The sequence below is a fragment of the Delftia sp. JD2 genome, from assembly GCF_001682645.1.
Lineage (GTDB): Bacteria > Pseudomonadota > Gammaproteobacteria > Burkholderiales > Burkholderiaceae_C > Comamonas > Comamonas acidovorans.
On record NZ_LFJT01000052.1, the window covers coordinates 1 to 45,489 of the forward strand.

The following is a 45,489-nucleotide window of genomic DNA, read 5'->3' on the forward strand; positions in this document are numbered from 1 at the left end:
GCGCAGTGAGTTCTGCGGCGAACCCCGCAGGCGGCCCGACGCAGGTTGCCCCGCAGCGCAGCGAAGGGGTCGCGGACATTCGGGTCGTCTTTCTTTTGCCTCCTTTTCTTTGACGAATCAAAGAAAAGGAGGTCGGCCGCCGGGCCGAAACCCGGCCTCGAAAAACAACCACCCGGCAGGGTCAAAAACCAGACCTCAGCTCAAGCACCAAGCAGAAACGCCCCCCGCGCCCGCTCCACCTCACCCCTCACCACACACCCCAAAGCATGGTCATTGACCAACCCCATGGCCTGCATGAACGAGTAGACAGTCGTAGGCCCCACGAACTTCCACCCGAGCTTCTTCAGCTCCTTGGACAGCGCCCGGGACTCGGCCGTCTCGGACACGGGCGCGCCGCCACCGGTCACGGGTGCAGGCGCATGGCGCCAGAAGAAGGCCGACAGCGAGCCTTGCGCCTCCACCATCTCCAGCGCCCGCTGCGCGTTGTTGATCACGGCCTCGATCTTGCCTCGATGCCGCACGATGCCCGCATCGCCCAGCAGCCGCAGCACGTCGTCTTCGGTGAAGCGCGCAACCTGGTGGAAGTCGAAGCCCGCAAAGGCCGCGCGGAAGTTCTCGCGCTTGTTGAGGATGGTCAGCCAGCTCAGGCCGGACTGGAAGCCTTCGAGACTGAGCTTCTCGAACAGGCGCCGGTCGTCGGTGACGGGAAAGCCCCATTCACGGTCGTGGTAGGCCAGGTAGTTGTCCGTGGCGGCGCACCAGTGGCAGCGCGGCCGGCCGTCAGGGGCGGTGAACAGGCGGGACACGGTCAGGACTTCCCGGGCTCGGGAGAGGGGAGGGACAGCAGCCAGGCCGCCATCTGCAGGGATTGCGCCGTATCGAGGTGCGGGTGGCGCGGCATGATGGCGCGGCCCCATTCGCCGGCCCCGCCCTCGCGGATCTTGCGCGCCAGGTAGTCGGCGGCATCTTCGCGGGCCCGGTAGCGCTCGGCGATCTGCTGGAAGGACGGGCCCACGTAGTGGCGCACCAGGCCGTGGCAGCGCAGGCAGTCATTGCCTTCCACCAGGGCCTTGCCGGCAAGCAGCCGGGGGCCTGTATCTGTACCTGTATCTGTACCTGTACCTGTACCTGTACCTGTACCTGTACCTGTACCTGTACCTGTACCTGTACCTGTACCTGTACCTGCACCTGCACCTGCACCTGCATTTGGATCTGCAGCTGCCGCCACGGCAGCTGCCGGCAGGCCAGCAGCAGGTGCAACGGGCGCAACAGCCGGCCCGCGCATGATGCGCCAGCCGATGTTGAAGACACCCAGCGCCACCAGCAGCATGAAGACCACGAGCGCCCAGCCCAGCCAGCGGGGCCGGTGGGGGGCGTCGTCGCCCTCGTCGTCTGCGTCAGGAGGCAGTTGGCCGGCCATCAGTGGCGGAAGTGGCGCACGCCGGTGAAGACCATGGCGACGCCGCGCTCGTTGGCGGCGTCAATGACTTCCTGGTCGCGCATGGAGCCGCCGGGCTGGGCCACGCAGGTGGCGCCTGCGTCAACGACCACGTCCAGGCCGTCGCGGAAGGGGAAGAAGGCATCGCTGGCCACGACCGTGCCCTGCAGACTCAGCTTGGCGGCTTCGGCCTTGATGGAGGCGATGCGTGCCGAGTCCAGGCGGCTCATCTGGCCTGCGCCCACGCCCATGGTCATGCCGTTCTTGCAGAACACGATGGCATTGCTCTTGACGTACTTGGCGACCTTCCAGGCGAACAGCAGGTCCTGCAGTTCTTCGGGGGTAGGCTGCTTGACGGTGACGACCTTGAGGTCGGCCAGGGCCAGCTCATGGTTGTCGGCGGTCTGCAGCAGCAGGCCCGAGCCGACGCGCTTGGCGTCCATGGCGTTGCGGCCCTGGTCCCAGGCGCGCTCGCCGCCGGCCGGCAGGGCGATCTTCATGAGGCGCACATTGACCTTGGGCTTGAAGATTTCCAGCGCCTCGGCCGTGAAGTCGGGGGCCATCAGCACCTCGACGAACTGCTTGACCACGGCCTCGGCCGCCGCCTTGTCCACCGTGCGGTTGAAGGCGATGATGCCGCCGAAGGCGCTGGTGGGGTCGGTCTGGAAGGCCTTGGCATAGGCTTCGTGCGCGTCCTTGCCCACGGCCACGCCGCAGGGGTTGGCGTGCTTGACGATCACGCAGGCAGGCTGCTCGAAGCTCTTGACGCATTCCCAGGCGGCGTCGGCGTCGGCGATGTTGTTGTACGACAGCTCCTTGCCCTGCAGCTGCTCGCCCGTTACCAGGGAGCCGGGAGCCGGATACAGGTCGCGGTACAAGGCGGCCTGCTGGTGGCTGTTTTCGCCGTAGCGCAGGTCCTGCACCTTGGTGAAGTGGCCGTTGCTCTGGCCGGGGAAGGGGCTGCGCTCGGGCACGTAGGCTTCGGAGAGCTTCTCGTCCTCGAACTTCACGCTGGACAGGTAGTCGCTGATGGCGCCGTCGTACTGGGCGATGCGGTTGAAGGCGGCCACGGACAGCGCAAAGCGCAGCTTGTCGGACAGCTTTCCGTTGGCCTTGAGTTCACCCAGCACGGCCTCGTACTGGCCGGCGTCGGTGATCACGCCCACGTCGGCCCAGTTCTTGGCGGCAGAGCGCACCATGGCCGGGCCGCCGATGTCGATGTTCTCGATGGCGTCGGCCAGCGTGCAGCCGGCCTTGGCCACGGTGGCCTCGAAGGGGTAGAGGTTCACCACCAGCAGGTCGATGGTGTCGATGCCGTGCTCCTTGAGGGCCGCCATGTGGGCGGGCAGCTCGCGGCGCGCCAGCAGGCCGCCGTGGACCTTGGGGTGCAGGGTCTTGACGCGGCCGTCCAGCATTTCGGGGAACTGGGTGACTTCGGCCACCTCGGTCACGGGCAGGCCGGCCTCGGCCAGCAGCTTGGCGGTGCCGCCGGTGGACAGCAGCTTGATGCCCAGGGCGTGCAGGCCTTGGGCGAATTCGACGATACCGGTCTTGTCAGAGACGGAGAGCAGGGCGTTCATGGGCGTCAGTGCAGGGAGTTTGAAGAAATGGAGATTCGTGCCGCTCAGAGCATGTCGTGCTCGAGCAGCTTCTTGCGCAGCGTGTTGCGGTTCAGGCCCAGCCAGTCGGCAGCGCGGGACTGGTTGTTGTCGGCCTGGGTCATCACCACTTCCAGCAGCGGCTTTTCGACCAGGTGGATCAGCATGTCGTACATGCCGTTGGGCTTTTCGCCGTCGAGATCGCGGAAATACCCCTCCAGGCTTTCACGCACGCATTGTTCGATGTTCTGGTTGCTCATACTGTCATTCCTGCGGGCTCTCCGAATTCGGCGCTTGTGGCGCCGGCATCGATGGCGGCCGGTATCCGGTCCATCTGTGCGCCCAGGGCGTCCAGATAGTCGGCCACGGCCTGCCATTGCACCGCGCAGTCCTCGATGGTGTTGATGTGTTGTCTGAATGCTTCACCGCCCGGCAGGCTGCGCAGGTACCAGGCGATGTGCTTGCGCGCGCTGCGCACGCCGGTGCCCTCGCCGTACAGGCTGTAGTGGTCCTGCAGGTGGTCCAGCAGCAGCCGGCGCAGTTCGGCCACCAGCGGCGGGGCCATGTGCTCGCCCGTGGCCATGAAGTGCGCGATCTCGCGGAAGATCCAGGGCCTGCCCTGGGCCGCGCGGCCGATCATCACGGCATCGGCGCCCGTGTAGGCGAGCACGTCGCGCGCCTTCTCGGGGCTGGTGATGTCGCCATTGGCCACCACCGGCACGCGCACCGCCGCCTTGACGGCAGCGATGGTGTCGTACTCGGCAAAGCCCTTGTAACCCTGCTCGCGCGTGCGGCCGTGCACGGTGAGCATCTGTATGCCCACCTCCTCGAAGCGGCGGGCCAGCACCACGGCGTTCCTGTGCGCGTCGCACCAGCCGGTGCGCATCTTCAGCGTGACGGGCACGCCGTGCGGGGCGCAGGCCTCTACAACAGCCTGGGCAATCTCCACGGCCAGGGCCTCGTTCTGCATCAGGGCCGAGCCGGCCCACTTGTTGCAGACCTTCTTGGCCGGGCAGCCCATGTTGATGTCGATGATCTGGGCGCCGCGGTCCAGGTTGTAGCGCGCGGCCTCGGCCATCATCTCGGCGTCCGTGCCCGCGATCTGCACCGCGATGGGGCCGGGCTCGCCTTCATGGTTGGCGCGGCGCGAGGTCTTGAGGCTGTTCCACAGGTCCTTGCGCGATGTCACCATCTCGCTGACCGCGTAGCCCGCACCCAGGGCCTTGCACAGCTGGCGGAACGGCCGATCCGTCACCCCTGCCATGGGGGCGACGAACAGGCGATTGGCCAGGGCATGGGGGCCTATGGACAGGGGTGGGGAGGACATCGGAAAAGCCGGAGAAAACGCGCGCGCCGAGCACAAAACGGGCGGCAACAAAGGACCAAGATTGTACCTGCCCAAATTTTCAGCAGGGCTAAAACCGGGCCGTCAAGACGGCCAAGCAGCGAAAACAAGACAGTGCGCAGTTTTCATGGTGTGGGCACGAAGGTGCGCACCTGGCCCGGAACGGCCTGCAGCCCGTAGGCACCAAGCCGGCCCTGCCACCAGCGGCGGTTGAATTGCACGTCGGGAGAGACCTGGTCGTCGGGCATGGGGCGCAGGCCGACCTTCTGCAGCCCGGCTTTCTGCTGCCCGGCTGCCTGCAGCCCAGCTGTCTGCGGCCCAGCCTCCAGTCCCAGGTCCAGCGCCTCGCCGTCGGCCAGCGGGCCGCGCACCACGGCCATGGCCTTGCGCCCGTCGGTCACCCAGGCGTCCAGCACCAGGGCCGGGCCGGGCTCGGACCCGGCCAGGCTCACGCAGCCTTGCAGACGCGGCTCCAGGCCCAGCGGCTCCAGCTCGCGCTGCAGCTGCTCCAGCCTGTCGCCCACGGCCGGGTCCGGCAGGGTGCAGCCCTTGGCCTGCAGCGCCTTGCTCCAGGCGGAGGGCGGTGCAGCCTGGGCGGGCGGCGCCTGGACAGCGGCCTGTGCCACCACGGTGGTGTCCTTGCCTGGCGATGGCTGCAACGCGGCGCAGCCGGCCAGGCCGGCTGCTGCCATTCCCAATGCCGCCCATCCTGCAATCCGCCCTGTCTGCATGACGCCCCCTGTGCTTGTGGTTCTGGAACAGGCCTCACGATAGCTTCAGGCCGACAAAGCGTCAGCCAGCGCAGACCTACACTTACAGCACCTATGGAAGTCTGGATGCATCAACTGCTGGGCTGGCTGGCGCTGCCGCAGTTCGGCCTCAGCACCGTGTTCATCGTGGCCCTGATTTCGGCCACGCTGCTGCCGCTGGGCTCCGAGCCTGCGGTGGTCGGCCTGCTGCAGCTCAACCCCGATCTGTTCTGGCAAACGGTCTTCGTGGCCACGGCCGGCAATACGCTGGGTGGCGCCATCAGCTGGTGGATGGGCCTGGGCGCGCACAAGGCCTGGCGTGCGGCCCGCGAGCGGCGGCGCGCCGGACTGCCCGAGGATCTGCGGGCCAAGCCGCCCCGCGCCCTGTCCCGCCACGAGCGCCGCGCCCGCGTGTGGCTGCGCCGCCTGGGCGCCAAGGCCTGCCTGCTGAGCTGGCTGCCCGTGGTGGGCGATCCGCTGTGCGCCGTGGCCGGCTGGCTGCGGCTGCCGTTCTGGCCCTGCGTGTTCTACATGGCCATCGGCAAGTTCCTGCGCTATGTGGTGATGACGGTGGTGCTGCTGCAGCTGCTGCCGGCCTCCTGGGCCAGCTGAGGCCGAAGCCCTCCCACCGAAGCCCTCCCCTTTTTGCGATCTACGCCTGCGGCTCACGCGCCCAGGGCGCCAGCGCGAAGTGCGCGGCCAGGAAATCGATCAGCGCCTGCACGCGCGCCGGCCGGGCACGCCCCGGTGGCGTGACGATGTGCAGGGCGATGGAGGGCACCTGCCAATCGTCCATGCAGGTCTGCAGCGCACCCGATTGCAAATCTTCCCAGGCCAGGAACTCGGGCTGCAGGGCCAGGCCCAGCCCGGCGCGCAGGGCCGGCGCCAGGCCCTCGGCATTGTTCACGCGCATGGCCGTGGGAACGACCTGGGCGAACTCGCCGCGGTGCGCATGCACGAAGCGCCAGGCCTCGCCCAGGCGGCTGTGCACATAGCGCAGCGCGCGGTGCTGCGCCAGATCGCGCGGATGGGAGGGGCGGCCGTGGCGCTCGAAGTATTCGGGTGATCCCACCAGCAGCAGGCGCACCGTGCACAGGCGCCGCGCCAGCAGGCTGGAGTCGGGCAGCGAGGAGATGCGCAGCGCGATGTCGAAGCCCTGGGCCACGACGTCGATCAGCTCGTCGCTGAAGTGCAGGTCCAGCGTGACTTCCGGGTGCTCGGCCATGAAGGCGGGCACGGCCGGCGCCAGGTGCGAGATGCCGAACGACATGGGCGCCGCAATGCGGATGGGGCCGCGCAGGCTTTTGGACTGTTCGCTGATCTCAGCCTCCACGGCCTCGCCCTCGGCCAGGATGCGCGCGGCGCGCTCCAGCGAGGCCTGGCCGCTGGCCGTCAGCGACATGCGCCGCGAGGTGCGGTGGAACAGGCTGGTCTTGAGCCGCATCTCCAGCCGCGTGATGGCCTTGGAGATGGTGGGCTGGGAGACGCCCAGGTCGGCGGCGGCCTTGGCGAAGGAGCCCGTTTCGGCCACCTTGGCGAAGACGGCCCAGGCTTCGAGGTCAGGAAGTCTTGGCATGAAAGTTTTGGAATAGATGTCTTTGCATATTTTCTATTCTCTTCTTGATCGGCAAAACATAAAGTTCATCCATCGCAACACACAACGCAGCAGGAGAACACCATGATCGAACGCCGTCCCTTCCAAGCCCTTGGCGGTGCCAACCACGGCTGGCTCGATGCCAAGCATCACTTTTCCTTCGCCGGCTACCACGATCCGGCCCGCATGGGCTGGGGCGCGCTGCGGGTGTGGAACGACGACACCATCGCCGCCGGCACGGGCTTCCCGCCCCATGCCCACGCCAACATGGAAATCATCACCTACGTCCGTGAAGGCGCCATCACCCACCAGGACAGCCTGGGCAACAAGGGCCGCACCGAAGCAGGCGATGTGCAGGTGATGAGCGCAGGCACCGGCATTCGCCACTCGGAATACAACCAGGAAAAGGACACGACGCGGATCTTCCAGATCTGGATCATGCCCGACGAGCGCGGCCAGCAGCCCCCGTCCTGGGGTGCCAAGCCCTTCCCCAAGGGCGAGCGCTCGGGCAGCTTCGTGGCCCTGGCCAGCGGCCTGCCCGGCGACGAGGACGCCCTGCCCATCCGCACCGCCGCCCGGGTGCTGGGCGCCACGCTGAAGGCCGGCGAGAGCACGGAGTACCGCATCGGCCGCGACCGCCTGGGCTACCTGGTGCCGGCCAGCGGCTCGGTGCAGATCGACGGCGTGACGCTGCAGGAGCGCGACGGCGCCGCCATCAGCGATGTGGACAGCTTCCGTGTGACGGCCCTGGCCGACACCGAGCTGGTGCTCGTCGACACGGCGCGCTGAAGCGCCCTGCCCGCCTCTTCCCAAGAAAACATTTCCCGTACCCCGTCCAACCCCTCACAGGAGATCACCATGACCGACCGCAAGTACCTCGAAGTCCTGACGCCCGCCAACAGCCAGATCATCTTCATCGACCAGCAGCCCCAGATGGCCTTCGGCGTGCAGTCCATCGACCGCCAGGTGCTCAAGAACAATGTGGTGGGCCTGGCCAAGGCGGCCAAGGCCTTCGGCATTCCCGCCACCATCACCACGGTGGAGACGGGCAGCTTCTCCGGCCACACCTATCCCGAACTGCTGGCCGTGTTCCCCGAGCACCAACTGCTGGAGCGCAGCTCCATGAACTCCTGGGACGATCAGAACGTGCGGGACGCACTGGCCAGGAACGCCGCCCACGGCCGCAAGAAGATCGTGGTCTCCGGCCTGTGGACCGAGGTGTGCAACACCACCTTCGCCCTGTCGGCCCTGCATGACACGGACTACGAGATCTACATGGTGGCCGACGCCTCGGGCGGCACGTCGCTGGACGCGCACAACTACGCCATGGACCGCATGGTGCAGGCCGGCGTGGTGCCCGTGACCTGGCAGCAGGTGCTGCTGGAATGGCAACGCGACTGGGCCCGCCGCGAGACCTACGACGCGGTGATGGACATCGTGCGCGAGCATTCCGGCGCCTACGGCATGGGCGTGGACTATGCCTACACCATGGTGCACAAGGCGGCCGAGCGCGTGCAGCATGGCGAGACCGTGGGCCCGAACCCCGCCAAGGCCTGAGCACCAGCGCCGCCGCCGGCCCGCCAAAGGAGTCTCGCCATGAAGCTCTATGCACTTTCCCTTGGGGCCGGCCTGCTGGTCGGCGTGGGCCAGGGCCTGTACGCCCTCATTTGGGGATCGCGTTGCCCGGCTCCAGGGTCGTATGCAAGGCGCACGTGCGCAGCAAGGCCCCTGCCTTGCAAGCACGTGCAACGCCGCAGACGGCCCTGGAGCCGGGCAACCCGAAGGGAAGCTGCATGCCGCCCGCCACTCGGCGTTGCGCTCCTTGTGCGTGTGAGCACACGCACGGCGTCGCGCGCCTTGATTGGCGGGCCGGCATACAGCTTCGCGACCCCAAATGAGGACGTACAGGCCCTACAGCCTGCTGCAGGTGCGCTCGCCCGCACCGCCGCTGGTGGCCCTGGTCGGCCTGCTGGGCATCCTGGCCGGCGAGCAGATCGTGCCCGTGGGCCGGCACCTGCTGCAGGGCATGGACCTGCGCAGCGCCTGCAGCAAGACGCAGGCCACCGAGCATGTGCTGGGCCAGCTGCCCGGCCGCAAGAACGCCGATGCCGATGCCGATGCCGATCGGCACCACGGCTGACCCCTCCCCCCCCTCTCCAAGAAAACTGCACCATGACCACGCGCAGAAAAGTCCTGGGCTCCGCCGCCACCCTTGCCATGGGTGGACTGCTGGGTTGCACCACCAACGCTCGCCAAGGAGCCTCCATGTCCGATTCCACGCCGGAAGTCATCTTCCACAACGGCCGCTTCACCACGCTGAACAAGGCCCAGCCCACCGCCACCGCCGTGGCCGTGAAGGACGGCCGGTTCATCGCCGTGGGCTCAGACGCCGAGGTGCTGGCCCTGGCCGGCAGCGGCACGCGCCGCATCGATCTGCAGCGCCGCAGCGTGCTGCCTGGCCTGTTCGACAACCACACGCACGTGATCCGCGGCGGCCTGAACTTCAACCTGGAGCTGCGCTGGGACGGCGTGCGCTCGCTGGCCGACGCGCTGGACATGCTCAAGCGCCAGGTGGCCATCACGCCTGCGCCGCAGTGGGTGCGCGTGGTCGGCGGCTTCACCGAGCACCAGTTCGTGGAAAAGCGCCTGCCCACCATCGACGAGATCAACACCATCGCGCCCGATACGCCGGTCTTCCTGCTGCACCTGTATGACCGCGCCCTGCTCAACGCCGCCGCCCTGCGCGCCGTGGGCTACACCCGCGACACTCCCCAGCCTGCAGGCGGCGAGATCACGCGCGATGCCAACGGCAACCCCACGGGCCTGCTGCTGGCCAAGCCCAACGCCACCATCCTCTACAGCACGCTGGCCAAGGGCCCCAAGCTGCCGCTGGACTACCAGGTCAACTCCACGCGCCACTTCATGCGCGAACTCAACCGCCTGGGCGTGACCGGCGTGATCGATGCGGGCGGGGGCTTTCAGAACTACCCCGACGACTACGACGTGATCCAGAAGCTCAGCGACGCCAACCAGATCACCGTGCGCCTGGCCTACAACCTGTTCACGCAAAAGCCCAAGGAGGAGAAGGCCGACTTCCTCAACTGGACGCAAAGCGTGAAGTACAAGCAGGGCAACGACTATTTCCGCCACAACGGCGCGGGCGAGATGCTGGTGTACTCGGCCGCCGACTTCGAGGACTTCCGCCAGCCGCGCCCCGACATGCCGCCCAGCATGGAGGGCGACCTGGAGGAAGTGGTGCGCGTGCTGGTGCAGAACCAATGGCCGTGGCGCCTGCACGCCACCTATGACGAGACCATCTCGCGCGCGCTCGATGTGTTCGAGAAGGTGCACCGCGACACGCCCATCGACGGCCTGAACTGGTTCTTCGACCATGCCGAGACCATTTCGGACAAGTCCATCGACCGCATTGCGGCGCTGGGCGGCGGCGTGGCCGTGCAGCACCGCATGGCCTACCAGGGCGAGTATTTCACCGAACGCTACGGCGCACGCGCCACCGAGGCCACGCCGCCCGTCAAGAAGATCCTGGAGCGCGGCGTGAAGACGTCGGCCGGCACGGACGCCACGCGCGTGGCCTCCTACAACCCCTGGGTGTCGCTGTCGTGGATGGTGACGGGCAAGACCGTGGGCGGCCTGCAGATGTACCCCCAGCGCAACCTGCTGGACCGCGAGACCGCGCTGCGCATGTGGACCGAGAACGTGGCCTGGTTCTCCAACGAGGAAGGCCTGCGCGGCCGCATCCAGGTGGGCCAGCTGGCCGACATGATCGTGCCCAGCAAGGACTACTTCGCCGTGCCCGAGGACGAGATCTCCTTTCTCACCTCCGACCTCACCGTGGTGGGCGGCCGCGTGGTCTATGGCGCAGGCCCCTTCCAGCCGCATGACGACAACCCGCTGCCACCGGCCATGCCCGACTGGTCGCCCGTGCGGCGCTTTGGCGGCTACGGCGCCTGGGGCGAGCCCGAGGGCGCGGGCAGGAACTCGCTCAACCCCGCGCGCTACCGCAGCCTGGCGGCGGCCTGCGGCTGCGGCACCAGCTGCGGCATGCACGGCCACAGCCATGCCGACGCATGGGCCTCGAACGTGCCGGCCTCCGACCCCAAGAGCTTCTTCGGCGCGCTGGGCTGCTCCTGCTGGATGGCCTGAGGACCACACGCATGACACCCGCCATGACCCAAGCCAGTACGTTCTCCGGCCGCCTTGCGGCCACCGCACGCCCGGTGTTCGGCAGCCAGGCCGTGCGCCTGGTGGCCTACCTGGGCCTGTGCGCCGCCTATCTGCAGGGCGGCCTGGTCAAGCTCACCGACTTTCCCGGTGCGCTGGGCGAGATGGCCCACTTCGGCCTGTCGCCGGCACAGCTGTTCGCGGTCCTGGTGATCGCGCTGGAGCTGGGCGCCTCGGCCATGATCATCACCGGCCGGCTGCGCTGGCTGGGCGCCCTGGCGCTGGCCGCGTTCACGCTGCTGGCCACCTTCGTCGCGCTGCGCTTCTGGGAGCTTCCTGCAGGGCAGGAGCGCTTCATGGCGGCCAATTCCTTCTTCGAGCATCTGGGCCTGGTCGGCGGCTTCCTGTTCGTCGCCTGGCATGACCTGGGAGAGCGCCATGACCGCTGATTCGACCCGGCCCGCAGCCACTGCCTCCGGCAGCTTCGCGCCGCTGCGCCAGCCCGTGTTCGCGGTGCTGTGGGCCGCCACGGTGCTGGGCAACATCGGCAGCTTCATGCGCGATGTGGCCAGCTCCTGGATGGTGACCGAGCTGTCGGCCAGCCCGGCCGCCGTGGCGCTGATCCAGACGGCGGCCACGCTGCCCATCTTCCTGCTGGCGATTCCGGCCGGTGTGCTGTCGGACATCCTGGACCGCCGACGCTTCCTGATCGGCATCCAGATCCTGCTGGCCGCCGTCAGCGCCAGCCTGCTGCTGCTGGCCCGCACCAATACGCTGACCGTGGAGTACCTGGTGGCGCTGACCTTCGTGGGCGGCATAGGCGCGGCGCTGATGGGGCCGACCTGGCAGTCCATCGTGCCCGAGCTGGTGCCGCGTAGCGACCTCAAGAACGCGGTGGCGCTGAACTCGCTGGGCATCAACATCGCACGCGCCCTGGGCCCTGCGGCTGGCGGCCTGCTGCTGGCCAGCTTCGGCGCGGCGGCGGCCTATGGCGCGGACGTGGCCAGCTATGTGTTCGTGATCGCCGCGCTGGTCTGGTGGAAGCGCCCCAAGGCCGAGGCCTCGGCCCTGAACGAGCAGTTCTTCGGCGCCTTCCGCGCAGGCCTGCGCTATGCCCGCTCCAGCCGCGAGCTGCATGTGGTGCTGCTGCGCGCCGCCGTGTTCTTCCTCTTCGCCAGCTCGGTCTGGGCCCTGCTGCCGCTGGTGGCGCGGCGCATGCTGGGCGGCTCGGCAGGCTTTTACGGCGTGATGCTGGGCGCCGTGGGCGCAGGCGCCATCCTGGGCGCCCTGCTGCTGCCGCGCCTGCGCAAAAGGCTGGATGCCGATGGCCTGGTGCTGCTGTCCTCCGTGCTCAGCGCCGCCGTGATGGCCGCGCTGTCCACCGCGCCGCCGCAATGGGCCGCCGTGCTGCTGATGCTGGTGCTGGGCCTGGGCTGGATCATTGCGCTGACCACGCTCAACGGCGTGGCCCAGGCGGTGCTGCCCAACTGGGTGCGCGGCCGGGGACTGGCCATCTACCTGATGGTGTTCAACGGCGCCATGGCGGGCGGCAGCCTGGCCTGGGGGCTGTTTGCACAGGGCGTGGGCATTCCCACGGCGCTGCTGATCGGCGCGGCGGGCCTGGTGGCGATCTCGCTGGTGTTCCACCGCATCAAGCTGCCCACGGGCGAGGCGGACCTGCAGGCCTCCAACCACTGGCCCGAGCCGCTGCTGGCCGAACCCGTGGCCCATGACCGTGGCCCGGTGATGATCCAGGTGGAGTACCAGGTGCGCCGCGACGACCTGCCAGCCTTCATCGAGGCCATGCAGCATGTGGCGCGCGAGCGGCGGCGCGACGGCGCCTATGCCTGGGGCATTGCCGAGCACACGGGCGAGCCGGGCCGGGTGATCGAGTGGTTCCTGGTGGAGTCCTGGGCCGAGCATCTGCGCCAGCACCAGCGCGTGTCCAAGGCCGATGCCGATCTGCAGGCCCAGGCGCTGCGCTTTCATATCGGCCCCGAGCGGCCCGTGGTCCACCACTTCCTGGCGCTGGATGCCGCCAGTGCCGCGAGCGGGCCTGCGCAGGCACCGGCGCACGGCCACGCCCACTGAAGCGTTGCGGCAGGCCTGCCCCTGGCCTGCGCCCGGCCTGCCAGGACACCTCAGCGGATATCCAGCCGCTCCAGCGCACGCACCAGGTCGGCCAGCGTGCGCACCTGCATCTTGCGCATGGCCTGGCCACGCCGCACCTTCACCGTGATTTCGCTCACGCCCAGGTCTGCCGCGATCTGCTTGTTCAGCAGGCCGCGCACCACGCCCACGACCACGTCCTGCTCGCCCGGCGAAAGCGATTGCCAGCAGGCGCGCAGCGCCTGTTCGCCGGCGTCCAGCGCGCGGCGCTGGCGGTCCAGGGCAATGCCCTGCTGTATGGCGTCCAGCAGGTCCTGGTCGCGAAAGGGCTTGGTCAGGAACTCGATGGCGCCGGTCTTCATGGCCTCCACGCTCATGGGAATGTCGCCATGGCCGGTGATGAAGATGGTGGGCAGCTTCAGGCCCATCTCCAGCATCTGGCGCCGGAAGTCCATGCCGCTTTGGCCCGGCATGCGGATATCCAGCACCAGGCATGCAGGCCCCGCGGGCGGCTGCCGCTGCCAGTGGTCCAGAAACTCGCGCGTGGCGCCGAAGGCGCGCACGCACAGGCCCACCGAGGCCAGCAGGTCCTCGATGGCGGCGCGCACCGAGGCGTCGTCATCGACGATGTAGACAAGTGCCTCGGCTTCGGCCGTGGAGGTTTCAGCCATGGCGCAATCCCGTGGAAGACCTGTCGCCCGTGGCCGGGGCGCAGGCAATGGTGATGTGAAAGACCGTGCCGCCGCGCATGTCCTCGCGGTCCGTGGCCCAGATGCGGCCGCCGTTGGCCTCGGCCATGTGGCGGCAGATGTTCAGGCCCAGGCCCATGCCGTCGGGCTTGGTGGTCCAGAAGGCATCGAACAGGTGGGTGCGGGCCAGTGGCGACAGGCCTTCGCCCGCATCGGCCACGGTCAGCACCAGTTGCTGGCCCAGGGCCTGGGTGGTGACGGTGATGCGCCGCTGCGCGGCCGGCGTGCCCTGCATGGCATCCATGGCATTGATCAGCAGGTTGGCCAGCACCTGCTGGATGTGCACGCGGTCGGCCCAGGCCGGCTGCAGCGCAGGCGCCAGTTGCAGGTCCAGGGCCACGCCGCGCCGGTCCAGCTCGGCATCCGACAGGCGCGCCATCTCGCGCACGGCGTCGTTGAGGTCGAAGGACTGGCGGCTGGGCGCCTCGCCGCGCGCCATGCTGCGGATGCGGGCAATGACATCGCTGGCGCGCTGCGCATCGCCCAGGATGCGCTCCAGCGCCTGGCCGGCCTTGGCGAGGTTGGGCGGGTCCTGGGCCAGCCAGCGCTGGCAGGCATTGCCGCTGGTGACGATGGCCGCCAGCGGCTGGTTGACCTCATGGGCGATGGAGGCCGTCAACTGCCCCAGGCTGGTGGTCTGGGTGATGCGCATCAGCTGGGTGCGCGCCTCATGGGCCGCGTTCTGGGCCGCCACCATCTTCAGGCCCAGATAGGCCGTGATGGCAATGGCCAGGATGCTGATCACCATGTTGATCAGTCCGGTGCGATAGGCACCGGCAGGCGTGAGCGCAAAGCTGGCCAGGGTCAGCACGATGCACAGCGCCGTGAGGCCGATGACCACGCGCGGGCTGAACCAGCGCACCGCCACCAGGATGATGGCGGTATGGAACACGGCGGCCGCCACGGCGTAGTCGGTCAGCGTGTCCAGCGCGAAGATCGCGGCCATGGCGATGCCCATGGCCGCCAGGATCAGGGCCCGGGGCCAATGGGGAAAGCGGCGCAGAGCGGTGGTCATGGCGTGCAGGGCGGCAATGGCTGCGGTGAAGGCGTGTCGATTGTGTCGCAAGATGCCCTGCCCTCCCGCGATCAGAGGGCGGGCCGGCGGCCCACGCTCAGCTGCAGCTCCACCGTGGCCTTGGCCAGCTCGGTCTCTGCCTCCAGCGATCCCAGGTAGGCGTCGTCGGCCGAGCGCTGGGCGGACAGCAGCTCCAGCAGCGAAGCCTCGCCATGCCGGTAGGACAGGCGTATGCCCTCGAGCACGCGCTGCGCATCGCGCAGCACGCCGTCGCGGTAGCGCTGCACGTTCTCGCGCGCGGCGGTCAGGCGAAAGCGCGCGCCGCGCACATCGGCCTCGGCCCGGTTCTGGGCCTGCTGCAGGGCCAGCATGGCCTGGGTCACGGCCGCCTCGGCCTGCACCAGATCGCCCCGGTCCAGGCGCGACAGCGGCAGCGGCACGCTGACCGAGACCGACAGCGTGCGCGAGCGCCCGCCGCCATCGAAGGGATTGCCCTGGGCATCGGTGCCGGCCGCCGTGGACGGCACGGCGGCCATGCCCACGGCCAGCGTGGGATTGACCCAGCGGTTGGCCCGGGCCAGGCCCGCGTTGTCGCGCGCATGCTCGAGCGCCGCCTGGGCGATGCGCACCTCGGCGCGCGACTGCAGCGCCTGGGCGACCAGGGCATCGGCATCCTCCAGCCCCGAGTCTTCGGCCAATTCCATGAAGCCGCATTGCAGCGTGTCGCTGGCAAAGACTTCGGACAGGCGGCGCCCCAGCGGGACGGACAGTGCCAGCCGCGCGGTCTGCGCCTCGGCGCGCGCCTGCACCACCTCGGCCTGGAAGCGGTCGCGCTCCACGCGCGACTGCAGCCATTCCACGCCGCCGATGTCGCCGGCCTTGCGCCGCAGCTCGTTGGCCTGCACCACATCGCCCAGCGCCTTCAGCGTCTGCTGCTTGCGCTCCAGCGCCAGCGAGTCGCGGCAGGCCTGGGTGTAGTCCTGGGCGGCATCGGAGAACAGCTGGCTGCGCACGCCTTCAAGGCCGGCCTCGGACAGGCGCACCTGGCTGCGTGCGGACTGGATGCGCGCGGCGCGCTTGCCGCCCGTCTCCAGCTCCATGCTGATCTCGTAGTTGCGCGTGGTGGGCCGGGGCTGGCCGGTGCGCACCTGCTCGCGCGAGGCGCCCAGCGTGAGGCTGGGGTCGGGGCGTATGCCGGCGATGCCGATGCCGGCACGCGCGGATTCCACGCCCTGCTCCTCCGAGCGCAGCAGCGGGCTGTGCTGCTCCACGGCGTTGAGGTAGTCGGAAAAGCGCAGGCCGGCAGGTGCCGCCGTTGCAGTTGCAGTTGCAGTTGCTGTTGCAGTTGCTGTGGCTGCAACGGCGGACGGCGCCGTCTGCGCCTGGGCTGCGGCGCTAAGGCACAGCAGCAGGGCCAGGGCCTGCCTGGGGAAGAAAGGGGTGGTTTGCATGGCGACTCGCATCAATGGGGTTGGCTCGTTGCGGTGCGATGCCCGCCCTCGTCCTCGGCGGCATCCGGATCGCCGCTCTCACCGCGTTCAGCGGCGCGGCGCTGGCGGCGCTCGGCCGCGCTGGCGGCACGGGCCTCGATCACGTAGTAGAGGTTGGGCAGCAGCAGCAGGGTCAGCAAGGTGGCGCTGAACAGGCCGCAGACCACGACCGTGGCCAGGGGCCGCTGCACGTCGCTGCCCAGGCCCGTGGCCAGCATGGCCGGCGTGAGGCCGAAGGCGGCGACGGTGGCCGTCATCAGCACGGGGCGCATGCGGCTGGAGGCGCCTTCGAGCACGGCTTCGCGCAGGCCCAGGCCGTCCTCGCGGCGCAGCCGGTTGATCTGCGAGACCATGAGCACGCCCGAGAGCACGGCCACGCCGAACAGCGCGATGAAGCCCACGGCGCTGGAGACGTTGAGCGTCATGCCGCGCAGGTGCAGGCCCGCAAAGCCGCCGATCATGGCCAGCGGCACCACGCCCAGCACCAGCAGCGGCTGGCGCATGTTGCCGAACTCGCCGAACAGCAGCACCAGCATGATGCCCAGCGTCAGCGGCAGGATCATGAGCAGCCGCGCCTCGGCACGCTGCAGGTTCTCGAACTGGCCGCCCCACTCGATGTGCAGCTTCTGGCGGTCGTAGTCCAGGTGCTGGTCGATGGCGGTGTGCGCATCCTTGAGGAAGCCCGCCAGGTCGCGGCCGCGCACATTGAGCTTGACGAGGATGTGGCGCTCGCCGCCCTCGCGCACGATGACGCTCTGGCCCACGGTGGTAGTGATGCGCGCCACGTCGGCCAGCGGCACCTGGGCGCCATTGGCGGCCGACAGGCGCAGCGCGCCGATGGCCTCGGGGCTGCTGCGCGTGTCGGGCGTGAAGCGCACGGCCATGTCGTAGCTGCGCTCGCCCACGTACAGCTGGCCGATGGAGGCCCCGCCCACGCCGGTGGAGATGAGCTGCGCCACCTCGGAGGCATTGATGCCGTAGCGCGCGGCAGCGGCGCGGTCCAGCGCAATGCGCAGGTTGGGCAGCGGCGGCTCCACGTCCACGGCCACATCGGCCGCGCCGGGCACTTTCTCCAGCACGGCCACCAGCGCATCGGCCACGCGCCGGTCTTCGGCCAGGTCCTGGCCGAAGACCTTTACCGTGAGGTCGCTGTGCGCGCCGGACAGTTTGTCCTGCACGCCGTCGATCATGGGCTGCATGAAGCCCACGGAGTAGCCGGGCAGCTGGTCGAAGCGCGCGGCCATCTTCGCGATCAGTTGCTGCTTGGTCAGGCCCGACTTCCATTCGCCATAGGGATGCAGGCCCACGCTGGCCTCGATGTGCGAGGGCGTCCAGTAGTCGGTGCCGTCATCGTTGCGCCCGGTCTGGGTGACGATGTAGGAGACCTCGGGGAACTCCAGCGCGGCGCTGCGCAGCGCGTCGGCCATGTCGCGCGCCTTGTCCAGCGTGATGCCGGGCGGCATCTGCACCTGCAGCCAGATGGAGCCTTCGTCCAGGTACGGCAGGAAGTCGCGGCCCATGGTGCCCGCCAGCACGCCCAGCGCCAGCAGCGATGCCGCCACGGCCCCCGCCAGCCAGCGCACGCGGCCCACGGCCACGCCCAGGAAGCGGTCATAGCCCACGCCCAGCCGGTGCAGCACGGGGTTGTGGAAGATCTTGCGCGGCCTGCGGAAGGCCAGCCAGGCCAGGGCCGGCGTGAGCAGCAGGGCCACGGCCAGCGCCCCGACCAGGGCCGCGCCCACGGCGCTGGCCATGGGCGAGAACAGCTTGTACTCGATGCGCTCGAAGGCGAACAGCGGCAGGTAGGCGGCCGCGATCACGCACATGCCGAAGAAGATGGGCCGCGCCACCTGCAGCGTGGCCGTGATGGCGTCCCTGGGCGTGAGCGGCCGGTTCTGGTCGGCCTCGCGGCGCCGCAGGATGTTCTCGACCACGACCACGGCGCCATCCACCAGGATGCCGAAGTCGATGGCGCCCAGCGACAGCAGGTTGGCCGGAATCTTCGCGTGGTGCATGAAGATGAAGGCCAGCAGCAACGCCATGGGAATGGTCAGCGCCACGATCAGCGCCGCGCGCGGGCTGCCCAGGAAGACCAGCAGCACCAGGGTGACGACGATCAGGCCTTCGGCCAGGGTCTTGCCCACGGTGTGGGTGGTGCGCTCGATCAGCGTGGTGCGGTCCAGGTAGGGCACGACCTTCACGTCGGGCGGCAGCAGCTTGCCGTTGAGCTCCTCCACGGCGGCGTGGATGCCCTCCAGCGCCTGCGAGGGGTTGGAGCCCTTGAGCAGCAGCACGATGCCCTGCAGGGTGTCGGAGTTGCCGTCCTTGCCCAGGATGCCGCGCCGCTCCACGTTGCCGTAGGTCAGCCGCCCCAGGTCCTTGACCAGCACGGGCGTGCCGCTGTCCGTGGTCTTGACGACCACGTTGCCCATGTCGTCCAGCGAGCCCAGCAGGCCCACGCCACGCACCACATAGGAGACATCGCCCCGGTCGATGACGCTGCCGCCGCCGCTGGCGTTGTTGGCATTGATGGCCTCGATCACCTGGGACAGCGCCAGCCCGTACTGCAGCAGCCGCGCCGGGTCCAGCTCCAGCATGAACTGCGTGGTCAGGCCGCCGAAGTTGGTCACGTCCACCACGGACTGGGCCTTCTTCAGGCGCGGGATCACCACCCACTGCTGCAGCTCGGACAGCTCGCGCAGGCTGCGCACGGGGCTCTCCAGCGTGTAGCGGTAGACCTCGCCCGTGGGCGAGCTGTAGGGGTCCAGCCCGGCGCGGGCACCATAGGGCAGCGTGACCTCGTCGATGCGCTCCTTCAGGCGCTGGCGCGCCCAGTAGCCGTCCACGCCGTCCTCGAAGACCACGGTGATCAGGGACAGCGCGAACAGGCTGCGCGAGCGCAGCACGTGCATGCCGGGCGTGGCCAGCAGGGCGCGCTCCAGCGGGATGGTGATCTGCTGCTCTATCTCCTCGGCCGCCAGGCCTGGCACCTGGGTGACGATCTGCGAGGTCACGTCGGCGATGTCGGGATAGGCCTCCAGCGGCAGCTGCTTCCAGCTGAACACGCCATACAGGGCCGCGAAGCAAAAGACCAGCCAGACCACGCCGCGGCGCGAAAAGCCGATGTTGACGATGCGCTCGATCATTGCAGCAGCACTCCCCCGTTGACCACCACGCGCTCGCCGGCCGCCAGGCCCGAGAGGATCTCGGCCTGGCCGTCCTGCTGCGCGCCGACCTGCACGTCGCGCGGCTCGAAGCGCCAGCCGCCCTTGTCCACGAAGACGCGCGTGCTGACCTGGCCCTGCAGCAGGGCCGCGGCCGGCACCATCACGGCCTGGCGCGCCGGGGCGTCGAAGCCCACGCGCGCAAACATGCCGGGGCGCAGCCGCCCTTCGGGGTTGTCCACGGCCACTCGCACCTTGACGCTGCGCGTGGCGGTGTCCACCAGCTCGCCCACGTACTGCACGCGGCCCTGCAGCTGCAGGTCGGGATAGGCGGCCAGGGCGATGTGGGCCTGCTGGCCCACGTCCACATGGGCCAGGTCGCGCTCGCTGACGCTGGCGCTGAGCCAGACCTTGCGCAGGTCGGCCACGGTCATGACGGAGGCATTCACATCGTTCCAGTAGCCGCCCTGCGAGCCCGCCATCTCGACCACGCGCCCGCTGATGGGCGACTTGACCACGTAGCTGCCGCGCGAGCCTTCCTGCACGGCCGCACCCAGCTGGGACAGGTGGTCGGAGGCGGCGCGCGCATCGGCCCCCGCGGCGGCCAGCGACTGCTGCGCGGCCTCGTAGTCCTTGCGCGCGGCGATCTCGGCATCGAACAGCAGCTTCTGGCGGTCGAATTCCTGGCGCGCGTGCAGCAGCGCGGCCTGGGACTTGGCGTGCTCGGCACGCACGCTGGAGATCTCGGAGGAGTCCATGGTGATCAGCGCATCGCCGGCCTTCACCGCATCGCCCAGCTGGTGGTGCAGGCGCACCAGGCGGCCCGCCACCGGCGGCGTGATGCGGACCAGCTTTTCAGGCTCGGCCTCGATGGTGGCGGGGGCCGACAGGCGGGTCTGCAGCGGCTGCAGGGCGATCTCGGCCACCTGCAGGCGCTCGCGCAGCGGCGAGCCTTCGGGCACCACGATGAGGTTGCCTTCGCGGCGCACGGGGGCGGGCTGCGGGGCGGCGGTGGCGGGGGGTGCCGCTGCAGCCTGGGTTTCGGCCGGGCCGTTGCAGGCGGCCATGGCCACGCTGATCAGCAGCCCGCCCACAGGCCATGCAGCCGCCAGCAAGGGATGGCGCTGGTGCAGGCCATGGAGTCGGTCATGGGGTCGGCCATGTGGTTGGCCATGGGGTCGGCCTGGTCGTTCAGAAGCGAGAAAGCGGGTCATCCTGAGGTCTCCGGGTGCCACGGACCCGCGCAGACCTCTCGCCCCTTCAGGCGATCACAGGCCTCCGCCCAGGTCCGGGCAGATCAAGAAATGGAAGAAGGGAAAGACGGAAAGGGGCGGCGCGGCAGCGCCTGGCAGGATCGGGATCGGAATCAGGATCGGGGTCCATGGGGTACTCCTTTGCGTGTGGGTGGCGCAGTCCCCGTGCAGGCCGGGAGCCCTGTTTGCTGCAGTGCAATATGTGCCCGGAATTATCAAAGGCGAAAGTGCCTGCGGCCAGCCTTTGTTGGGAAGGCTGGCCTGTTCATTGGTGGATGCGGGATATACCTTCGTATAGAAGATGGCCGGCACAAGGCCCCCTCGGCCTGGCCCGGCCCGGACCGGAAAGCAAAAAGCCGCCAGCGCGGAGCGGGCGGCTTGCGGGCGATGGCCTGCGGGAAAGCTCAGTCCACTTTCAGGCCGATGGCTTTCACCAGTTCGCCGAAGCGCTCGCGCTCGGTGGCGTGGTGGTCGATGAAGGCCTTGCGGCTCAGGGGCGCGGGCGTGGCGCCCAGGGTGAGGATGACGTCGTTGACGTTCTTTTGCTGCAGCGCCTTGGCCACGGCAGTGCGAACGGCCTCGATCACCGATTCGGGCGTGCCCGTGGGCGCGTAGATGCCGAACAGCGTGTCCGCATCAAAGCCCGGCAGGCCGCTTTCGGCCAGCGTGGGCACGTTGGGGTACTGCGGCGAGCGGTGCGGGCTGCCGATGGCCAGCAGGCGCAGCTTGCCGGCCTCCACCTGCTTGAGGCCCGGACCCGGGTCGAACCAGAACTGCAGCTGCCCGCTGAGCACGTCGCTGAGCGCCGGGCCCGCGCCCTTGTAGGGGGCGTGCACGGCATCGACACCGGCCATGCGCTTGAACATCTCGCCGGCCAAATGGGGCGAGCTGCCCTGGCCCGGCGAGCCGTAGGACAGCTTGCCGGGGTTGGCCTTCAGGTGCTTGATGAAGTCGGCCACGTTGGTGGCCGGCACGGCGGGATTGGTCTCCAGGAACACATGCACGCGCGCCACGGCAGCCACGGGCGTCAAGTCCTTTTCGGGATTGAAGGCCAGCTTGCTGTAGATCATCGGGTTGATGGTGATGGCCCCGCCCGAGCTGAGCAGCAGCGTGTAGCCATCCTTGGGTGCGCGCACGGTCTCGCTGATGCCGATGTTGCCGCCTGCGCCGGGCTTGTTGTCCACCACCACCGACTGGCCCAGCACCTGGGACATGGTGGGCGTGATGGCGCGCGCCAGCACATCGGCCGCGCCGCCGGGCGCGAAGTTCACGACCAGGCGCACGGGGCGCTCGGGCCATTTGTCGCCGGCCTTCTGCGCCAGCGCAGGGACCGAGGCCGTCGCGCCCAGCAGGGCCAGCAGGCCCAGGCGGCGCCAGCGGCTGAAGGGGGTTGTCTTGTGCATGAGCTATGTCTCCTTGGGTTATGAGTTCTTGAAAACGGTGAGGGCGCCTGAAGCAGCAGCGGCGCAGCGGCGCAACGGTCAATCCAGCCGTATGCCCGCCGACTCGATGACCTGGCCCCAGCGCCGGCTTTCGCTGCGCCAGTAGTCACGCATCTGCGCAGGCGTGCCGGGCAGCGGCTCCAGCGACAGCGCCTCGAAACGCGCCAGCACGGCAGGCGAGCGCAGCGCCTGCTGCAGCGCCACGGACCAGGCCTGTACGGTGGCGTCGTCCGTGCCTGCGGGTGCCACCAGGCCCTGCCATGCATGGGCCTCGAAATCCTTCACGCCCTGCTCGGCCAGCGTGGGCACGCCCGGGTGGCTCTTGAGCCGCTCGGCGCTGGCCACGCCGATGACGCGCAGCTTGCCGGCCGCAATGTGCTGGGCCGCCGCCGCGCTGTCGGCCAGCATGAAGGGGATCTGGCCGCCGATCACATCGATCAGGGCCGGCCCCGCGCCGCGATAGGGCACATGGGACATCTTCACGCCCAGGCGCTGCGACAGCAGTTCGGTGGCCAGGTGGTGGGGCGTGCCCAGGCCCGGGCTGCCGTAGCTGACGGGGCCTGGCTGGGCCTTCACCCACTGCGTGAACTCCTGCAGGTTGTGCACCGGCAGCTGGTTGCCGACCACGAGGAACAGCGGGAAACGCGCCAGCAGGCCGATGGGCACGAAGTCCTTCTCGGCGTTGTAGGCCAGCTTGCGAAACAGGTGGGGATTGGCCGCCAGCGTGGCGAAGTCGGCCGTGAAGACCAGGCTGCCCAGCTCGCGCGTGCGCGCCGCGTATTCGGCGGCGATGTTGGTGCCGGCCCCGGGCTTGTTCATGACGACCACGGTGCGGCCCAGGGCCTTGCCAAAGGACTCGCCCACGGTGCGCGCCACGGCGTCCGAGCCGCCGCCTGCGGCAAAGCCCACCACCCATTCGACGGGCTTGCCGGTCTGGGCGTGTGCCGTGCCCATGCCCAGCAGGGGCGGGGTGCCTATGGCCAATGCGGCCTTGAGTGCTTGTCTGCGCAGCATCTTGTCTCCTTCTTGTAGTGGCTCGTTTTGCCTTGAGCGCGTTCAGCGCGGTGCGACAGCGCCCGCGTTCTCGGACAGGCTGACCAGTGCGTGCAGCGTGCGCGTCACGGGCACGGCAATGCCCAGGCGGTCGGCCACCTGCAGCACGGCGCCGTGGATGGCGCCCGTCTCGGTGGCACGACCGGCCAGCAGGTCCTGCAGCATCGAGGGCTGGTGGCCCCGGTGGTGGTCCAGCGCATCGCGCACGGCCGCACCCACGCGCTCGGCGCTGGCGGCGACGCCATGGGCATGGGCGACGGACAGCACCTCGTCCAGCACGCGCTGCAGCAGGGCCTCGCCCTGCGGATTGGCCAGTCCGTCCACGGTCTGGCGCGTCACGGCGCACACGCCGTTGAAGGCGGCATTGAAGGCCAGCTTTTCCCAGATGGCCTCCTGCACCTGCGGGTCGATGCGGCAATGCATGCCTGCGCGGTTGAGGTCTTCCGCCAGCAGGTCGAAGACCGCGCTGCGCTGGCCGTCGCAAGGCATGAAGCGGATGCCGCCCTGCCCCATGGAGCTCACCTCGCCCGGCGACATCACGCGCGCAGGCCAGGTGGTCACGCCCACGGCGATGCGCTCGGCCGGCACCCGCTCGCGCAGCACGTCGGCATGGCCTATGCCGTTTTGCAGGCTCAGGAAATGCGTGTCCGGCCCGATGAGATGGGCAATGCCCTGCAGCGCTGCCCGCGTATGGGCCGACTTGGTGAAGACCAGCCACAGCGCGGGCCCTGCCGTGAGCTGCTCGGCCCGCGCGGCATGCACGCGGGCCTGCAGCAGCCCCTCATCGGTGTGGCAGCGCGCGCCATCGCGGTTCAGGGCCTGCAGCAGTTCGTCGTTCACGTCGACCAGGGTCACGTCCAGGCCGATGCGGGCCAGCCGCGCCCCGAACAGGGTGCCCATGGCGCCTGCGCCGAGGATGCCTATGCTTCTTTTGTTTTCCATGGCTTTGTCTCCTGTCCCGGGGCCTGCGCTCAGGCGACCTCGACTTCGACCACGATGGGCTTGGGATGGGCCAGCGCGCGGGCCAGCACATCGGCCAGCTCGGCCGCGTTCTCCACATGCACGCCGTCGCAGCCCTGGCCCCGGGCCAGCGCCACGAAGTCGATGTCGGGCAGTTCCGTGCCCTCGACCTTCTCGCCCTCGCGGTAGCCGAAGACATGGGCGAAGTCCTGCAGCGCCGCATAGCGGCGGTTCTTGAGAATCACGAAGCTGATGGGCAGGCGCAGCTGGGCTGCGCTCCAGAGGGCCTGTATGGCGTACATGGCCGAGCCGTCGCCGATGACGGCGACCACCTTGGCCTCGGGCTGCGCCAGCGCCACGCCCACGGCGGCCGGCATGCTGTGACCCAGGCCGCCGCTGCACATGGTGTAGAAGGTGCCCGAGTGGAAGATGGGCAGGTAGGTCTGGATGGTGGAGCGCGAGCTGGGCGCCTCTTCCACCACGATGCTGTGGCGGTCGCGCACCTGGGCCAGCGTGTGCATGGCAAAGGCCACCGACATGCGCTCGCCTGCGGCGGGCGCGGCCGGCACGGGCGCTGCGGGCCGGGGTGCGGGCGCCTGGCGCGGTGCGGGTGCGGGGCGCTGCAGCAGCTCCTCCACGCCCATGCGCACATTGCCCACGGCAGCCGTGCCCACGGGGGCCCAGGCGGCAATGGCCGGGTCCTCGATCAGCTGGTAGAGCGCCGTGCCTTCGGGGATGTGCGGGCCCTCGCCTTCCACGTGGTAGGTGAAGGCGGCCGCGCCCACGGCGAAGACCACGTCATGGCCGGACAGCAGCTGCACGATGCGCTCGCGCATGGCGGGCAGGAAGCCGGCGAACAGGGGATGGTCCTCGGGGAAGCTGCAGCGCCCGCTCATGGGGGCTACGAAGACGCGGGCCTGGTGGCGCTCGGCCAGCGCGACCACGGCATCCCAGCCCTGGGCCCGGTCCACGGCCGCGCCCACGACCAGGGCCGGGGCACGCGCGGTGTCCAGCGCATCGCCGATGAGGTCCAGCGTGCGCGGATCGGGCCGCGTCTCGAAGCCCACATGGCGCAGCGTGACGGGCTCGGCCGGCTTGTCCCAGTCATCGGCGGGAATGGAGACCAGCACGGGGCCGCGCGGCTCCTGCATGGCGATGTAGTAGGCGCGCGCCAGCGCCTGGGGCACGTCTTCGGCGCGCGCGGGCTCGCAGCTCCACTTCACATAGGGCTTGGGCAGCTCGGCGGCCTGGTTGGAGTGCAGAAAGGGGTCGAACTGCAGCAGCGAGCGCGCCTGCTGGCCCGCCGTGATCACCAGGGGCGTGCGGTTCTTGAAGGCCGTGAAGATGTTGGCCATGGCGTGGCCCACGCCCGCAGCCGAATGCAGGTTCACGAAGCTGGCATTGCGCGTGGCCTGGGCGTGGCCGTCGGCCATGCCCACGACGACGGTTTCCTGCAGGCCCAGCACATAGGAGAAGTCTTCGGGGTAGTCGCGGAACAGCGGCAGCTCGGTCGAGCCCGGGTTGCCGAAGATGCGCGTCATGCCCAGCTCGCGCAGCATGGCGATCACGGCATGGCGCACGGTGTAGGTCGCGGTGGAGGTCGCGGTGGAAGAGGATGCCTGGGCGGGCTGGCTGCGCGGTGTGGTGGGTGCTTGCAAGATGGGGTCTCCTGGGAAATGGGCCAGCCGCCCGGTGCGTGCCGCGCGGTGGCCATGGAAGTCGGTGCCCATGGTGCAGGCGCTTATGATTTCCAGCAATTGAATAAACCATCTAAGAGATATTCACCAAATGGATATCAAGAACCTGGACCTCAACCTGCTGCGCGTCTTTGACGCCGTGTACCGCCACTGCAGCGTCAGCCGCGCGGCCGAGGAGCTGGGCATGTCCCAGCCCGCCGCCAGCCAGGCCGTGACGCGGCTGCGCCTGCTGCTGGGCAATCCGCTGTTCGAGCGCGCGCACGCAGGCGTGCGCCCCACGCCGCGTGCCGAGCGCCTGGCGCTGGCCGTGCGCCAGGCGCTGGAGGTGCTCGAAGTCGCCATGTCCGAGGCCCAGAGCTTCGAGCCGCTGCAGGCGCGCCAGCGCTTTCGCATCCACCTGAGCGACATCGGCGAGGCGCGCTTTCTGCCGCCGCTGATGCAGGCGCTGCACCAGCGCGCCCCGCATGTGCAGCTGGAGACCCTGCCCATGCCGCTGGACGGCATTGCCGATGCGCTGGACCGGGGCACGCTGGACATCGCCATCGGCTTTCTGCCGGGTGGCACGCGGACCCGGCAGACCGTGCTGCTGTCCGACCACTACGGCGTGCTGCTGCGCAGCGGCCACCCCGCGCTGGCGCACCTGCCCGAAGGCGCGCCACTGGCGCTGGCCACGCTGCGCCAGCTGGATTTCGCGGCCGTGCGCTCGCATTCGGAGACGCTGCGCATCCTGCAGGCGCTGCGGCTCGATGAGCGCATCCGCCTGTCGGCCGCGCATTTCATGGCCGTGCCCTCCATCGTGGGCAAGACCGACCTGGCGGTGATCATGCCGGCCGAGATCGCGGCCGGCTTTGTCGAGCGCGGCGGCTATGCGGTGCGCGATGCCGACCTGCCCGATCACCGCTTTGACGTGTCGCTGCACTGGAGCTGGCGCTTCGAGCAGGAACCGGCCAAGCGCTGGCTGCGCGAACTGGTCTGTGAGCTGTTCCAGCAGCCCCGGCACCGCGAGGCCGCCGCGCCCTGAAGGGCCGGCCGTCACGGCCATGACTTGCGGGCTGCCAACACTGGGGAGCCGGGCCTGCCGACTCAGTTTCGTCTAAGAAACCGGCGCCAGACTGGTCCCTGCGCCGACAAGGGCACGCGGCCGGCCGCGCCGAAGATGGACACCGGCCTGTTTCATCCACTCTCCAGGAAAGACTCACCATGCAACTCAAGGACAAGGTCGCCTTCATCACCGGCTCGGCCAGCGGCATCGGCAAGGAGATCGCCACGCTGTTCGCCAGCGAAGGCGCGCGCATCGTCATTGCCGACCTCAACAAGGAGGCAGCCGACGCCACGGCGGCCGAGCTGCGCGCCACGGGAGCGCAGGCCATGGGCGTGGCCGTGGACGTGACCGACGAGGCCCAGGTCAACGCCTCGGTCGAGGAGGCCGCCCGGGCCTTCGGCGGCATCGACATCCTGGTCAGCAATGCCGGGATACAGATCGTGCATCCGGTGGAGGAATTCAGCTTTGCCGACTGGAAGAAGATGCTGGCCATCCACCTGGACGGCGCCTTCCTCACCACGCGCGCCTGCCTCAAGCACATGTATGCGCAGGGCCGCGGCGGCAGCGTTATCTACATGGGATCGGTGCACTCCAAGGAGGCCTCGCTGCTCAAGGCGCCCTATGTCACGGCCAAGCACGGCCTGATCGGGCTGGCCAAGACCGTGGCCAAGGAAGGCGCCAAGCACGGCGTGCGCGCCAATGTGATCTGCCCGGGCTTCGTGCGCACGCCGCTGGTGGACAAGCAGATTCCCGAGCAGGCCCGCACGCTGGGCATCAGCGAGGACGAGGTCATCAAGAACGTGATGCTCAAGGAAACCGTGGACGGCGAGTTCACCACCACCGAGGACGTGGCCCGCGTGGCCCTGCTGTTCGCGGGCTTTCCCAGCAATGCGCTGACCGGCCAGTCGCTGGTGGTCAGCCACGGCTGGTTCATGCAGTAAGTCGCCAGTCGGCCACTCAATTGGCCCTCAATCGGCCTTCAATCGGCCTTCAGGCCCAGCGCCCGGGTCACGGCGGCATAGCGGTCGATGTCGGCCGCGATCAGCGCCTGGAATTGGCCCGGTGTCTGCCGCGCCAGGGTGTAGCCCTGGTCGCGCAAGCCAGCGCTGACGGCGGGATCGGCCAGCGCCTGCTCCAGCGTGTCATGCAATGCCTGCACCGTGGCCCGGGGCGTGGCGGCAGGTGCCAGAAGGCCATGCCACTGCTCCACCGCAAAGCCCGGCAGGCCGCGCTCGGCCACCGTGGGAACGCCGGTCAGCTGCGGCAGTCGCTGCGGCGCCGTGACGGCCAGGGCGCGCACGCGGCCTGCAGCGATCATGGCCGCAGCACTGCTGGCCGTGACCATGCCCGCCGCCACCTGGCCTGCCGCCACGGCCGTGATGGCCGGGCCGCAGCCCTTGTAGGGCACATGCTGCACAAAGCGCTTCGCCTCCCGGGCCAGCATCTCGCCGGCCAGGTGCTGGGGCGTGCCGTTGCCGCAGGAGGCGAACAGCAGCGGCCGTTCCTGGCGCGCCTGGGCCAGCGCATCCTCCAGCGTCTGCAGCGCGCTGTCCGCAGGCACGACCAGCACCGAGGCGATGGAGCCCGCGTTGAACACCGCCGTGAAGTCCTTGCGCGGATCGAAGTCCAGGCGCTCGTAGACACCGGGGTTGATGGCGAACGAGCTGTTGGCCATCAGCAAGGTGCTGCCGTCCGCCGCGGCCTGGGCCACGGCATGGGCGCCGATGTTGCCGCTGGCGCCGGGCCGGTTCTCCACCACCACGGGCTGGCCCAGGCGCTGCTGCAGCTGCTCGCCCAGTCGCCGCGCCAGCAGGTCCGTGCCGCCGCCCGGCGGAAAGGTCACGACGATGGTGATGGGCCGCTCCAGGCGCGTGCCGGCCTTGCCCGGCGCCGCCAGCCACAGCCCCGATGCGCCAGCCAGCAGCGCGCAGGCCGCCAGCGTCCAGAGTCTCCGCCCGCGCAAAGAAAATGCCATGACCGAGTCCTCAGGTGTCGAGGCCGATGTCGAGAACCCGGGCGCTGTGCGTGATCCAGCCCACGGCGATCTGGTCCACGCCGGTCTCGGCCACGGCGCGCGCCGTCTCGGGCGTGATGCGGCCCGAGGCTTCGGTCACCGCGCGCCCGCGCGCCATGGAGACGGCCGTGCGCAGCGTGTCCAGGTCCATGTTGTCCAGCAGCACCACTTCCACGCCCAGGGACAGCGCCACCTCCAGCTGCTCCAGCGTGTCCACCTCCAGCTGGATCTGCACCATGTGGCCCACGCCTGCGCGCGCCCGGGCCAGGGCCTCGGCCACGCCGCCGGCCAGCGCGATGTGGTTGTCCTTGATCAGCACGGCATCGTCCAGGCCGAAGCGGTGGTTGCTGCCGCCGCCCACGCGCACGGCGTATTTCTGCAGCGCACGCAGGCCCGGCATGGTCTTGCGCGTGCAGGTCACGCGTGCGCCCGTGTCGGCGATGGCCCGCGCGATCGATGCCGTGGCCGTGGCCACGCCGCTCAGGTGGCACAGGTAGTTGAGCGCCACGCGCTCGGCGGTGAGGATGGCGCGCGCGCTGCCGTGGATGCGCGCGATCTCCTGGCCGGGCTCCAGTTCGCTGCCATCGCGCAGCACCGGCTCGAAGCGCGACTGCGCATCCAGCGCACGGAACGCCAGCCGCGCCATGTCCAGCCCGGCCAGCACGCCCTCCTGGCGCGCCACCAGGCGCAGTTCGGCCTGTGCGTCCGCAGGGACGATGGCATCCGTGGTCAGGTCGCCCGCGCGGCCCAGGTCTTCCAGCAGGGCCGAGCGCACCAGCGGCTCCAGCATCAGGTCGGGCAGCGGCGGTACCGGCAGGCGGGCACTGAGGGCATTGGCAATATTAATGCTCATTTTGAGTATATGTAGGTCAAAAAAATGTGGCGCGCGGCCTTGCGGGCTTGAGCGAGGAACTTATGCTAGATACGAGCATAAGTGCTGTCAAGCCATTGTCACAATCGGGCAAGTGCCGTGCGGCTCAGGGGGAACCGTCGATGCCCTTGGCCAGGGGCAGCTTGCTGCCGGAGATGGCCCGCTCCAGCAGCACATCGCTGCGAAAGCGGAACAGCTTGGCCGGCCGGCCCGCCGAGCCCACCGTGAGCTGGCCGGTTTCCTCGACCAGATCCTGCTGCTCGATCAGGCGGCGGAAGTTCTGCTTGTGCAGCCCGCGCCCGGCCAGGGCCTCCACCGTCTGCTGCAGCTGCAGCAGCGTGAACTCGGGCGGCATCAGCTCGAACACCACGGGCCGGTACTTGATCTTGGCGCGCAGCCGCGCCATGCCCGTGGCCAGGATGCGGCGGTGGTCGTGGTGCATGGCCTCGCCGGGCAGCATGGCGGCCGCTCCATGGACGCGGTGGGCCGCCTCCTGCACCAGTCCGGCCTCGTACAGCAGTTCGTAGCGCTGCAGCACCATGTCCTCGTTCCAGGGCCCGCCGTCCAGGCCGAAGGCGATGTCCGCGCGCTGGCGCCGCAGCGCACGCTGGGCGCCGCGCGCCTCGGCCATCCAGGCATGCAGGCGCGGAGCGATGTGGGAGCGCAGCAGGGCCGGCTCGCCGCCGCGCCAGTCTTCCCAGGGAAAGTAGCGGTACCAGTCCTGCCAGACGGCCTGCCCCGCGCTGCGGTCCGCGGATTCGCGCGTCAGCCCCAGGTAGCTGACCGAGATCACGCGCGCCCCGCTGGCATCGGTGCGGTCGCCATCGGCAAAGGTGTAGAGCTGCTCCATGTAGCCCAGCGGGTGATGGGTCTGCTCCTCCACCCAGGCGCGCAGGCCGGCCTGCAGCGAACGGTGCCCCACCTCGAACGGCCCCGCCGGCAGCAACTGCCCGTCCGCCGTGGTCAGCACGCGCGGCGTGCCCTGGGTCACCGCCGCCAGCACGGCGACGAGTTCGGCATGGATGGGAGAGGCTGCGGGACTGGTGGGGTGGGGCACGAAGGTGAGGGAGGTCGGTTGGCGGGATGGGTGATTATGGTGGGTTGCCGCCGCTGCGGCCGGCTGCCGCCCTGCCCGCCCGACCACTCAGGCCAGCGCGGCCTTGAGGATCTTCCTGTCCACCTTCCCTACGGAATTTTCCGGAAGGGCATCAACGTAGTGGTAGGCGACGGGTGCATGCATCCGCGAGAGCTCGCCCAGCACCGCAGCGGCCAGGTGCTGCTCCGTGAGCGCGCGTCCCGTTTCGTCGCCGGTTCTCACGACGAAGGCGCACGGCACCTCGCCCAGGTCGGCATCGGGCCGGCCCACGACACAGCAGGCGCGTACGCCCGGCACCTTCGCAAGCACGCCTTCGATGAGGTTGGGAGAGAGGTTCTCGCCGCCGCGGATGATCACGTCCTTGATGCGGCCGGTGATGTACAGATACCCCTGGGCATCGAAGCGCCCCAGGTCTCCGGTGCGCAGTGCCGGCCCGGGGTCGGCGGGCGCGCCTGCGGTCTCCTCTTCGAGATAGCCCAGCATGAGGGTGGGTCCGCTGATGCAGATTTCTCCTTCTTGCAGGGGATCTTCGATCTCGGCACCGCCCGGCCTGGCAAGAAAGACCCGCTGCCCCGGCAGCACCGTGCCCACGGAGCCTACCCTGCGCGCGAGCGGAGGATTCATCGTGGAGGTGCAGGTCGCTTCCGAGAGCCCGTACGACACGACCAGGGGCACGCCCAACTTTTCCTCGACCCGCCTGTGCAGCTCCTCGGTGATGGGGGCCGAGCCGCAGCGCGCCATGCGCAAGGCGGCCAGCGAGGCTGGCGGAAACTCGAACGCGAGCATGCGCGAGTACATGGTCGGCACTCCCGTGATCACGGTGGGCCGATGCCGCTCCATCAGCGCCGGCATGTCCTGCGCCTTGAAGCGCTCCGCCAGCACGACGGCCGAGCCCGCCAGCAGTGGGGCCAGCAATTGGTTGTTGACGCCATTGGTGTGGTGCAGCGGCATGGTGTGCAGCAGCCGGTCCTGCGGGCCGAGCCCCGTGTGCCGGACGATGCCGTCCGCGTTGACCCGCAACCCCAGGTGGCTTTGCAGCACGCCCTTGGGCTTGCCGCTGCTGCCGGAAGTGAACAGCAGGTAGGCACAGTCCCGGGGGCCCGATGTGCAAGCCCAGTACGGCTGCACATCGGGAGCAAGGCTTTCCAATGCAATGCGCCGTACCTGCGCAACGGCCGCCAGACAGGGGTCGTCATGGTGGCTCCGGTCATGCACCAGCCAGGTCATGGCCGTCGCCGCAAAACGCCTTGCGGTCTCCTCGGCGCCAAGCCCGGGCTCCAGCACGCAGGGACAGGCGCCGGCCACCAGGGTCGCAAGCAGTGCGCAGGCCAGGTCCAGCGACCGCGGCACGGCAATGGCCACACGGTCGCCCTCGCGTATCCCGGCAGCCCGCAGGCCACCGGCCAGCACGCCGACCCGCTGCGCGAGGGCTCCGTAGCTCAGGACACCGCCCTGCGCCACCAGGGCGGGCCTTGCAGCCCACCCTGGCGACTGCCAGCGGCGATGAAAGGCCGCGACCAGGGATTCGAATTCGTCGGTCATTGGCAGCTCCTGTCCGGTGCGGCTCAGCGCAGGCTCACGCGTGCATCGCGCTCGAACTGCCCGTCAGGGTCCAGCGAGGCCAGGGCCTGGAGCTCGCGCTGCGTTGGCGGGTCGGTGGGATGCGCCGTGCTGGCGTCAAACTCGAAACCCGTGCGCTCGCGCACTTCTTCGAGGGATGCCTGCGGGTGCCATGAATCCAGCGCCAGGCGTCCGTCGCGCTTGATGAAGGTCGCGATCGGAGTGACCACTCCATGAAAGCCTCCCCACGAGGTGCGAAAGTCGAGCTTGTTCACCAGGGTGCGCGTCGAATGCTCGGTACGCCAGGTGCACGCGCGCAAGGCGGTGGGAAGCATGACGGCGCCGCCGCCTCCACCGGGAAGGCGCACCTTGGGCCTGTGCCAGTCGCCGATCGCCGAGTTGTTGGCGCACCCCTCGCCGTCGATCTGCGCCGCGCCAAGAAACGTCAAATCCATGCGCCCGCGGCAGCACAGGTCGTAGAAGTCCTCGTTGGCGAAGATGGACGCGCTGCGCTGCGCGAGCACGGGGTCCGAGCTCGACAGCGGGACGCTGGACGGCTCGGGGTCCACGCCGCCCGCGACGTTGATGTAGATGAAGTCCTCATCCAGCGTCTTTTTGGCCAGCAGGCAGGCCAGCATGGGCAAGGTGGAATTGACGCCGCTGAACGTGATCTCGCCGGGCCGGATGAACCGGGCCAGGTTGATGGCGATGTATGAAAAACCGGACCAGTTCGCGCTCATCTTGCCTTCTCCTGTGTTGCTGCCTCGGGCGCTTTCGCCAGGTGCGCGGCCAGGGCTTCGTCGCCCTCGGCCAGATAGCTTTCGACCGCGGGGTAGTCGATCGGATAGCTGGGCCAGCATGAGCCTGGCCAGGCGCCGCCGGGGACGACGGAGAAGGCTTCGACCATGAAATACGGCACGACGGTGGACTCCGGGTTGTCCTGGAATACCTGCGTGTCCACCAGCTTTTCCGCCACCACCAGCACACTGCGTGAGGCACGGCTCATGATGCGGTCCCAATGCGGCGTGCCCGCAATGCGCACGTTCCCCTGCCGGTCGATCTCCGAGGCAAGCAGCACCGCATAGTCCGGCTCGATGGCCGGGATGGCGTACACCGGTGCGCGATCCGAGTACGGGTCCGGCAGGCTCACCCAGCCGTTCAAGGCGGGCAGGTCGCTTCCGTGCAAGCCCGCGCACGGCTGAAAGGGGATGCCGTACGCCGCCGCGCGCAGCCCGGCGGTCAGGCTCGCGCAGGCATGCTCTTCGAGAACGACTTCCTGGCGCTCGACGGCCCGGCGGTACCAGGGCGCCAGGCCGAAGTTGCCCTCCATCGCGACGATGCCGGCCCGCACCTTTCTGACGGCCCCGGCCCGGCAAAGAATGTCGATGTCGTAGCCGGGAGACTGCTTGATGATTTCAAGGCCGGTCCTGCCCTGGCGGATCAGTTCGCGCACGAAGGCGAACGGGCCACGGTGAAGAAAGCTCCCGCCGATGGCCAGGGAGGCCCCGTCCGGTACGCGCGAGACGAGTTCCTGCAGGGGAACACATTTGTTTTTTCCGACGAATCCAGAAGGCATGGGTTGGTCCTTGTGAAAATTGCTCCACTACTGGCCCAGATACTTGCGCAGCCGGTCTTTCAACCCTGGCCGCGCGGCGGAACGCACCAGATGCGCCAGGTCGGCATCCGCCTGTACCGTATCGAGCGCGCGATACAGCGAGGCCCGGGCCTCGTCCTCGAGTTCAACGACCAGCGCTTCGCATTCCTGCACCACGCCCGGCCAATCCTCCTGGGCCAGGACCTGCTGGACGAATCCCATCTGCACGGCCTCGTCCGTGGAAAACGGCCGGCTTGCGCCGAGGATGTCCAAGGCCTTCTGCGTTCCCACCAGGTCGGCGAAGCGCCGGGTTCCGAGCACCAGGCCGAACTTCAGGCCGGGCATGCGGAACATGCCCTGTGCGCTGGCAATACGCCGGCGGCATGCGGCGAACAGGTCGACGCCCGCCCCGTACACCTTGCCATGCGCCAGGGCGACGGTGTATGCCGGCGACGTTGCAAGCGCCTGAAGCAGCTGTTCGATGCGGATGAAGCGCAGGACGAGATCGCCTTCGCTCTGTGCCTCCAGGTCGGACAGATCGAAGCCGGCGCACAGGCTCTTTCCAGCGCCGCGCAGGACCAGCAGGCGAGCCCCCTGGGCATGGGCATGCCGTACCCCCTCCAGCAGTGCGTCGACCAGCTCCGCGTTGAGGGCATTGAGCTTGTCGGGGCGGTTGAGGGTGAAAGTCCAGCGGTGGCCGCTGACCTGGATATCCAGGACGCCGCTCATACCGTCTCCTTTGCGCCATCGCGTAGCGGACCCAGCACCTGCTCGTTGTGCTCGCCCAGCGAAGGCGGCCGCAGCCGCACCGCCAGCGTGCGGTCATCGAAGCGGACGGGCGAGACAAAGGTCATGGTCTTCACGCCGTTGGGCAGCTCCAGCGGTTGCACCCACTGCATGTGCTCGACCTGCGGGTCGGCGAGCACCTCCGAGTACCGATTGATGGGCGCGCAGGGAACCCCCGCGTCGCGAAAGCGCTGCAGCCAGGTCGCCGTGTCGGCTCGCACGAACTCCTCTTCGAGGATCTCCAGCAGAGCATCCTGGTGCTGGGCACGCAGCGTCGGCGTCAGGAAACGGGCATCATCCAGCAGCGCCATCTTGCCGACCACTTCGCAGACCGAACGCCACAGCGCGTTGTTGCCGGCGGCCATGCCGAAGTAGCCGTCGCAGGAGCGAAAGACGCGGTACGGCGCGTTGCGGGGATGGGCCGAGCCCAGCGCGCGCGGGTCACGCCCGCTGCCGAAGTACTCCGATGTCTGTAGCGCCGCGATACCCAGCGTGGCGCCCAGCATTGGCACATCCAGATGTACACCCTGTCCGCTGGCCTGCGCCGCACGCAATGCCGCCGCAATGGAGAAAGCGGCATACAGGCCCGCGGAGAAATCGGCCAGCGGCACGCCGCACTTCACGGGAGCGCCGCCCTCCTCCCCGGTGATGCTCATGATGCCGCTCATGGCCTGGACGGTGAGATCGAACCCGCCTTCCCCGGACCGCGGCCCCGACTGTCCGTAGGCCGAGATGGAGCAGTAGACCAGGCGCCGGTTCAGGGCCTGCAGGTCCTTGTAGCCCAGCCCCAGGCGGTCCATGACGCCGGGGCGATTGTTCTCGATGAGCACATCGGCACCCCGGACCAGCTCGCGCAGCAGTTGCACATCGCCGGCCTCCTTGAGGTTGAGGGTGACCGACTTCTTGTTGCGATTGAGCGAGGCGAAGTTCTCGCTGTAACCGTCACTGATGGGTGGCCAGCTGCGCAGGGTGTCACCGCCTTGCGGGTTCTCCACCTTGATCAGCTCGGCCCCCAGGTCCGCCAGGAGCATTCCACAAAAAGGCCCAGCCGCCACGTTGCAGATCTCGATCACTTTGATGCCGTCCAGCGGCAGTTGATGGCTCATGTTGTCTCCAAAAACGAGGGGCGTGGTCGGCGTGTGCGGTTGGCTGGGGTTATCGCCAAGGTGTTGCCGCGTTGACAAATCCTACCAGCGGCGCCCATGATGTCAACAAATTATGAGACATCAATCCTAATTTTTGGGAATAAACAAAGAACTGAATTCAAGCCGACAGCGATCAGAAACCCATCGACCCCAAGGGCAAAAGGAGACAAAAGATGATTCACAGACGCCAAATCCTGGCAGGCATCGCAGGCATGGCCTGCTCGGGGCCGTTGCTCGCACAGCAATGGCCGGCAAAGCCCGTGCGCGTCGTCACGCCCTACCCGCCCGGCGGCGCGACCGACATCACGGCACGCGTCTATGCGCAGTACCTGGGTCAATGGCTGGGCCAGCCCTTCGTCATCGAAAACCGGGCAGGCGCCGGAGGCGAAATCGGCGCCACGGCCGTGGCCAACAGCGCCGGCGACGGCTACAGCCTGTTGTTCGGAGCGATTGGCAGCCTGGCCATCCACGCGGTCATCCCCACGCAAAAGCCTCCCTACGACCTGATGACGGCATTGACCGGCGTCTCCATGGGCAGCTCGGTGCCTCTGGCCATCGCGGTGCGCAGCGACCTGCCCGCCCATTCCGTGGCCGAGCTGCTCAAGCTCGGCAAGGCCGGCGGCAAAGGCCTGACCTATGGTTCCGCAGGCAATGGTTCCACCCAGCACATGACGGGGGAGTACTTCCAGCAGGCGGCCGGCATGAAGCTGGTGCACATCCCCTACAAGGGAAGCGCGCCCGCTGTCGCCGATCTGCTGGGTGGCCAGATCGACCTGGTCTTCGAGACGCTGCCGGCACTGGCCTCGCAGATCGGCAGTGGCAAGCTGCGCATCCTGGCCGTGACCAGCGCCAGGCGCAGCGACATGCTGCCCGACGTGCCCACGCTCAAGGAATCCGGTTTCCCGGATTTCGAAGTCACGACCTACTACGGGCTGCTCGCGCCCAAGGCCACACCACCGGCCATCGTGGGCCAGCTCTCGAAGGCCATGCAGGAGATCGCAAAGATGCGCGAAGTACGCCAGACGCTGCAAAAGCAGGGCGCCGATGCCTACGCAAGCAGTCCCGAACACACCACCCGGCTCATCGAGGCCGAGCTGGCCAAGTGGGGCCAGGTTCAAAAGACTGCCCAGGTGCAGTGAACGCAACGGCACCCTCATGCAAAGCATGCGAATTGCCGTCGTGGGAGGCGGCTCCGTGGCCACATCCTTCCTGTTCCATCTGGTGCGTGCGCGAGTGCAGGCACAAAGCGCCCTCCCTAGGCTGCAGGTGCTGGTCTTCGAGCCGGCCCCTGCCGTCGGCCGTGGAGCGGCCTATGCCGACGACGCACCCACCAATCTTCTGAACGTCACGGCCGGCAGCATGTCCGTCGCCGAAGATGACCGGCAACACTTTCTGCGCTGGCTCCACCGCCAGGCAATCACCCATTTCCAGGGCGAGCAGATCACGCACGACTCGTTTCTGCCGCGCCCGCTTTTCGGCCGCTATCTGGAAGATGTCTACCGCGAAACCTGTGCCACGGGGGCCACGTTGGGCGTGGACATCCGCCACGTCCGGGAGGCCGTGCACGATGTCAGGGCAGACCCACCGGCCGGCTACCGGCTCGTGACACAGCAGGCAGAGCACATCGCGCAACGGGTGATCCTCGCCATCGGCAACCTGAGCTCGGCCGCGTTCGAGGACTTGCGCGGCCACGCCGGCTACTTCGACAGCCCGTACCCGGTCCGGGCACTGGCCTGTGGCATCCCCCGCGATGCGACGGTATGCGTGCTGGGCACGAGCCTGAGCGCCATCGACGCCGTGGTGGCGCTTGCCGAAGCCGGCCACACGGGGCCGATGTACTGCATGTCCCGCAACGGCAGGCTTCCGTCGGTCAGGGGCCTGAAGAACCAGCCCGTCACACTGAGTCCGCGCCTTGTGGCCACCCTTGCCGAAGGGGTCACCCAAGGCCGCCGCCTGACACTGCGAGAGGCAATGGGTCTGCTCGCAGACGAACTGGCGCACCAGGGCATAGCGTTCGACGAACTCCTGGACCTGCAGGCTGCACCGCCCCCAGCCACGAACTACCTGCAAGAGGAAATCACGCTGTCCTCATCGCGTCCACGGCAATGGCAGTCGCTGGGCAATGCGCTCAACGCCGTCGTGGACGCCATCTGGCAGCAGCTCGACGACGCCGGGCGCGAGCGCTTCGACGCCACGCTGCGCAGCATCTGGATGGCTCGCCGCGTGACCTTCCCCATCGAGAATGCACGCAGGCTGCAGGCACTGCTTCGTGCGGGCCGCCTGCAGGTGATGCCGGGCCTGCAGTCTGTAGCCCCGGTCCCCGGCCAGCACCACCAGTTCCGCATTCAGGCCCGGGACAGGGCCGAGCTGCAAGCGGACGTGGTCATCAATGCCACGAGCTTTTCCGCGGACGCCAGGCACTCGGACCTGCCATTGCTGCGCAACCTGCTGGACCGGGGCGAGGCCTGCCCTCACCGCTTCGGCGGCTTGTGCGTGGATTTCGCGACCGGAAATCTGATGCGGTCCGACGGCAGCATCAATGCGGACATCAGCGTGCTGGGCACCATGGCGGCAGGAACCTACTTCTGGACCAACTCCATGGATGTCAACGCACGGCTCGCACGGGGAGTGGCCGGCCGACTGGTCCAGGAGTTGTGCGCATCGGAAACTCGGGCCGAGCGCACCTGCCCCATCTGATCCCCGGGCACGGCGCGAGCGGGCTCGCAAAGATGCTGTCCGGGCCGTGAGCGACGCCATGCGTGCTAAGCTCATCCCAACATTTGGGATTCATTGCATGGACAAAACGCTACTCAAGGGCCTGGCAGTGCTGGAGGCCATTGCCGAGATGCAGGGCGAGGCACGCGTCATCGACGACGTGGCGGCCCGCGTGGGCCTCACCCGAAGCAATGCGCACAGGACACTGCAGACCCTCATCCACGCCGGATACGTGGAGCGCGACCCGGCAGGCGGGGGCTTTCGCAGCACGACCAAGATGTATGCACTGGGCGTGCGCCAGCTGGGGCAGCTCGACCTGCGCAAGATCGCTCCCTCTTTCATGGCGGTACTGGCCGAGGAAAGCGCGGAGACGGTCCATCTGTCGGTGCTTGAAGGGCAGGATGTCATCTACGTGGACAAGATAGACAGCGTCCAGCCCATACGCGCCTACTCGATGATCGGTGGCCGCGCTCCCGCCTATGCCGTGGCCACGGGCAAGGCCCTGCTGGCGGCGCAGCCCGCGCAGTACCTTGACCGGCTACCTGACCCTTTGCCGAGGTTCACGCCAAACACGATCGTGAGCAAGGAGCTTCTGAAGGCCGAATGCGCCAAGGCGCTTCGCGTCGGATATGCGGTCAATCGCGGGGAATGGCGCGAAGGCGTTGGCGGCCTGGCCGCAGCCGTTTACGACGCCTTCGAGCGTCCCGTGGCCGCCATCGGCATTTCGGGACCGCTGGACCGCCTGAGCGTGGCCCGCATGAAGGAGATGGCGCCGCGCGTCATCGACGCCGCCGCGCAACTCTCGAAGGCCTTGGGGTATACGCGCGGGTATTTCGGCGAATCGGTCTGAACGGACTCATAGATCCACTGACCCGTGGCCTGGAGGCTTGGCCGTTTGATCATCCCTGCATCCCAGTTCACGCTCGAGGTCGGGGCGGTCGGTTGGCGGGATGGGTGATTATGGTGGGTTGCAGGGGCCGGTCCGCCCGCGTTCAGGCATGGCGGTCCAAGCTTCCGATGTACTGGTCCACCATGGCCTTGGCCTGTCCCAGGCTGCAGCCATGCTCGCTCTGGCAGGCCCTGATGGCCGCCATCTTCTGCAGGGGGTCGGCGGCAAGGGTGCGCCAGTCGATCTTTGCGGTCTCTGGCGCAGGGCCGTGCCGCGCGCCGCCCTCCTCCACCGAACGCACTTCCCAGCGCGCCACGACGGGAAAGGAAAGGTCCACGGCGGGCAGCCGGTCCAGTTCGGCCGCCAGTTCATCTTGTGAAATCAATGAAGCCACCTGGCGAACACGCGCCCGGGGCCCATCGCGCCAAGGCCTGATCTCCAAGGGGCGCCGGCAGAAATCCTGCAGATAGTCACCCAACTCCTGCGTCATGAAGCGCGTGGTCTGTGCGACATCGGCCTGCAACAGTTGCAAAGCCTCCGGCTGCGAGAAGTCATCCAGCTGATCGCTCAGGTCCGCAAAGGCCTGCAGAAATCCCGCGCAGACAAAGTCATCGAAGCAGGCGTGCGAAAGACTGCTGGCCTCGTCATCGTGCAACACCAGCGCCACGCCCACGCCATGCGTGTCCAGCGGCGTCAGGCACCAGGCATCGCCGGCGCCCGACTGGGCGAATGGCAGAAAGCTCCGGCCGTTCTGTGCGCCAGGATGAAGCCAGCCCTCGATGATTTCCCGGCTGGCTTCGGCGTCTATCCATTCGAAGTCCTGCCAACTCATGAACAAGGGCGGGTCCTGCAGACAACGCTGGCGCCAGGTGGCAGCCCAATCCGGACCGTAGACGGTCTTTCCCGATGCCAGGAGGTCGCTCAACAGCGGCGGCAGCGCAATGCCGGTCTGGGTGGAGAGGTCGGCGTAGGTGGTCATTGGATTCATCCCACGTCCATATGCAGCCGATGCCGGCCGCAATGCACGCACCGGAAAAGGCAGCCGGAAATCATGCCGTCCGTGGACATGCGCTCCAGCATCCACTGCGCATCGTTCCTGTAGCTGCCTTCGATGTCGGGCAGGACTTCAGCAAGGAAAGGCTCGACGGCATGCCTGTCGGCGTGACCCAGGAAGACACAGGGTGCGTTGCAGTGCGTGAGCCACACGGGCTGCTGCCAGGCCCTGTAGCCGGGCGTGCGCTGCGCGATCTCCAACAGCAGTTCCCTGGCGATGGTGGGCTCGGGGTCTGCCGGATCAGGCGACACGCCTTCGATATCGGTGTATCCCACAAGTTCGCCGTCGTATGTCTCGCAAGCCTGCCCGCTGGCAATGCACCAGGGACACAGGTAGTCGGGGCTTTGCTGGCTGTAGAACGGGCCCTCGTACTTGAGGCTGCGGTTTTGTCCGCAGCAGGAACACACACCCTCTTCCTGCTCGAAGACGGTTTCGTAGGCGCCGGGATGGAATCTGAAATGCGGGCGGTCCATTTCAAGGTCTCTCTTTCCCCAATGGAAAGGCGCCATTGTCCATGGACGTTCGGTGCGCGGGACCGAATCGATCCAGGCATGAAAAAACCGCGCACAAGCGCGGTTTCCTGAGGTGGGCGAGAACTGCTTTTCAGCAGTTCTGCCGCGGCATCCGTTGCCTCAGACGTTGAACAGGAAGTTCATCACGTCGCCATCCTTGACGACATATTCCTTGCCTTCGGCGCGCATCTTGCCCGCGTCCTTGGCGCCTTGCTCGCCCTTGAAGGCGATGAAGTCGTCAAAGGCGATGGTCTGGGCACGGATGAAGCCGCGCTCGAAGTCGCCGTGGATGACGCCTGCGGCCTGGGGGGCGGTGTCGCCGACCTTGATGGTCCAGGCGCGCACTTCCTTGACGCCGGCCGTGAAGTAGGTCTGCAGACCCAGCAGGCCGAAGCCAGCGCGGATCAGGCGGTTCAGGCCCGGTTCTTCCAGGCCCAGTTCCTGCAGGAACATGTCGCGGTCCTCGTCGCTCATCTCGGCCATTTCAGCCTCGATCTTGGCGCAGATGGCCACGACGGGAGCGCCTTGTGCCTCGGCATAGGCCTTGAGGCTGTCGAGCAGCGGATTGTTCTCGAAGCCGTCTTCGCTGACGTTGCCCACGAACATGGCGGGCTTGGCGGTGATCAGGCAGAACTGCTTGAGCAGGGGCGCGTCTTCCTTGGAGACGGGCACCGTGCGTGCGGGCTTGCCCTGGTCCAGGGCAGCCTGGATGGGAGTCAGCAAAGCCACCACCTTGGCGGCTTCCTTGTCGTTGCCCGACTTGGCGGCCTTGCTGTAGCGGTTCAGCGCCTTCTCGACGGTGGCCAGGTCGGCCAGGCACAGCTCGGTCTGGATGACCTCGATGTCGGCGATGGGGTCCACCTTGTTGGCCACGTGGATGACGTTCGGGTCTTCGAAGCAGCGCACCACGTTGACGATGGCGTCGGTCTCGCGGATGTGGGCCAGGAACTGGTTGCCCAGGCCTTCACCCTTGGAGGCACCGGCCACCAGGCCGGCGATGTCCACGAATTCGACGATGGCCGGCACGATGCGCTCGGGCGTGATGATGTCGGCCAGCTTCTGCAGGCGCGGATCGGGCACTTCCACCACGCCGGTGTTCGGCTCGATGGTGCAGAAGGGATAGTTCTCGGCGGCGATGCCGGCCTTCGTCAGCGCGTTGAAGAGAGTGGACTTGCCCACATTGGGCAGGCCCACGATGCCGCATTTGAGGCTCATGGCAGGGCTTTCTACAGGGATTCTGGGGACAAACCCCGTATTTTAGTCAACCGGGCATTTCCTGTCGTTTCAGGCGAACTGCCAGTCGCCGGCCACGGACTGGCCAACGACCAGTTCGGCCCCGTCGTGCAGGCCTTCCAGCACGGCATTCATGCCGAAGGTGATGGCGCCATCGACACGGTCGTCTTGGCGGTAGGTACGGATGGCGTCACCCACGGCGGTGCCCTGCACGGCCGTGACGGGGTCGATGTCGGGAATGGGGCAGCGTGTGCAGGGCTTGGCCATACGCAGCCGCAGGCCCTGGGCATCGAGCACGTCGAACCCGTCGACCCGGTCCTCGTCATGGGCCTCCAGGCCTTCGATCACGATATTGGGGCGAAAGCGCCGTGCGTCCACCGCGGCGTGGCCGGCTGCCTGCAGGCGCTGGTTGAGTTCATCCACGGCCGCCTGGCTCAGTACCAGCAGCGGATAGCCGTCCGCGAAGTGCACAGGTGCGGCCTCGCCCCCGGTCCAGCGCTCGCTGGTGCGGCGCGGCGCGGCCGGGTCGAAGCGCACCAGGGCGCAATCCGCGCCCAGGGCTTGCGTCAGCCAGTGGGCGGCCTCGGGGCCCATGTCCCAGGCCTGCACCCAGTCCGACCAGACGCGCGCCCGGCGCTCCGGCCCCGTGGCCTGCAGCGCGATGCGCAGCGGCGGCTGCTGGGGAAAGTGCAGCACCAGGTGCCCGGCCTCCAGCTCGGGGCGTATCCAGGCCATGCGCGGATGGTCGCGCTGGGTCAGGAATTCGCCCTGCGCATCGACCACCATCCAGTGGCGGTCCCAGGCCAGGCCGGTGGCGCCGACGCCGCTGCTTTGCAGCGCGATGCCCGCGCAGGATTTGACGGGATATACCCACAACTGGGCAATGCGGCCCTGCACGTCTCTTTCTTGGTCAAACATCGGATAGCTCTTTTTGGGAAATCTGGAGTGTGTATGCCATCCATGGTGCGAATGGCGCCATGCGATGGGCGGCAATATGCCAGATGGCGATGCAGGCTGCGGCAGGTCATGCCAAAGCCGGAGTTTGCGCCAGTTGGAATCCCCGGCATGGCCCGGACTCCTACAATGCCGGCCATGGCGCAAACCTTTGATGTATGTATACGCGGGGCCGGCATTGCAGGCCGGACCCTGGCTCTCCTGCTGGCCCGGGAACGGCTGCGCGTGGCCCTGGTGGTGGCCGCGCCGACCGGCAACGCGCCCGATGTGCGCGCCTACGCGCTCAATGCCAGCGCACGCGGCCTGCTGGACAGCCTGCGCTGCTGGCCCGATGACCAGCACGCCACGCCCGTGACGCAAATGGAGGTCTTTGGCGACCTGGACGGCCATGTGCTGTTCGACGCAGCCAGCCAGGATGTCGAGGCCCTGACCTGGATCGTCGATGTGCCCGCGCTGGAGCAGCGCCTGGCCGAGGCCGTGCGCTACCAGCCCATGGTCGAGGTGGTGGACCAGCCGGTGGCCGCGCCGCTGACGGCCATCTGCGAGGGCCGCGCCAGCCGCACGCGCAGCGAGTTCGGCGTGGACTTCGCCGTCACGCCCTATGCACAGCACGCCATCGCCACCCGGCTGCACTGCGAGCTGCCGCACGGACAGGTGGCGCGACAGTGGTTCACGCCCGAAGGCATCCTGGCCCTGCTGCCGCTGGACGGCCCGCAAGGCCACAGCGTGGCCGTGGTCTGGTCCATCGCCCGCGAGCTGGCCGACGGCTGGCTGGCCGCCGACACACAGGATTTCACCGCGCGGCTGGAAGCCATCAGCCAGGGAGCGCTGGGCCGGCTGGAGCTGAGTGCACCGCGCATGGCCTGGCCGCTGCAGCAGGCCGTGGCCGACCACTGGTGCGGCTCCATGCCCGACGGCGATGCACGCTCGGCCCGCAGCTGGGTGCTGGTGGGCGACGCCGCCCACAACGTGCATCCGCTGGCAGGCCAGGGCCTGAACCTGGGCCTGGGCGATGTGCAGGCGCTGGCACGCGTGCTGCAGGAGCGCGGCTACTGGCGCAGCACCGGCGATCTGCGCCTGCTGCGCCGCTATGAACGCGAGCGCAAGGCCGCGCTGGCGCCCATGGGCCTGGCCATGGACGGGCTGCAGCAGCTGTTCAGCCGCTCCGAGGTGCCGGTGCAGATGCTGCGCAACTGGGGCATGAAGGGCTTCGAGCGCTTCGGCCCGCTCAAGGACTGGATGGCGCGCCAGGCCATGGGCCTGGACCCGCGCAGCGGCGCCTGAGCCTGGAGCCAAGCCGATCCCGTGCCGTTGAACCCTTTGCCGTTTTGCGACTCGTACCCCTGCTCCGTGGCGCACCGCGCCGCGCAATCCCCCTCAACCACGGCGCGGCCGGCCTGAACGCGGCCCCGCCCACCCACCGCATTGCCATGAAACTCTTCGCCTGCCTGCTGACGGCCGCCAGCCTGACCTGGAGCCTCGGTGTCCATGCCCAGGACGCCAACCTGCGCAAGACGCTGACCGAGCGCATTCCCCAGCTGGAAAAGATCGACGAAATCCGCCCCACGCCCATGTCCGGCCTCTTCGAAGTGCGCATCGGCACGGACCTGTTCTATACGGACGCCAAGGGCAACTACCTGATCCAGGGCGAGCTGATCGACACCAAGGCGCGCCGCAATCTCACCGAAGACCGCATGAACCAGCTGACGGCGGTGGACTTCAAGCAGCTGCCGCTCAAGGACGCCGTGACCATCGTCCACGGCAAGGGCGAGCGCAAGATGGCCGTGTTCGAAGATCCCAACTGCGGCTACTGCAAGCGTTTCGAGCGCGACCTGCAGACCGTGGACAACGTCACCATCTACCTGTTCCTGTACCCCATCCTGAGCCCCGACTCGGCCGAGAAGTCGCGCAACATCTGGTGCGCCAAGGACCAGGCCGGTGCATGGGCCGACCACATGCTGCGCGACAAGGTGCCGGCTGCCGCCCAGTGCGACACCTCGGCCGTGCAGCGCAACCTGGCCTTTGGGCGCAAGTACAAGATCACGGGAACGCCCACCGTCATCTTCACCAACAACACCCGCGTGCCTGGCGCCATCAGCGCCCAGGAAGTCGAGAAGAACCTGGCCGCAGCCGCAGCCGCGCGCTGACCGCCACCGGGCGGGCCCGGCGCCATGGACGCCGGGCCC

Annotated in this window: 42 protein-coding genes; 14 read left to right on the plus strand and 28 right to left on the minus strand. The window is 68.4% G+C overall.

The genetic code is table 11. From position 1 onward, the window contains the following. Positions 1-200: 200 nt before the first annotated feature. From ACM14_RS22965 to ACM14_RS22990, 6 genes are all read right to left on the minus strand, one after another. The gene (locus ACM14_RS22965; RefSeq protein WP_065347392.1) at positions 201-806 is read right to left on the minus strand and encodes a DNA-3-methyladenine glycosylase I; all 606 of its coding nucleotides are present in this window, start codon (positions 804-806) and stop codon (positions 201-203) included. A 2-nt stretch (positions 807-808) separates the two neighbouring features. Then, the gene (locus ACM14_RS22970; RefSeq protein ID WP_065347393.1) at positions 809-1,420 is read right to left on the minus strand and encodes a c-type cytochrome; all 612 of its coding nucleotides are present in this window, start codon (positions 1,418-1,420) and stop codon (positions 809-811) included. Beyond that, entirely contained in the window at positions 1,420-3,018 is a 1,599-nt protein-coding gene (gene purH, locus ACM14_RS22975; RefSeq protein ID WP_013804036.1) for a bifunctional phosphoribosylaminoimidazolecarboxamide formyltransferase/IMP cyclohydrolase, read from the minus strand. The genes ACM14_RS22970 and purH overlap by 1 nt, the downstream gene beginning before the upstream one ends. A 44-nt stretch (positions 3,019-3,062) precedes the next feature. Next, complete coding sequence (locus tag ACM14_RS22980) at positions 3,063-3,296, minus strand: Fis family transcriptional regulator (protein ID WP_013804037.1); 234 nt, start codon at positions 3,294-3,296, stop codon at positions 3,063-3,065. Next, entirely contained in the window at positions 3,293-4,363 is a 1,071-nt protein-coding gene (gene dusB, locus ACM14_RS22985; RefSeq protein WP_013804038.1) for a tRNA dihydrouridine synthase DusB, read from the minus strand. The genes ACM14_RS22980 and dusB overlap by 4 nt, the downstream gene beginning before the upstream one ends. Positions 4,364-4,506: 143 nt before the next feature. Continuing rightward, a complete protein-coding gene (locus ACM14_RS22990) occupies positions 4,507-5,112 on the minus strand; it encodes a hypothetical protein (protein WP_065347394.1) in 606 nt (201 codons plus the stop codon). 105 nt (positions 5,113-5,217) lie between these two features. Here ACM14_RS22990 and ACM14_RS22995 point away from each other — a divergent pair, with 105 nt between their 5' ends. Continuing rightward, entirely contained in the window at positions 5,218-5,742 is a 525-nt protein-coding gene (locus ACM14_RS22995; protein ID WP_013804040.1) for a YqaA family protein, read from the plus strand. Positions 5,743-5,782: 40 nt separating this feature from the next. On the opposite strand, the gene ACM14_RS23000 is transcribed toward ACM14_RS22995, so the two are convergent. Then, positions 5,783-6,706, minus strand: coding sequence for a LysR family transcriptional regulator (locus tag ACM14_RS23000; protein ID WP_065347395.1), 924 nt, complete (start codon positions 6,704-6,706; stop codon positions 5,783-5,785). Between the two features lie 102 nt (positions 6,707-6,808). On the opposite strand from ACM14_RS23000, the gene ACM14_RS23005 reads away from it, so the two are divergent. The 6 genes from ACM14_RS23005 (at position 6,809) to ACM14_RS23030 (ending at position 12,997) form a co-directional block, all read left to right on the plus strand. Then, positions 6,809-7,513 (plus strand): pirin family protein, encoded by a 705-nt coding sequence (locus tag ACM14_RS23005; RefSeq protein WP_012203489.1) that lies wholly within the window; start codon positions 6,809-6,811, stop codon positions 7,511-7,513. A 69-nt stretch (positions 7,514-7,582) separates the two neighbouring features. Then, positions 7,583-8,281 carry a hydrolase gene (locus tag ACM14_RS23010; RefSeq protein ID WP_065347396.1) on the plus strand — a complete coding sequence of 233 codons (699 nt, stop codon included), beginning with the start codon at positions 7,583-7,585 and terminating at the stop codon, positions 8,279-8,281. A gap of 337 nt (positions 8,282-8,618) precedes the next feature. Then, positions 8,619-8,864 carry a XapX domain-containing protein gene (locus ACM14_RS23015; protein WP_065347397.1) on the plus strand — a complete coding sequence of 82 codons (246 nt, stop codon included), beginning with the start codon at positions 8,619-8,621 and terminating at the stop codon, positions 8,862-8,864. A 125-nt stretch (positions 8,865-8,989) separates the two neighbouring features. Beyond that, on the plus strand, positions 8,990-10,888 hold the full coding sequence (locus ACM14_RS23020; RefSeq protein ID WP_065347398.1) for an amidohydrolase: 1,899 nt from the start codon (positions 8,990-8,992) through the stop codon (positions 10,886-10,888). 11 nt (positions 10,889-10,899) lie between these two features. After that, positions 10,900-11,355, plus strand: a complete 456-nt coding sequence (locus ACM14_RS23025) for a DoxX family protein (RefSeq protein WP_065347399.1) — start codon at positions 10,900-10,902, stop codon at positions 11,353-11,355. Continuing rightward, positions 11,345-12,997 (plus strand): MFS transporter, encoded by a 1,653-nt coding sequence (locus tag ACM14_RS23030; RefSeq protein ID WP_065347420.1) that lies wholly within the window; start codon positions 11,345-11,347, stop codon positions 12,995-12,997. The genes ACM14_RS23025 and ACM14_RS23030 overlap by 11 nt, the downstream gene beginning before the upstream one ends. A gap of 50 nt (positions 12,998-13,047) precedes the next feature. Here the strand turns inward: ACM14_RS23030 and ACM14_RS23035 are convergent, their stop codons facing one another. From ACM14_RS23035 to mdlC, 9 genes are all read right to left on the minus strand, one after another. Then, on the minus strand, positions 13,048-13,686 hold the full coding sequence (locus ACM14_RS23035) for a response regulator transcription factor (protein WP_065347400.1): 639 nt from the start codon (positions 13,684-13,686) through the stop codon (positions 13,048-13,050). Further along, positions 13,679-14,779: a sensor histidine kinase gene (locus ACM14_RS23040; RefSeq protein ID WP_065347401.1), complete on the minus strand. Its 1,101-nt coding sequence runs from the start codon at positions 14,777-14,779 to the stop codon at positions 13,679-13,681. Before ACM14_RS23040 ends, ACM14_RS23035 begins: the two co-directional genes overlap by 8 nt. A gap of 71 nt (positions 14,780-14,850) precedes the next feature. Beyond that, a complete protein-coding gene (locus ACM14_RS23045) occupies positions 14,851-16,230 on the minus strand; it encodes a TolC family protein (RefSeq protein ID WP_065347402.1) in 1,380 nt (459 codons plus the stop codon). Positions 16,231-16,241: 11 nt separating this feature from the next. Beyond that, complete coding sequence (locus tag ACM14_RS23050; RefSeq protein ID WP_065347403.1) at positions 16,242-19,415, minus strand: efflux RND transporter permease subunit; 3,174 nt, start codon at positions 19,413-19,415, stop codon at positions 16,242-16,244. Next, positions 19,412-20,500 carry an efflux RND transporter periplasmic adaptor subunit gene (locus ACM14_RS23055; RefSeq protein ID WP_254662119.1) on the minus strand — a complete coding sequence of 363 codons (1,089 nt, stop codon included), beginning with the start codon at positions 20,498-20,500 and terminating at the stop codon, positions 19,412-19,414. The genes ACM14_RS23050 and ACM14_RS23055 overlap by 4 nt, the downstream gene beginning before the upstream one ends. A 590-nt stretch (positions 20,501-21,090) precedes the next feature. Next, positions 21,091-22,089 carry a tripartite tricarboxylate transporter substrate binding protein gene (locus ACM14_RS23060; protein ID WP_065347405.1) on the minus strand — a complete coding sequence of 333 codons (999 nt, stop codon included), beginning with the start codon at positions 22,087-22,089 and terminating at the stop codon, positions 21,091-21,093. A 78-nt stretch (positions 22,090-22,167) separates the two neighbouring features. Next, the gene (locus ACM14_RS23065) at positions 22,168-23,142 is read right to left on the minus strand and encodes a tripartite tricarboxylate transporter substrate binding protein (protein WP_065347406.1); all 975 of its coding nucleotides are present in this window, start codon (positions 23,140-23,142) and stop codon (positions 22,168-22,170) included. 42 nt (positions 23,143-23,184) lie between these two features. Then, entirely contained in the window at positions 23,185-24,123 is a 939-nt protein-coding gene (locus tag ACM14_RS23070; RefSeq protein WP_065347407.1) for a ketopantoate reductase family protein, read from the minus strand. 29 nt (positions 24,124-24,152) lie between these two features. Beyond that, positions 24,153-25,721, minus strand: a complete 1,569-nt coding sequence (mdlC, locus tag ACM14_RS23075) for a benzoylformate decarboxylase (RefSeq protein WP_217491967.1) — start codon at positions 25,719-25,721, stop codon at positions 24,153-24,155. 208 nt (positions 25,722-25,929) lie between these two features. Between mdlC and ACM14_RS23080 the strand changes: the two genes are divergently transcribed. Together ACM14_RS23080 and ACM14_RS23085 are read left to right on the plus strand one after the other, a co-directional pair. Further along, positions 25,930-26,859, plus strand: coding sequence for a LysR family transcriptional regulator (locus ACM14_RS23080; RefSeq protein WP_063327180.1), 930 nt, complete (start codon positions 25,930-25,932; stop codon positions 26,857-26,859). 179 nt (positions 26,860-27,038) lie between these two features. Next, a complete protein-coding gene (locus ACM14_RS23085; RefSeq protein ID WP_012203473.1) occupies positions 27,039-27,821 on the plus strand; it encodes a 3-hydroxybutyrate dehydrogenase in 783 nt (260 codons plus the stop codon). A 38-nt stretch (positions 27,822-27,859) separates the two neighbouring features. Here the strand turns inward: ACM14_RS23085 and ACM14_RS23090 are convergent, their stop codons facing one another. The 8 genes from ACM14_RS23090 to ACM14_RS23125 form a co-directional block, all read right to left on the minus strand. Further along, positions 27,860-28,855 (minus strand): tripartite tricarboxylate transporter substrate-binding protein, encoded by a 996-nt coding sequence (locus ACM14_RS23090; protein WP_065347409.1) that lies wholly within the window; start codon positions 28,853-28,855, stop codon positions 27,860-27,862. 10 nt (positions 28,856-28,865) lie between these two features. Next, entirely contained in the window at positions 28,866-29,747 is an 882-nt protein-coding gene (gene nadC, locus ACM14_RS23095; protein ID WP_065347410.1) for a carboxylating nicotinate-nucleotide diphosphorylase, read from the minus strand. Positions 29,748-29,871: 124 nt separating this feature from the next. Continuing rightward, complete coding sequence (locus ACM14_RS23100; protein ID WP_013804059.1) at positions 29,872-30,822, minus strand: membrane protein; 951 nt, start codon at positions 30,820-30,822, stop codon at positions 29,872-29,874. 87 nt (positions 30,823-30,909) lie between these two features. Continuing rightward, the gene (locus tag ACM14_RS23105) at positions 30,910-32,403 is read right to left on the minus strand and encodes a class I adenylate-forming enzyme family protein (protein WP_065347411.1); all 1,494 of its coding nucleotides are present in this window, start codon (positions 32,401-32,403) and stop codon (positions 30,910-30,912) included. 23 nt (positions 32,404-32,426) lie between these two features. Further along, positions 32,427-33,161: a CoA-transferase subunit beta gene (locus ACM14_RS23110; RefSeq protein WP_063327183.1), complete on the minus strand. Its 735-nt coding sequence runs from the start codon at positions 33,159-33,161 to the stop codon at positions 32,427-32,429. Next, positions 33,158-33,997 carry a CoA transferase subunit A gene (locus tag ACM14_RS23115; RefSeq protein ID WP_065347412.1) on the minus strand — a complete coding sequence of 280 codons (840 nt, stop codon included), beginning with the start codon at positions 33,995-33,997 and terminating at the stop codon, positions 33,158-33,160. Before ACM14_RS23115 ends, ACM14_RS23110 begins: the two co-directional genes overlap by 4 nt. A 27-nt stretch (positions 33,998-34,024) precedes the next feature. Then, complete coding sequence (locus ACM14_RS23120; RefSeq protein ID WP_063327185.1) at positions 34,025-34,744, minus strand: enoyl-CoA hydratase/isomerase family protein; 720 nt, start codon at positions 34,742-34,744, stop codon at positions 34,025-34,027. Next, the gene (locus ACM14_RS23125) at positions 34,741-35,907 is read right to left on the minus strand and encodes a CaiB/BaiF CoA-transferase family protein (RefSeq protein WP_065347413.1); all 1,167 of its coding nucleotides are present in this window, start codon (positions 35,905-35,907) and stop codon (positions 34,741-34,743) included. The genes ACM14_RS23120 and ACM14_RS23125 overlap by 4 nt, the downstream gene beginning before the upstream one ends. Positions 35,908-36,119: 212 nt before the next feature. Here ACM14_RS23125 and ACM14_RS23130 point away from each other — a divergent pair, with 212 nt between their 5' ends. The 3 genes from ACM14_RS23130 (at position 36,120) to ACM14_RS23140 (ending at position 39,511) form a co-directional block, all read left to right on the plus strand. After that, entirely contained in the window at positions 36,120-37,085 is a 966-nt protein-coding gene (locus tag ACM14_RS23130; protein ID WP_065347414.1) for a tripartite tricarboxylate transporter substrate binding protein, read from the plus strand. A 16-nt stretch (positions 37,086-37,101) separates the two neighbouring features. Beyond that, the gene (locus ACM14_RS23135; RefSeq protein ID WP_065347415.1) at positions 37,102-38,643 is read left to right on the plus strand and encodes an FAD/NAD(P)-binding protein; all 1,542 of its coding nucleotides are present in this window, start codon (positions 37,102-37,104) and stop codon (positions 38,641-38,643) included. Between the two features lie 97 nt (positions 38,644-38,740). Further along, entirely contained in the window at positions 38,741-39,511 is a 771-nt protein-coding gene (locus tag ACM14_RS23140) for an IclR family transcriptional regulator (RefSeq protein WP_065347416.1), read from the plus strand. A gap of 142 nt (positions 39,512-39,653) precedes the next feature. Here ACM14_RS23140 and ACM14_RS23145 read toward each other — a convergent pair whose 3' ends face one another. From ACM14_RS23145 to ACM14_RS23160, 4 genes are all read right to left on the minus strand, one after another. Further along, complete coding sequence (locus ACM14_RS23145) at positions 39,654-40,529, minus strand: SMI1/KNR4 family protein (protein ID WP_065347417.1); 876 nt, start codon at positions 40,527-40,529, stop codon at positions 39,654-39,656. 5 nt (positions 40,530-40,534) lie between these two features. Then, complete coding sequence (locus ACM14_RS23150) at positions 40,535-41,077, minus strand: CbrC family protein (protein ID WP_065347418.1); 543 nt, start codon at positions 41,075-41,077, stop codon at positions 40,535-40,537. A 159-nt stretch (positions 41,078-41,236) separates the two neighbouring features. Then, the gene (ychF, locus tag ACM14_RS23155; RefSeq protein ID WP_012203464.1) at positions 41,237-42,331 is read right to left on the minus strand and encodes a redox-regulated ATPase YchF; all 1,095 of its coding nucleotides are present in this window, start codon (positions 42,329-42,331) and stop codon (positions 41,237-41,239) included. Positions 42,332-42,400: 69 nt separating this feature from the next. Then, positions 42,401-43,267, minus strand: a complete 867-nt coding sequence (locus ACM14_RS23160; RefSeq protein ID WP_065347419.1) for an MOSC domain-containing protein — start codon at positions 43,265-43,267, stop codon at positions 42,401-42,403. A gap of 174 nt (positions 43,268-43,441) precedes the next feature. Between ACM14_RS23160 and ACM14_RS23165 the strand changes: the two genes are divergently transcribed. Next, positions 43,442-44,587, plus strand: a complete 1,146-nt coding sequence (locus tag ACM14_RS23165; RefSeq protein ID WP_172642969.1) for an FAD-dependent monooxygenase — start codon at positions 43,442-43,444, stop codon at positions 44,585-44,587. A 146-nt stretch (positions 44,588-44,733) separates the two neighbouring features. Further along, the gene (locus ACM14_RS23170; protein ID WP_034390564.1) at positions 44,734-45,450 is read left to right on the plus strand and encodes a DsbC family protein; all 717 of its coding nucleotides are present in this window, start codon (positions 44,734-44,736) and stop codon (positions 45,448-45,450) included. Positions 45,451-45,489 lie beyond the last annotated feature (39 nt).

Coding starts and splice junctions, on each gene's coding strand:
- ACM14_RS22970 (WP_065347393.1), bottom strand. CDS start 1,420: ATGGCCGGCCAACTGCCTCCTGACGCAGACGACGAGGGCGACGACGCC.
- purH (WP_013804036.1), bottom strand. CDS start 3,018: ATGAACGCCCTGCTCTCCGTCTCTGACAAGACCGGTATCGTCGAATTC.
- ACM14_RS22980 (WP_013804037.1), bottom strand. CDS start 3,296: ATGAGCAACCAGAACATCGAACAATGCGTGCGTGAAAGCCTGGAGGGG.
- dusB (WP_013804038.1), bottom strand. CDS start 4,363: ATGTCCTCCCCACCCCTGTCCATAGGCCCCCATGCCCTGGCCAATCGC.
- ACM14_RS22990 (WP_065347394.1), bottom strand. CDS start 5,112: ATGCAGACAGGGCGGATTGCAGGATGGGCGGCATTGGGAATGGCAGCA.
- ACM14_RS22995 (WP_013804040.1), top strand. CDS start 5,218: ATGCATCAACTGCTGGGCTGGCTGGCGCTGCCGCAGTTCGGCCTCAGC.
- ACM14_RS23000 (WP_065347395.1), bottom strand. CDS start 6,706: ATGCCAAGACTTCCTGACCTCGAAGCCTGGGCCGTCTTCGCCAAGGTG.
- ACM14_RS23005 (WP_012203489.1), top strand. CDS start 6,809: ATGATCGAACGCCGTCCCTTCCAAGCCCTTGGCGGTGCCAACCACGGC.
- ACM14_RS23010 (WP_065347396.1), top strand. CDS start 7,583: ATGACCGACCGCAAGTACCTCGAAGTCCTGACGCCCGCCAACAGCCAG.
- ACM14_RS23015 (WP_065347397.1), top strand. CDS start 8,619: ATGAGGACGTACAGGCCCTACAGCCTGCTGCAGGTGCGCTCGCCCGCA.
- ACM14_RS23020 (WP_065347398.1), top strand. CDS start 8,990: ATGTCCGATTCCACGCCGGAAGTCATCTTCCACAACGGCCGCTTCACC.
- ACM14_RS23025 (WP_065347399.1), top strand. CDS start 10,900: ATGACACCCGCCATGACCCAAGCCAGTACGTTCTCCGGCCGCCTTGCG.
- ACM14_RS23030 (WP_065347420.1), top strand. CDS start 11,345: ATGACCGCTGATTCGACCCGGCCCGCAGCCACTGCCTCCGGCAGCTTC.
- ACM14_RS23035 (WP_065347400.1), bottom strand. CDS start 13,686: ATGGCTGAAACCTCCACGGCCGAAGCCGAGGCACTTGTCTACATCGTC.
- ACM14_RS23040 (WP_065347401.1), bottom strand. CDS start 14,779: ATGACCACCGCTCTGCGCCGCTTTCCCCATTGGCCCCGGGCCCTGATC.
- ACM14_RS23045 (WP_065347402.1), bottom strand. CDS start 16,230: ATGCAAACCACCCCTTTCTTCCCCAGGCAGGCCCTGGCCCTGCTGCTG.
- ACM14_RS23050 (WP_065347403.1), bottom strand. CDS start 19,415: ATGATCGAGCGCATCGTCAACATCGGCTTTTCGCGCCGCGGCGTGGTC.
- ACM14_RS23055 (WP_254662119.1), bottom strand. CDS start 20,500: ATGGCCGCCTGCAACGGCCCGGCCGAAACCCAGGCTGCAGCGGCACCC.
- ACM14_RS23060 (WP_065347405.1), bottom strand. CDS start 22,089: ATGCACAAGACAACCCCCTTCAGCCGCTGGCGCCGCCTGGGCCTGCTG.
- ACM14_RS23065 (WP_065347406.1), bottom strand. CDS start 23,142: ATGCTGCGCAGACAAGCACTCAAGGCCGCATTGGCCATAGGCACCCCG.
- ACM14_RS23070 (WP_065347407.1), bottom strand. CDS start 24,123: ATGGAAAACAAAAGAAGCATAGGCATCCTCGGCGCAGGCGCCATGGGC.
- ACM14_RS23080 (WP_063327180.1), top strand. CDS start 25,930: ATGGATATCAAGAACCTGGACCTCAACCTGCTGCGCGTCTTTGACGCC.
- ACM14_RS23085 (WP_012203473.1), top strand. CDS start 27,039: ATGCAACTCAAGGACAAGGTCGCCTTCATCACCGGCTCGGCCAGCGGC.
- ACM14_RS23090 (WP_065347409.1), bottom strand. CDS start 28,855: ATGGCATTTTCTTTGCGCGGGCGGAGACTCTGGACGCTGGCGGCCTGC.
- nadC (WP_065347410.1), bottom strand. CDS start 29,747: ATGAGCATTAATATTGCCAATGCCCTCAGTGCCCGCCTGCCGGTACCG.
- ACM14_RS23105 (WP_065347411.1), bottom strand. CDS start 32,403: ATGACCGACGAATTCGAATCCCTGGTCGCGGCCTTTCATCGCCGCTGG.
- ACM14_RS23110 (WP_063327183.1), bottom strand. CDS start 33,161: ATGAGCGCGAACTGGTCCGGTTTTTCATACATCGCCATCAACCTGGCC.
- ACM14_RS23115 (WP_065347412.1), bottom strand. CDS start 33,997: ATGCCTTCTGGATTCGTCGGAAAAAACAAATGTGTTCCCCTGCAGGAA.
- ACM14_RS23120 (WP_063327185.1), bottom strand. CDS start 34,744: ATGAGCGGCGTCCTGGATATCCAGGTCAGCGGCCACCGCTGGACTTTC.
- ACM14_RS23125 (WP_065347413.1), bottom strand. CDS start 35,907: ATGAGCCATCAACTGCCGCTGGACGGCATCAAAGTGATCGAGATCTGC.
- ACM14_RS23130 (WP_065347414.1), top strand. CDS start 36,120: ATGATTCACAGACGCCAAATCCTGGCAGGCATCGCAGGCATGGCCTGC.
- ACM14_RS23135 (WP_065347415.1), top strand. CDS start 37,102: ATGCAAAGCATGCGAATTGCCGTCGTGGGAGGCGGCTCCGTGGCCACA.
- ACM14_RS23140 (WP_065347416.1), top strand. CDS start 38,741: ATGGACAAAACGCTACTCAAGGGCCTGGCAGTGCTGGAGGCCATTGCC.
- ACM14_RS23145 (WP_065347417.1), bottom strand. CDS start 40,529: ATGACCACCTACGCCGACCTCTCCACCCAGACCGGCATTGCGCTGCCG.
- ACM14_RS23150 (WP_065347418.1), bottom strand. CDS start 41,077: ATGGACCGCCCGCATTTCAGATTCCATCCCGGCGCCTACGAAACCGTC.
- ychF (WP_012203464.1), bottom strand. CDS start 42,331: ATGAGCCTCAAATGCGGCATCGTGGGCCTGCCCAATGTGGGCAAGTCC.
- ACM14_RS23160 (WP_065347419.1), bottom strand. CDS start 43,267: ATGTTTGACCAAGAAAGAGACGTGCAGGGCCGCATTGCCCAGTTGTGG.
- ACM14_RS23165 (WP_172642969.1), top strand. CDS start 43,442: ATGGCGCAAACCTTTGATGTATGTATACGCGGGGCCGGCATTGCAGGC.
- ACM14_RS23170 (WP_034390564.1), top strand. CDS start 44,734: ATGAAACTCTTCGCCTGCCTGCTGACGGCCGCCAGCCTGACCTGGAGC.